This window comes from Enterobacter sp. RCC_40, assembly GCF_041360735.1.
Taxonomy (GTDB): domain Bacteria; phylum Pseudomonadota; class Gammaproteobacteria; order Enterobacterales; family Enterobacteriaceae; genus Enterobacter; species Enterobacter ludwigii.
The window spans coordinates 345,714-402,830 of sequence record NZ_JBFUPR010000001.1 but is presented as its reverse complement, the minus strand read 5'-3'; the positions used below and the strand labels follow the sequence as shown (position 1 = coordinate 402,830).

Below are 57,117 nucleotides of genomic sequence, written 5' to 3'. Positions count from 1 at the left end.
GTTGCTCCGCCAGCGCCGCCATGATTGTAACGACGTGTGCGCATGTACGATACAAAAATGTATCGCCTTGTATTTTCAGGTTCTCACGCCCAGTTGCGGATGTTGCAGCAACACGGGCACTTTACGAAGTGATGAAAACAAAAAAAAGGGTAAACCACGGATTACATAAGGTTACTTCCAGGATGACGAGGCGCCTTCCAGATTTGTGCCGGGTGGCGGCTTCGCCTTACCCGGCCTACATTTGCGTTGCTTCCTGGAGCGCCGCCGGGCAAGACTGACAGCGCGCACGCATCACACCCTAAACCGGTTCACCACGCTTTCCAGCTCCGCGGCCTGCTCCTCCATCGCCTTCGCCGCCGTCGACACGTCCGCCACCAGCGCGGCATTCTGCTGAGTGGCGCTTTCAAGCTGACATACCGCCACGTTTACCTGCTCAATACCGACGCTCTGCTCGCGGCTGGCGGTTTTGACCTCCTCCATCAGGGCAGAAACGTCGTTAACCGACGACACCAGCGCGTTCATGGTTTCCCCGGCCTCCTGCACCAGACGGCTACCATCCTGCACGCCGATCACCGCGTCGTTAATCAGTTCGCGGATCTCCTTCGCCGAGCTGGAGGATCGCAGGGCCAGGCTTCGCACCTCTGCCGCCACCACGGCAAAACCGCGCCCCTGCTCGCCCGCGCGCGCGGCTTCAACCGCCGCATTCAGGGCCAGGATATTGGTCTGATACGCGATACCGTCGATCACCCCGACGATGTCGGTCACGCGCAGGGATGACGATTCAATATGACTCATCTTTTCCACCGCAGCATTCATCAGCGTCGCGCCCTGCTGCGCCACGGCGGCCGCCTGCGTGGCCAGCCTGTCGGCATCCGCCGCGTTGTCGGCGTTGTTGCCCACAATACCGGCAATCTGCTCCATCGACGCCGCCGTTTGCGTCAGGGAGGCGGACTGCTCTTCAGTGCGTGACGAGAGCGACACGTTGCCCTCTGCAATCTGATGAGAGGCTGCCGCAATCGTGCGCGTACTCGCTCCAACCTGCTGTAACAACCCCTGCAGATAGCGCATAAACGTATTCACGTTGTCGGCAATAGCGTTCAGCTCGCGTGTACGGCTCTGCGGCAGGCGCAGGGTCAGATCGGCCCCGCCCGCGGACAGCGCGGCCAGACGGTCGCTCACGGTCTGGAGATTACGCATCATAAAGCGCACGGTCAGAATCAAAACCACTCCCAACAGCAGCAGCAGCGGGATCTGCACCATCCCCAGACGCAGCAGAATGCTGTGGGTCTGCTGGTTCAGCAAGCTACTTTGGGTATCGGTTGCCACAAACCACGGGCTTCCGGCAATCGGAGAGAGAAAGATAGTGTGTTCGCCATCGTCAGCCTCATAGGTGCGTTCGATGTAGCCACCGCTGCCCTGCGCCAGCATCTCCTGCAGAAGGGCGATTTCATCTCCGGGCAGGTCGTTAATATTTTTCAGCTGCGGCGTGGTGTCGCTGGCGCGGCTGTAGCCGATAATTTTGCCGTTGGCTTCGACAATCAGCACGCCACCCTGCAGCGGCTCTGCGATCTTGCGCGCAAGCTCATTAAAGAAGCCCAACGTCACGTCCAGCGTCGCCACGCCCCACAGCTGACCGTCGCGCCAGATCGGCATCGCACAGTTGGTTCGCGGCTGCGGGCTGGCGGCGTCTACATAGGCGTCGGCCCACGCACATTGCCCTTTTGCAGCACGCATCCCAGCCTTAAACCACGGCTGCTGCCAGTAAGCAGCCGCATCCGGCTGATTCCACGTACTGTTCGGCTGCAGCTGATTTTGCGTGTCACGGGCGTAGAACGTGCTGTATTTCTCCACGCCCGGCTCGCGCTTCCCCGGCAGCGGCCACACGCCGCCGCCAAACAGGATGCTGTCACCGTTCTGGTTAACCAGGGCAGGAAGCAGACGGTCGATTTGCGCGCTGTCGAGCTGCGCGACGGTTTCCGTCAATACGCGCTGCTGCGCCTGTACCCGCGACAACAGTTGCGTCACGGCGGCGGTGTGCGCGTTAATTTGATAGTGCACGCGCCGGTGCTCATGTTTCAGCAGCGCGGGCGCAATGAAGTGCATAACAACCCAGAGGGTAATGAGGGTCAGTAAAATAAAGAAAGCAGAGACCAGCATAATGGCCCTGCTTTGAAGAGAAGAAAACATAGTATGAAATACTCGTAGATTATCCGCTCGTGCGGTGAATTAAGGTGTTCGCCACCGTGTAAACCTCTTCAATCAGCACGCTGTTATTCTGCGTCACCGAAGGTGCCCCGCTTTGCGCCTGCATCATCGCATCGTCAATAAGGGCCCGGAGTTCTTTCGACGAACGCGCGCAGCGGCTCGCCAGGTTGCGCGACTCCACGGCAAACACGCTCTCATCGTTATGAAGGGAATAACTGTAGGCGCGGCTGGCCAGCTGCACCAACGTGCCGCTGCTGTCGGCAATGTGCAGCGCGGCGTCATGTAGCGCGTTCATTGCCCGGATCGCGCCCGTGGCGCTTTCGCTCAACACGGCCAGCATATTGGCGTTCGCTTCGGGTACCCGCAGCAGACGTTCATTCTCCTCGGCAATGGTGCTGGCTGCCCATGCAATCGCGCTCACCTGCTCGCCGATCTCCTGCATCAGCGGCGGCAAATGCGCGCCCTGCTCGGTTTTCAGCTGCGACGGTAGCTCTTCGTTGAGGCGGGAAAGATGCTGGTTCAGGCTGCGAAGCAGGGTCAACGTAGAGACCAGCAGCAAGGCCGCCAGCGGCCACGGCTTATGCAACAGAATGCCCGGCCGCTCGCCCATTCGTCGGGTGGGCACGTCAATGGCAAGCAGCCACGGCCTGTCGGGAATGGGCATCACCACCAGCGTATGCTCGCCGCTGGCGCTGCGAAAATGGGTATGTCGCAACCCGCCATCCGACTGGGCCACCAGCGCACGCAACGGCACCGCCATCGGCAGGTTAATATCGTTGAGGGACTGTACCGTCGGCGCACCGGCGGCATCGCCGATGATGCGTCCGGTGTCGTCCACAATCCAGGCGCGACCGCCAAGACGTTCGCCCGTCTCTTTGACCAGTGCATTGAGAAATTGACGGCTGCTGCCCGTCTCTTCGGCACTATCTGTCTCGCCCGGCGCGCTTTTGTCCAGCGCGAAGCTTTTAAGGGTGACCACGCTTTCGGCCATTGAACGCTGCTGCGCTTCAACACGATCGAGCTGCTCGCGCAGCTGGGTCGCCAGGACATCAACCTGCGTGCGCAGACGCTGCCCCTCCGTGCGAATAAACCACGGCATGACGCCAGCCTGCACCAGGATCACCAGGGTAATGAAAATAACGACCAGTATGACAATAAAAACCATAACATCAGCGCCTGTTCTTTTAACGGCAGCACAATGCTGCCTCTACAGGGCTATTTTATTATGCAGGCATCAGGAAATATGCCCTTCAAAGCGTTGATAACCGCGCACTTATGTTAACCCTCAACAAAAACAATTTTGCGGACCTTCTGCCAACGTTTGACCAGCCAGCCGTCGAGGCTGCAAAGGGTGCCGCCCCAGGTCAGCGGGAACAGGCAGAGCACGATATAAAGCGTCTCGGGCAGATAAAACAGCCAGCTCAGCCATGAGATTAAATTCAGCCCGGGTGGAATGGTGTAAATCCCAATCGTGACCAGCGCCACACTGCTGATGACCATTAATACCAGCGCGCTAACGCGGCTGAACAATCCCAGCGTCAACAGCAGTCCCATGCTGCACTCGAAGAACGCCACCACCACCGCCATAATGACCGGGAAAGGGATCCCCGCATCGTGCAGGGTATCCACCATCAGCAGCTGGTTCTCAGGAACAAATAATTTATTAAACCCGGCAGAAAAGAAAAATACACCTAACACCAGACGACAGATAAATACGGGAAACATGGCCGGCATATCGGACGTATGCATAAAACGCTTAAGAGAGAACATCGGTCATCCTTGTAAAGAAAATGAATACTGTGTAATTAATTCAATAACCTGCTTTTTACTCAGTATAAATTCGCAGACCTCTTGCGCAACCGCCGCCCCGCCATTTCCGGCACAATTAATAATTTTATACAGATTAAAAATGATTAACCAAAAGTGATAACAGCGTCTCATTATCAACGCTGCTGACGCCGCTCACGCGCAGTTAAAATGGTAACCAATTGGTTTTAATGTGATTAAATCGCAATCGCTTATAACGTTATTTTTGGTGTGGTTAAAACACCGCAATTAATAACCTTAAAAGTGTTAAGGATGCTTTTACATAATGGTTGCAAAAAGATGACGTAAGACATAAAAAGCATGTCGCTCTGGCTCCCGGCTAGCAATAACGTGCATTCATTACTATTAATTACATTAGCCAGAAGCGATACCCAATACACCAGAAGAATCAAATAACTATGCTAAACAATATCGCGATTGGATCGTTAGTGACGCTGGATTTGCAGAGCCGTACGCTTGCCCGAACGGATACGCAAGAGACCGTCACGCTTCCCCAAAGCGCATGTCTGTGCCTTGCCGCGCTGGTGGAGGCTCATGGGGAAGTACTTTCCCAGGAACAGCTGATGGAGATCGGCTGGCGCAGCGCCGGGGTGGAGGTCACCGACAACAGCGTGCGGGTGATGATCACCAAGTTACGCCGCGCGTTCGCTCAGCTAAACCTGCAGGAAGCCATCACGCTCATCGCCGTGACGCGCAGCGGCTATCGCCTGCTGGTGCGGGAGAGCGGTAGCGAAATGGCGCCAGCAGCGCCGACACCAGACCTCCCGCAGCAGGAAGCCCCCGAACAGGCCGTTGCGCCAGAGGTGCCGCCGACGGTCGAACCCGCCCCGCCGCGCGCCCGCAGCACGCTCATGCAAAAGAGCTGCGTCACGCTCAGCGGCGTGCTCGTTGGGCTGGTGATAGCGCTACTCCTGCGCGGCATTTTAGATTTTAGCCCGCAGCCGGTGCACTTTGTGCGCTGGAATGGCCCCGGCGTGCCGCCCGGTACCGAGGTGATGGTTCAGCAAGACAAACAGTCGCAGACCGCGCTGATTGAATCCACGCTGCAGACCTATACCCGCCACGTTCTGGCGCGCCGTACCGACGAGAAGCCCGCAGCCGTACTGTATGTGACCACGGGCTCGGAAAAGATGAGTAAATTCCAGGGGCTTATTGCCTGCCAACAACCCTTTAAGGATTCAGGGAATGACTGCGAATCGTTCTATTTTCGCCACTATTAAATCCCCGCTCGCGCTGCTGTTTCTTGGCGGAGTTATTATCGGGACCGGCGCCATGGCGCTGTACAGGTTTTATACCTCGCCCTATAAGGCGGTCTGTATTGCGCCGACCTCGTATTACATTATTGAGGACGATAACAACGCGACGCTGGCGCGCGGTATCTACCGCTCTTACCGTGACGGCCTGTTCAACGGGCATACCACCTATATCGGCAGCATCAGCCACTTCAAAGACGGCAAGCGCGACGGGCTGCCGAAAGCCGTCAACCGTGAAGTGCGCTACGACGTTGATATGTCGGGCAAGCGGCTCCATCTGACCGTCACCAGCCAGCACCGCAAGCTCGGCGGCCAGAGCTCGGATGAAGACGTGACCGATTATATCTTCCCGCAAATCAAACCGGGTGAAGAGGCGACCAGCACCGTCTACCTGCTGGACGACAAAGTCCTCGCCTCCGGCACGGAGACCGTGGCCCGTATCGCCTGCATGAATTGAGGGTCAGACCAGCGCCTGAATCAGGCCATCAAGGGTGTCAAACCCGAGGGCCATCAGGCGCTCAAAGAACGGTGCCAGCGTTTCGGCAATCAGGAACAGTGACAGCATGCCGAAGGTCAGCGTCAGCGGGAAGCCAATCACAAAGATAGAGAGCTGCGGCGTCAGGCGGTTTAACAGCCCGAGGATGAAGTTAATGCAGAGCAGCAGCGCAATCACGGGTAGCCCCAGCATCAGCCCCTGACTGAAGATCATCCCCGCGTGAGTCACCAGATACATAAACCCGCCCGCGTGCAGCGGCGTGGCGTCAACCGGCAGCGTCTGGAAGGTTTCCGCCAGCAGCGCCAGCAGCCAGAGATGGCCGTTAAAGGCGAGGAACAGCAGCGTCACCAGCAGGTTAAGAAAACGCGAGATCACCGGGCTGTTGCCAGCGCCTGGGTCGAAGAAGGTGGCGAACGACAGGCCCATCTGCATGCCGATGATTTCGCCGGACATGCGCACGGCGGCAAACAGCAGCTGCAGCGTCAGCCCCATCGCCGCGCCGATAATCACCTGTTTCGCCATCACCCAGACCCCTTCCCAGGAGTAGAGGCCTATCTGCGCATCAGGCAGCGTGCCGCCAATCAGGATCGCAATCAACAGCGCCAGGCCCGCGCGCAGGCGGGCGCTGACCGCCTTCTCGCCGAAAATCGGCGCAACGTGCAACAGCGCGGCAATGCGCACCATGATAAAAAAAGTGTGACTGACCAGCCCGTAGAGCTGGTCGAGAGGAAGTCCGAAGGCCATCAGCCAATCACGAAAGGAATGCTGGCGAACACCGCGCGGGTGTATTCAATAAAGATTTTCATCATCCACGGTCCCAGCGCAACCGCTACGCCGACGATCATCAAAATCTTTGGAATAAAGGTCATGGTCATTTCGTTGACCTGGGTGGCGGCCTGCAAAATACTGATGATAAGACCGGTGACCAACGCGGCCACCAGCAGCGGGGCTGACACCATCAGTCCCACCTTGATCGCCTGCATGCCAATCACCATTACGCTTTCCGGGGTCATGGGTCTCTCCTAACTGTAAAAGCTCTGGGCCAGCGATCCCACCAGCAGCTGCCAGCCGTCGACCAGCACAAACAGCATCAGCTTAAACGGCAGCGCAATGGTGGTGGGCGGCACCATCATCATCCCCAGCGCCATCAGAATGCTGGCGACCACCAGATCGATAATCAGGAACGGAATAAAGATGGTAAAGCCAATCTGGAAGGCGGTTTTCAGCTCGCTGGTGATAAACGCCGGGATCAGAATGCTGAGCGGCACCGCTTCCGGCGAGGCGATATCCGGGGTTTTGGCGATACGGGCAAACATCGCCAGATCGCTTTCGCGAGTCTGGTCGAGCATAAAGGCACGCAGCGGTTTCACCCCTTCCGTGAGGGCCACTTCCATGGTGATTTTGTTTTCCTGCAGCGGCTGCCAGGCTTTTTCATAGATCTGGCTGAACACCGGAGACATAACGAAAAAGGTCAAAAACAGCGACAGCCCCACCAGCACCTGGTTTGGCGGCGCGGTGGGCGTGCCGAGGGCGTTACGCATCAACCCCAGCACAATGATGATGCGGGTAAAGCCGGTCATCATCAGCAGTACGGCAGGAATAAAGGTAAACCCGCTCAGCAGCAGCAGGGTTTGCACCGGCAGCGTCCAGCCCTCTTCCCCCGCCGGTTTACCGAGGGTGATATCACCGTTGGCCGCCAGCGCACCGGCGGCAGGCAACATCAGGACGAGCGCCAGCAGCAGGCGGCGGTTCATTGCTCACCTCCCGAACGGTATTTCTGGCGCAGCTTTTCCAGCATCTGCGGGAAGGTCACAGGCGCAGAGGTTTGCGGGGCGTGCTCCGGGCGCGCCTGCGTCGCAAGGCAGGTAATCTGCGAAGCGGTGACGCCCAGCACCAGCCGCTGCTCGCCCACGTCCACCAGCACCAGGCGCTCGCGCGGCCCCAGCGACTGGGTCGCCACCAGGGTCATGTTGCCCTGGGCATCGTTGAGCCGACGCGACAGCCCGCTGCGGCGGGCAGCCCAGGCCATCGCCACCATCAGCAGGATAATCAGGGCCAGCGCGCCGGTGACCGTCATCAGCACCGAGCCGGTCGCCGGGAGGGAGTCAGTGGCGTTCATTAGCGGCTCAGGCGGTGCATACGTTCAGACGGCGTGATGATATCCGTGATGCGGATGCCGAACTTATCGGAAACGACCACCACTTCACCCTGCGCAATCAGATAGCCGTTGATCAGGATATCCAGCGGTTCCCCCGCCAGCCCGTCCAGCGACACCACCGAGCCCTGGCTCAGGCGCAGCAGCTCTTTGATGGTCATTTTGGTACGCCCCAGCTCCACGGTCATTTTTACCGGGATATCGAGGATCAGGTTCATCTCGTCAGAAAATTGCGGTGCAGCCATGGTGTCGGTAATTCCCGCCGCGTGCTGTTCGCTCATTGCATCACCCCAGAGATTATCAATGGACTGATCGTCAGAACCCGATGAGGTGCTCATATCGCTCATGGGGAAATTACTCCTTGTTTAATGATAGTAATGAAGGCTGAATCATCTGCTCGACCTTCAGGGCATATTGATTGTTAACCGCGCCGTAGCGGGCCGTGAAGACCGGTACGCCACCCACGCTGGCTTCGATAAACTCCTGCTTATCGAGCGCGATAATGTCGCCTTTCTTCATCTGCATCACGCGGGAGAGGCGGGTACCGACATCCGCAAAGCGTGCCGTCAGCTCCAGCTCCGTTTCCCGCATCTGGCTCGCCAGCAGGCCACGCCACTGGGTATCTTCCTGCCGGGAGTTGTCCATCGGCGGGTTACTCAGCAGCTCTCGCAGCGGTTCAATGGTGCTGAAGGGAATACAGATGTTGAACTCCCCGCGGTGCGAGCCGATCTCCACCGAAAACGGCGTGGTGACCACCACATCGTTGGGCGATGAGGTGATGTTGGTGAACTTCACCTGGATTTCCGAACGGATGTACTCCGTTTTGATTTTGTATATCGAGCTCCAGGCAAATTCGTACGCCTCGCGCGCCATCGACAGCATGCGGTGGATCACGCGCTGTTCGGTTGGCGTAAATTCACGCCCGTCAGCCTTGGTCGGGAAACGACCGTCGCCGCCAAACAGGTTGTCCACGGCCATAAACACCAGCCCCGGCGAGAAGGCCATCAGCGAGGTGCCGCGCAGCGGGTTAAGGTGCAGCAGGTTCAGGTTTGTCGGCACCGGCAGGTTGCGGGCAAACTCGTGATACGGCTGGATCTTAATATTTCCCGCCGTAATATCCGGGCTACGGCGCAGCAGGTTAAACAGCCCCATACGGAACTGACGGGCAAAACGTTCGTTAATAATTTCCAGCGAATGCAGACGTTCACGAATAACCCGGCGTTGCGTATGCGGGTCGTAGGGTTTTATCCCTGCGTCTGTACGGCTGTTATTGAGATCGCTACTGCTCTCAGCATCGGCGTTCAGTAAACGGTCGATCTCATCCTGTGATAAAAAGCTGTCAGCCATAATTATTACCGCAGAATAAATTCGTTAATAAGGACGTCAGTGACGCGAATGGACTGGTTAAACGCCAGCGGTTTATCCAGCTCGCTCTGAATGTTAGTAATCAGGCGGCGTTTCCCCTCGTCGGTGGCTAAATCTTCATAGGTCTGATGGGTGAGCAACATAAATAAGCGGCTGCGGTATTCCGGTAAATATTTTTCCAGAACGGCAAGCGACTTCTGCTCTGCCACCCGAATAGATAAACCCAGGTACAATACCCGATCGGATTCATTCGCCGTCGGCTTCAGGCTCACGGTAAAGGTATTCATCGAGGCGTAAAGCGGCTCGACTTGCGCAGGCGCTGGCGCTGTTTTCACTTCTTCTTCCACCACCTCGCCTGCCGGTTTGGCGAATTTCATTTCCCAGAACAGGTAGCCGGAAAACCCGCACGCCGCAACGGCAGTCAAAAACATGAACGTCATCAGAAGCGAGCGAGACCCTCCGCCGCTGGCGACCTTTTTATTTTTATTACTCATTGAACGTACACCTGATAAATAAGAGAAGGCAGCGTACTACCCTCGTGTCAATATGGCGGACATTGTAGTCCATTTAATCATCCTGATAATCAGGTGATAAAATTTCATTCCTGAAGCTAATTCGCCACTTCAGGCAAAGGTATTAATTCCGTATATATTTCCCGGCGTGGTGGTTAATAATGTCGGGACGCTGTCGTCATCGTCAGGCTGCCCTTCGCCCTCCAGCTGAGCCTGCTGCTCGCCCGGCGTATTGTCGCGCTGCTTACCTGCCGCAGCGTACTGTTGTCCCTCGTCGCTGACGTTCGCCTGACCGAGTTGAATCCCCGATTCCGCCATCGCGGCGCGCAGCTGAGGCATGGCCTGCTCCATGGCGTGGCGAATGTGAGAATGCTCGCTGACGATATGAATGTGCGCCTGATCCTGCTGAACGCGCAGGGAAATTTGCAGTGAACCTAGCTCCTCAGGGTGTAGACGGATCTCGGCGCTGTGCAGGCCGTTGCGGCTAAAGATAGCGATATGCTGGCTTACCGACTGCTTCCACTCCGGCGTTTCCGGCGGGTGATTCACGGTAACCACCTGCTGCGGAGCATGGGCAACGCTGGTGCGTACGGCGGCAGGTAGCGCCACGGCACTGACCGGAGCAGTTGATGACATCTCTGGCGTGGCGACCGTTTCGCTCGCGACCGGCGCAGACTGCGCCGTCAGAGGCGTCGTCGTCACCGCGGGTGATTTCTCCGTCACGCTGAGGGGTGTTAACGTTTTACCGCCCTGCGCGTCAGGCTTCTCGCCCACCGCAGGCTTGCCAGGCTCTGGCTTCACCGCTGTCTCCGCGCCCGTCACGCTGCGGGTAATCAGCTGCTGTAGCTGCCACTGCGGGCTTTCTTCCCCTTCAACTTCTGTGATGGTCACACCCGTCAGCGCCTCCGCCAGCCCCGGTGGGGCCATCAGCAGCGTGTCAGCGATCTCCTCATCATTCCCCACCGTCACCTCCGTGAGCTGTTCCGGCAGCATACCGGCGGGCAGCATCGCCTCCGGCAGCGCCTGCGGATCCAGACCGGTAAACAGCTGCGCCAGCTTGCCCTCCAGTGCAGGGCCAAAATCCTCGTCAGACAGCAACCCGGCTTTCGGTTTGCCCTGCGCCCCGCCGCCCAGTAACAGGGCAGCAATATCAATGTTCATAGCCTTTCTCTCTTTTGTCCGGCACGCTGCGCGAATTCATCCATCAGCTTTTGTTCATGTCGGCTCTGAACCAACGCCTGCGCCGTCGCGCGGCGTTCAATCAGCGTTTCAAACGCGTTCAGGCGCTGCTTGTTCTGCACCCAGTTCTGTTTGACCTTATCAACCGCCTTTTCACAGGCGTCGACATGGCCTTGCTGCTGCTTCACCACCTGCTTCAACGACAAAATAAACGACTGATGATTAACCAGATCCGCCACCGACATGCCGTTGCCCATCATTCCCTGACGCAGGGACTGCTGATACTCCTGCTCGTAGTGCTGCAACTGTTCATGCTGGGCGACGGCCTGCTGAAGCTGCTGCTGCACGCCACCCAGCGCGCGGGTGGTCTTTGTCAGCGTCTCCTCTGCCATGTCACGCAGCAGGGTCATTGGGTTGTTTACCTTCATGGCGCCTCCCGGTTAGTCCCTGACGTCCGGGAAGAGCCCGGACAGGGTATGCACGGCGTCGTCATAACCGCTGCGTTCGTGGATCGCCTGGTGGAGGTACGCCTCCAGTGACGGGTATTTGTCGATCGCCAGATCCAGCATCGCGTCGCTGCCTTTAACGTATGCGCCTACGCTTACCAGATCGCGGTTGCGCTGATACGCAGAAAGCAGCTGTTTGAAGCGCTGCACCTTGCGGTACTGGGCGTGCGGGATCAGTTCGGTCATGGCGCGGCTGATCGACGCTTCGATATCAATGGCCGGATAGTGGCCCGCTTCGGCAAGACGACGCGACAGGACGATATGTCCGTCGAGGATCGCCCGCGCGGAGTCGGCAATCGGATCCTGCTGGTCATCCCCCTCCGTCAGCACGGTATAAAACGCGGTGATTGACCCGCCGCCCTTCACGCCGTTACCGGTCCGTTCCACCAGCGCAGGCAGGCGGGCAAAGACCGACGGCGGATAGCCTTTGGTCGCGGGCGGTTCGCCGATGGCCAGCGCCACCTCGCGCTGCGCCATGGCGTAACGCGTCAGGGAGTCCATGATCAGCAGTACGTTGAGGCCGCGATCGCGAAAATCTTCGGCGATGCGGGTGGCATAGACCGCCCCCTGCATACGCAAAATTGGCGAGACATCGGCCGGCGCGGCAACCACCACCGCGCGCGCCAGCCCCTGCTCGCCGAGGATATTTTCAATAAAATCTTTGACTTCACGGCCGCGCTCGCCAATCAACCCCACCACGATGACATCGGCGGTGGTGAAGCGCGCCATCATGCCGAGCAGCACGCTTTTGCCCACACCGGATCCGGCAAACAGGCCCATGCGCTGGCCGCGCCCCACCGTCAACAGACCGTTGATGGCGCGCACGCCGACATCCAGTACGTTTTTAATCGGGTCGCGATGGAGCGGGTTGAGGGTTGGCGTAAATAGCCCCGCCGACGGATTCCCCGGCGCGGGACGACCATCCAGCGGTCGGCCCTGCGCATCCAGCACGCGGCCCAGCAGATGCGGGCCCACAGGCAGTTGTTTACCAGCATGGCTGTCGTTTTGCAGAGCGTAAATACGCGCCCCCGGCAGGATGCCGTCGACGTGCTCCAGCGGCATCAGAAACAGCGTCTGACCATTGAAGCCGACCACCTCGCTTTCAACCGGGATAATGCCCTGCTCCGTCTGGCGCTCCACGATGCACAACGCGCCAATCGGCAGCTTCAGCCCAACCGCCTCCATCACCAGGCCTGTGGCGCGCGTCAGCTTGCCGTACTGGCGAAAATCCGGTACCTGCGCCAGTCTCTCTTCCACCCGGTCGAGGACGGATAGCCATTTTTTTAGCTGCGCGCTCATTGCGACAGTTCCTCGCGAGCCAGCTGACAGAGCGCCTGCCAGCGCGTTTCCATAGTGGCGTCCACCTCTGCATCAGGTGACACCACGCGGCAGCCGCCGGACGCCAGGTGCGCGTCCCGGTGCAGCTCCCAGCCCATCGCCGTGAGCGTCTCACCCAGCGCCTGCTCAACCGAGGTAAACGCGTCCGGATTCACATACAGCTTAAAGGTACCGTGGAGCAGCACATCCTGTTTCATCAGGCTACGGATCTGGCTCACCAGGGCCTGGTTATCCACCATGCTGGCGTTGCCGTAGAGTTGCTGCACGGCGGTGAGCGCGAACTGCACCAGACGGCCAGGGATCAGGCTTTCGAGGTTCTCCAGCGCGAGCTTAAAGTGAGTGACCCACTGTTCCGCTTCACGCAGCACCGTCTGCTGATCCGCGCGCGCCTGCTCCATACCCTTTGCAAGGCCCGCCTCACGGCCTTCTTTAAGGCCCGCCTCATAGCCCTGCTTGCGTCCCTCGTCCTGTCCCTGCTGCTGTCCCTGCGCGAAGCCCTGCTGCTCCGCCTGTTTCCGCAGGCGTGCCAGCTCGGCTTTCAACTGCGCCTCGGACTGGGCGCTATCCAGCGTCGGCAGCGGCGTTTCCAGGGGTTCCCCGAGCAGATTTTCAGGTTGCCAGCTGTGCCACTCCTGGGCGTGGGTATCCTTAAACGTAGGCATCGTCGCTGCCTCCAATCAGGATCTCGCCAGACTCGGCCAGGCGACGGACCACGTTGAGGATCGTCTTCTGTTCGGCTTCGACCTGCGACAGACGAACCGGGCCACGGGAGGCCAGGTCGTCGGTCATCAGCTCGGCCTGACGACGGGACATGTTGCGGAAGAACTTCATGCGCAGCGGCTCGTCGGCCCCTTTCAGGGCGATGATCAACGTCTCGCTCTCGATCTCCTGCAGCAGGCGCTGAATACTTCTGTCTTCCACTTCCACCAGATTTTCGAACAGGAACATCTCGTCGATAATCTTCTGCGCCAGCTCGCCGTCGAATTCGCGTACCGCCTCGATGGCCGCCTCTTCCTGGTGAGACTTCATCAGGTTGAGGATCTCTGCCGCCGGACGCACGCCGCCCATCTTGCTGCGCTTCAGGTTTTGACCGTGGAGCAGGTTGTTCAACACTTCGGTGAGCTCCTGCAGCGCGGCAGGCTGTACGCCACCAAAGGTGGCGATACGCAGCATGATGTCGTTACGCTCGCGGTCGTCAAATTTGCCCAGCACGTCCGCCGCCTGGTTACGCTTAAGATGCACCAGGATGGTGGCGATGATCTGCGGATGCTCCTCACGAATGAGATCGAATACCGACTGTGGCTCCATAAAGTTGAGCGTCTCAATGCCGTTGCCGCCCTGATGGGTATCCAGCAGGTCTTCCAGCAGCGAGGAGGCACGCTCTTCGCCCAGCGCCTTCACCAGCACGCTGCGCAGATAATCGTTGGTATTGAGACTCAGTGCGGCATATTCGCTGGAGTCTTTCTTGAACTGTTCTAATACCATTGCCATCTGGTCGTGGGTAAAGCCCGCCATATTGACCATTGAGCTACTGATCTGCTTTACCTCGTGGGCGTTGAGGTGCTTGAACACCTCCGCCGCCAGGACATCTCCCAGCGTCAGCATGACGATGGCGCTTTTTTCTGAGGCATTCATTATTTAGGCTCCTTACTCATCCACTGGCGGATAACGAGGGCGATAACGCGCGGCTCCTGCTCTGCCAGCTCACGCAGCTGTTGACCATTGAGTTCCGTATCCACCCGCATCTGGGCGCGGTCGCGGTTGTTTTTCTCCGCAGCACGTTTTTTCGCCGCGATCTCTTCCTCTCGCGCCTCTTTCTCCATCTCCAGACGACGGATTGTGGTCTCCTGGTGGCGGATCCAGGCTGGCTGGACCAGCTTGCGCCACATCACCCAGGCGATAATCGCAATCACCAGGTAACGAGCAATCGCCATCAGCAGGACGTAGAAACTTTCCTGCTTCCAGAACGGCGGTACCGGAGCTTCCACCACGCCGTTAAACGCGGAGTTGAGAATATTGACGCTGTCGCCGCGCGCGGCGTTGTAACCAATCGCCTCTTTCACCAGGGCGTTGATGCGGGTCAACTCCGCCTCACCGATCGGGCCGGGTTTACCCTCTTCCCCCTGCGGCAAATGGTTGATGACCACGGCCACCGAGAGACGTTGAATACGTCCCGTATTGGATTTGGTGTGGGTTAGCGTGCGATCCACCTCAAAGTTAGTGGTCTCGTCACTGCGGTTGTTATACGGCTGGGCTGGCTCACGGTTGGCGCTGTTACCGGTGGTTTTCTCTTTATTGTCATCCGCCGGGGTGTTGAGCGGCTGGGTCAGCGGTGCGGTGGCCGGTGCGGGCGGTGTATTGCTCAGCGCTCCCGGCACGCCGCCTGCGCCGCGGCGGTTGCCCTGCTCAGAGAGGCTCGCCTGACGGCTGCGGATCGCCATTTTTTCAGGCTCGCTGTTCGGCTGATACTGCTCCAGCGTCTGCTCCTGCTCGGTGAAGTCAATCTGCGCCGTGACCTGCGCGCGAATATTTTCGTCCCCCACCAGCGGGGCCAGAATGCGCTGAATACGCTGCTGGTAGTCACTCTCAATGTCGTTGGTGTATTTGAGATGCGCCGTTTGCAAGCCGCGCACGCCGCTTTGGGTCAGCAGGTTACCGCGCTGATCGACAATGGTGACGCTCTCGGCAGAAAGCCCGGTGACGGCGCTGGAGATCAGATGGGTGATGGCCACCACCTGGCTGTCGTCAAGGGTGCGGCCCTGCAGCAGGTTCACGGTGACTGACGCGGTCGGTTTTTTCTGTTCACGGACAAACATCGACGGTTTCGGCGTGGCCAGATGCACGCGTGCGCTCTGAATCGGCCCGAGATTTTCAATGGTGCGCGCCAGCTCGCCCTCCAGGGCGCGCTGGTAGTTCACCTGCTCGGTAAACTGGCTGACGCCGAACTTCTCCTGATCGAGCAGTTCAAAGCCCACCGAGCCGCCTTTCGGCAGCCCCTGCTGCGCCAGCTTCATCCGCACTTCATGTACCTGGGATCCTGGTACCATGATGACGCCACCGGCGGTATCAATGCGATAAGGGACGTTGAGCTGCGAGAGCTGCGCAACAATCGCGCCGCCCTCTTCATCACTGATGTTGCTGAACAGCACCCGGTAGTCCGGCTCCTTTGCCCAGAACATTAAGGCGATGATGACGGAAAGCGCCGCAGCGCCGCAAATCACCAGCAAAAGCTTCGGACTGCTGCGAAGTGAGGACAGTATTGATTTAATTCGCTCTGCCGGATTGTTGGTTAAATCATTTAGTGTGGCACTCATGCCGTATTCCTGTATGAAATAGCACGCATCGGTGATGCGCGTCAGCTCACGAAATTCGCGAGAGTGATGTCGACGATTTCAAAAATATAAGAATTTTTCAGGCGGGCATTATCGTCTGAAAGGCGTTTTTTTTAAGGATAAATAAGCTCAAAGTTCTGTCGGCTTATTGGATTTTCTGAGGTTTTTATTCGCGTGTTAAGCTGTCGACGTTTAAAAGATGTGCAACAAACAGCGGTTTTTATCTCATTTACCAGGAATTGAACATGTCAGCAACATTAATGCATGGCGTACTCGATCAAATTCAGCGTCAGGCGCAGCAGGTCGGCGGGGCGTCTACTCGCCTCCAGTCTCCGCGCGGCGACACGCCCTCTTTTTCTGACGTTTTATTTAACAGTATTAACGAAATAAATAAAACCCAGGTCGAGGCAAAGAGCAAAACACAGCAGTGGATGTCCGGAAGTCACGATATTGCCCTGAATGACGTGATGCTCGCGATGCAGAAGTCTTCTATTTCATTCAGCTTTGGTATGCAGGCGCGAAATAAAATGATCGGCGCGTATCAGGAAATAATGAATACACCGGTTTAAGGTCTGCTCCTATTCTATGAGTGAAATTATCAGCACTTCTGCACGCTTATCCCTGAATACGCTTTCTTTGACCGACAGCGAATTACAGCGTGTCGGGAAATTAATTTATCAGCGCGCCGGAATTGTCGTCAACGCGCAAAAGCGGGAGATGATTTTTAATCGTCTCTCCCGTCGCGTGCGCACGCTGGGTCTTGCCACGTTCAGCGACTATATCGGCCTTCTTGAGTCGCACTCAGAACACCCGGAATGGCAGAACTTTATTAACGCGCTGACGACCAACCTGACCTCCTTTTTCCGCGAGGCGTATCACTTCCCGATCCTCGCGGAACATGCGCGCCAGCGCGCGTCGGGCTATCGCGTCTGGTGTACCGCCGCGTCAACGGGCGAAGAGCCCTGCTCTATCGCGATGACGCTGCACGAGCTGTTGGGCGCGTCGGTGGCCGGGCCGCGCATCTGGGCGTCGGATATCGACACGGAGGTGCTGGCAAAAGCGGAAGCGGGCGTTTACCGGCTGAGCGATCTGGATGCGCTGACGCTGGCGCAGAAGCGTCACTTCTTTCTGCGCGGCACGGGCGACAACAGCGAGTGGGTGAAAGCCAGACGGGAGCTGCTTTCCGCCATTCACTATCAGCAGCTTAATTTACTGGACGAGAAGTGGTCCGTACCCGGGCCGTTCGACGCCATTTTCTGTCGCAACGTGATGATTTATTTCGACGCGCCGACGCAGCAGCGCCTGTTGCAGCGCTTTGCGCGTCTGCTTAAGCCCGGCGGCCTGCTGTTTGTGGGCCACTCGGAACATTTTAACCACGCACATATTCCGCTGCGCCTGCGCGGGCAGTCGGTGTATGAACTGACGGAGGCCACACGGTGAAGGCGATTCGTGTGCTGGCGGTCGATGATTCGGCCCTGATGCGTAACATGCTCAGTGCGGTAGTCAATCAGCAGCCTGATATGGAAATGGTCGGCACGGCGCCGGACGCGTTTATTGCCCGCGAGCTAATTAAACAGCTCAACCCGGACGTGCTGACGCTGGATATCGACATGCCAGGGATGGACGGGCTGGAGTTTCTCTCCCGCCTGATGCGCCTGCGCCCGATGCCGGTCATTATGATTTCCTCCCTGACCACCCGAGGTTCGAAAGCGACCATGAGCGCGCTGGAGCACGGCGCGGTCGATTTTCTGCCCAAGCCAGAACACCGCGGGGCAGAGAATATCGAGACCTGGAGCCAACTGGTGGTGGAGAAGATCCGCGTCGCCGCTCGTGCAAAACTGGCACTGCACAGTCCCGTCACCCGACCGGTTCTCGCCGGTATTCCCGTACGTCAGCAGAGCATCATCGCCATTGGCTCTTCCACGGGCGGCACGGAGGCGCTGCGTCGGGTGTTGATGCCGCTGCCGGTCAGCACGCCGGGGATTGTCATCGCCCAGCATATGCCTGCCGGTTTCACCCACTCTTTCGCCCAGCGTCTCGACTCTCTGTGCCAGATTGCCGTGCGTGAAGCGCAGGATGGTGAACCGGTACGCCCGGGCTGTGCCCTGATAGCACCGGGTGACAGCCACATGGAGATCCTCGGCCACGACAACGGCTACCGGGTCAGGCTCAGCGATGCCCCACCGGTGAATCGCCATCGCCCCTCGGTGGATGTGCTCTTTGACTCGGTGGCACGTCAGGCCAGCAAACACGCCAGCGCCGCCCTGTTAACCGGCATGGGCGCTGACGGCGCGCGCGGCCTGCTGCACCTGCGCCAGACCGGGGCGTTTACCCTCGCACAGAGCGAAGCCACCTGCGTGGTTTTCGGCATGCCCCGGGAAGCCATTGCCCTCGGTGCCGCGAAAAAGGTCGTCGATCTTGACGATATCTGCCAGTGCCTGCTGGACAGTTTTCACTATAAAAATTCATCTAAAACCGACTCATGACATTAAGGAGATTTCCCCATGTCGGATAAAAACTTGCGTTTTCTGGTGGTGGATGACTTCGCCACCATGCGACGCATCGTACGAAACCTGCTGCAGGATCTGGGCTACAAGCACATTGACGAGGCCGAAGACGGTCAGGACGCGCTCAACAAACTGCGTGCAGGCGACTTCGATTTCGTCGTCAGCGACTGGAATATGCCAAATGTCGACGGGCTTGAGCTGCTGAAAACCATCCGCAGCGACGCGGCCATGGCAAAAATGCCGGTGCTGATGGTGACCGCGGAAGCGAAGAAAGAGAACATCATCGCCGCTGCTCAGGCGGGTGCCAATGGTTACATCGTTAAGCCGTTCACCGCTGCCACGCTGGAAGAAAAGCTCGGCAAAATCTTTGAAAAAATCGGGTAACCCCTATGAACACCCCGTTAAACATGCAGGCGGATAACGCCACAGAGATTTTCGTTCGCATCGGGCAACTGACCCGCCTGCTGCGCGACAGCATGGCCAACCTCGGTCTGGAACAGGCCATTATGGAGGTGGCGGATGCGTTTCCGAACACCCGCGACCGCCTGAACTACGTGGTCGGCAAGACCTCGCAGGCAGCCGACCGCGCGTTGACAAGCGTTGAAGTGGCGCGTCCCCTGCAGGAAGGGCTGAGCGATAGCGCCACCGCGCTGAGCACGCGCTGGGATGCCTGGTTCGAAAATCCGCAGCCGCTGGACGACGCCCGCGAGCTGGTCAAAGCCACCCGTACCTTTCTTCACCAGGTGCCGGATGTGACCCAGCAAACCAACCGCCAGTTGACCGAAATCATGATGGCGCAGGATTTTCAGGATCTCACCGGGCAGGTGCTGCAAAGCCTGATGCACGTTATTGAGACCGTTGAGAAAGAGCTGATCAGCGTGCTGGTGGAAAACATGAGCGAGCGCGATGCGATTGCTGAAACGGGCGATGCGCACCTGAAGAATGGTCCGCAAATCGATACCCGTGCCGAGGGGGTCGTTGCCTCTCAGGAGCAGGTGGACGATCTGCTGGAGTCTCTCGGCTTCTAATCCCGCCGGGCGAAAGGTATGTCAGAACAAAACGACAGCGAAAAAACAGAAGACCCCACACCCCACCGAAAGCAAAAAGCGCGTGAAGAGGGACAGGTTCCCCGATCGCGCGAGCTGACGAGCCTCCTCATGCTGCTGGCAGGCTGGGGGTTAATCATGGTCGCGGGGGGCTGGCTGGCAAAACAGCTGCAGCACCTGCTGCATAACGGTTTGACGTTTGACCGGCTGTTAGTCAGCGACCCGCAGCAGATGCTGCATCACGCCGCATCGCTGCTGGGGATCGCCTTCCTGGCGCTGCTGCCGTTCGTCGGCGGGCTGTTTCTCACCGCCGTCGCCACGCCGTCGCTCATTGGCGGCCTGAACATAAGCGCTAAGGCCGTGAAATTTAACCTGAAGAAGCTCAATCCGCTGAGCGGCATCAAGCGCCTGTTTTCCGGGCAAATGGTGTCGGAGATGGTGAAGAGCATTCTGAAGGTCACGCTGGCAGCGGTCGGCGGCGGACTGTTCCTGTGGTTTAACAAAGCGAAGTTTATCAGCCTGATGTTTGAACCGCTCGGCATGGCGCTTAGCGATATCAGCACCCTGCTGCTGGGCTGCATGCTGGCCATTATTTTATCGCTGATCCCGATGGTGGCGTTCGACGTGGTTTACCAGCTCTGGAGCAACTTTAAAAAGCTGCGCATGAGCCTGAAGGAAATCAAAGACGAATTCAAAAATCAGGAAGGCGACCCGCTGATTAAAAGTAAGGTTCGCCAGCTGCAGCGCCAGATGGCGCAGCAGCGAATGATGAGCGATGTCCCCACCGCCGACGTGGTGGTGAATAACCCGACCCACTATTCGGTCGCCCTGAAGTATCAGGACGGCGCCATGGGCGCGCCGGTGGTGGTTGCCAGCGGCAGCGGATTAATTGCCCTGCGCATCCGCGAGCTGGCCGAAGAGAGCCGGGTCCCCATGCTTGAGGCGCCGCCGCTAGCGCGCGCCCTGTATCGCCATTGTGACCCCGGCACACCGGTTCCCGCCGAGCTGTACAGCGCGGTGGCGGAAGTGCTGGCCTGGGTTTATGGCCTTAAGCGCTGGCGTAAAGGCTATGGCTTACGTCCGCTGACACCTAAAGATCTCCCCGTTCCCGTGGGGATGGATTTTGCACAAGAGAGTAGAGAGTGATGGCCAATATCGCCACCAAATTACGATTACCCAACATGAAGGAAACCCAGTGGCAGGTGCTGGCCGGGCCGGTGCTGATCATGACCATCCTGGCGATGATGATCCTGCCGCTGCCGACCTTTGTGCTGGACCTGCTGTTTACCTTCAACATCGTGCTGTCGATCATGATTTTGCTGGTCGCCATGTTTACACAAAATACGCTGGAGTTTTCGGCGTTTCCGACGGTGCTGCTGTTCTCCACCCTGCTGCGTCTGGCGCTGAACGTGGCCTCCACGCGCGTGATCCTGATGAACGGCCATACCGGCTCGGAAGCGGCGGGTCAGGTGGTGGAGGCCTTTGGTCACTTCCTGGTCGGCGGAAATTTCGCCATCGGGATTATCGTCTTCGTCATCCTGATCATCATTAACTTTATGGTGATCACCAAGGGTGCGGGGCGTATTGCGGAAGTGGGCGCGCGTTTCTCCCTCGACGGCATGCCGGGCAAGCAGATGGCGATAGATGCCGACCTGAATGCCGGACTGATTGGCGAAGAAGAGGCAAAACGCCGCCGTAAAGAGGTGACGCAGGAAGCCGATTTCTACGGTTCGATGGACGGTGCGAGCAAGTTTGTGCGCGGCGATGCCATCGCCGGACTGCTGATTATGGCGATCAATATTATCGGTGGTCTGGTGATCGGCGTGATGCAGCACGACATGTCAGCGGGCGTAGCCGGGGAAACCTATACCCTGCTGACCATCGGTGATGGTCTGGTGGCGCAGATCCCGGGGCTGGTGATTTCTACCGCCGCCGGTGTAGTGGTCACCCGCGTCGCCAACGATCAGGATGTGGGCGAGCAGATGGTGGGCCAGCTGTTTACCTCTCCACGCGTGATTGTCCTGGCGGCGGGCGTGATTGGTCTGCTGGGTCTGATCCCCGGCATGCCAAATTTTGTTTTCCTGCTGTTTACTGCCGCCCTGCTGAGCGTCGCCTGGTGGCTGCGCGGTCGCGAAGGCGATGTGAAAAAGAGCGGTGGCGTACAGGCCGATACCGATGCTGCGGAAGATGACGTGGCGCAAATCAACGAGGCGACCTGGTCTGATGTTCAAATGGAAGATACGCTCGGCCTGGAAGTGGGCTACCGCCTGATCCCAATGGTGGATCATGAGCAACAGGGCCAGCTGTTGACCCGCGTGCGCGGTATTCGTAAGAAGTTCGCCCAGCAGATGGGTTTTCTTCCCCCTGCCGTGCATATTCGTGACAACCTGGATCTGGCTCCGACGCACTACCGCATCCTGCTTAAAGGGGTCACGATTGGTTCAGGCGACGTTCAGCCGGACCGCTGGATGGCAATCAACCCCGGCTGTGCAGAGGGTGAAGTTCCAGGTACACCGTGCACCGAACCCACCTTTGGACTGCCTGCCCTGTGGATTGACGAAGTTCACCGTGAACTGGCGCAGACGCTGGGCTACACGGTGGTTGACCCGAGTTCAGTGGTGGCAACGCATCTTAACCATCTTATCAGCACCCATACCGAAGAGCTGTTTGGCCGCCAGGAGGCGCAGCAGTTGCTCGATCAGATCACCAAACAGTCTCCTAAGCTGATTGAAGATTTGATCCCAGCGGTCATCAGTCTGACCACGCTGCATAAGGTGCTGCAGAACCTGCTTGCCGAACGCGTGCCGATCCGCGACATGCGGACCATCATCGATACGCTGGCAGAGTTTGCCACCGCCCAGAGCGATGCCGACGAGCTGACCACCCGCGTGCGTGCACGTCTCTCCCGCGCTATTACCCAACAGTGGTTCCCGGGCGACGGGGATATTCAACTGATTGGGCTGGATTTGTCGCTGGAACAACTTCTGGTACAGGCAACCCAGAGCGGTAGCGCCATCGAACCTGGCATTGCGGAAAACCTGATGAAGCAGACCGAACAGGCGCTGCAGCATCAGGAGGGATTAGGCGCACCGCCGGTGCTGCTGGTCAATCCGGCCCTGCGCCTGATGCTGTCCCGCTACCTGCGTCGTATTTTCCCGCAGATGGCAGTGCTGTCCAGCCAGGAGATCAATACCTCCCGCAACGTGCGGATGACGTATCTGATTGGAGGAAAAGGATGATGAGAGCAGGGGTAGTCCTGCTTCTGATTTCGCCGTTGGCGATAGCGGCTGACGGCTCCTGGAGCAACCAGAGCTTTGGCGGCACGCTGACCCGCGGCCAGCAGGTACTGAAAAGCAAACCGGTGCAAAGTGCCTCTCCCCTGCCTGCGGGAGTTGTGGCATCCCGCATACACTGGAAAATCGCGACCCATGGGCTGACCCCGCCGGGGTTTCGCATTCGCCTGTGCAGCGCGGCACGCTGCCTGCCGCTGTCCGGTTTTTCCGGCGAGCAGCGTCTGCCTGCCGGTATGCCAGCAGGCGGGCCGTTTCGTTTCGAGTATTATTCTGTCGCGGGCGGGCGTCTTGACGCCCCGTTAACGGTGCTGAGTAATCAGGTTACGGTGAGTTACCGTAACCGCGGTTAAGCCCGAGCATGACCGGCAAACCGGTCATGCTTGCGGTACAACTTAGAAATCGACGCGCAGGCCGACACTCCCCACCACCGGCGACTCAACATGCTCGCTCTTCGCGTAGCTCGCATCCAGCCAGACCTCGGTTGACGGTGTTACTTTCACGCTGATACCGCCCGTGAACATCCCACCCGTTCCGGTGAAGTCGTTGGTAAAGTCATAGGTTTCGTTAATGCGCGTACTGCCGTTTTTGACCAGCCCCTGACGCAGGGCCGCCGTCGCATAAGGCATGACCTGCACCTCACCGGCCTCCAGACGCGTGCTCACGCGCAGACCGGCTTGCGCCTGCAGTGAACGTCCGTCGCCGGTTTCCGCCGTCATCCCGTTGTTCAGTTTGACGTGCTCAGACGGGGTCATCCAGCCGTCGAGCCCGGCAAACGGCGTCAGACGCGTGGCATCGCTCAGGGTGATGTGACGACCCGCTTCCAGCCCCAGTCCGTATCCCCAGCTGTTCCAGTCGGCACGCGCCGTTGCGCCATCGCTCATGCGGGCGCTCAGCTTGTTGGCAAAATGGTTAATCTGCGCGGAGCCGCTGGTATACCAGCCGTTAGCCGAGTTCAGCGTGGCATACAGACCGCCACCGTAGCTGGTGACACGGCTCTGGCCGCCGCGGGCATGTTTAACCTGACCGGTTGACTGGCTCAGCCAGGCCCCGGTGGTGAGATCCCCTGCATTCAGAGAAGTCACCTTATCGCCGCCCAGCATCATGCCGTTCTGTTCCAGGCGGTAGGCGGAACCCCAGGCACCGTCGACATCGCTGCGGCTGTGCAGCACAGTGCCCCACATGCCGGACTGCGGCCGGGTGCGGGTATCGTCAAGACGCGAGCGCAGGACGTTCATTTCATACTCATGGATAAACTGTGGCGCGGACGCCATCGACAGCATTGCATCGGTAGACGCGGAGGTTGAACCTGGCGCCTGCACCAGCTCCCACTGATTGCCATTACGCACCAGCGTATGCTGCCAGGCTCCCACGTCGAGGCGCCCCCCATTCAGGGCAAACTCAGCATCACCGCCGCCGGTTCGCACCAGGGTCAGCGCGTCGCGACCGGCCTCACGACCGCTGGCCGCCACGTGCAGGGTATGTTTCCCGGAGGCGCTGCCGGTAATATCCAGAAGATCGGCTTCGCCCGTGCGGAGATCGGCATTCATCACAAAATGGCCGCTGCCGGAGAGCGTACCGAGCGTCAGGGTGCGGTACTCCTCGCCTGCGGCAAATTTCACCGTTCCGCCCGCCATGGAAAGGGATTTGATATCGGAATCCGCCGTCATTTCATAGAGGGAGGAGTTGTCCAGCGACAGGGCATTGACGTTGGTCATGCTGCCGGAGAGGTGGCTGCCGTTGCGGAGCGCGACGTCCACTACAGCCCCCTCTTCCGCACGGACAGTGCCTGCGGCCTGGCTGGCGTTGAGCGACAGGGAGACCTCACTGCCCTTTCTGGCGGTCAGAAGTTCACCGGTATCGGAGCCAGCGGTGCTGCCATTTGTCAGGAGAATATCCTGCGTCCCGGTGCGGGCCATAAACGCAGGACCGTTTACTGCCCAGACGCTGGAATGATCCAGACCAACCTTGTTCTTGCCGTTGAGGGATATGCCGGACTGATATCCCTTTATGGTGCTACCGATAAACGTGCCGTTGGTATCGTCAAAATCAACGGCTCCGGTGTACATTTCGTTGTTATTGGCAATCACGCCATTCTCGACGATGACCTCGGCATTATTCGTCACGAATTGCTGCATGCGGACTTGTGCCGCAGCTAACTGAGCATCATACACAACAAGCTGGGTTTCAATCGTCGTGTTCCGCAGCCGGGAGTCCCCCATCAATGCGGCGAACTTAACGCTGGCATTATCAATGGTTGCCGTACTGACAGCGTCCAGCATCAGGTAATCATTAATCTGACCACCGTCCATGACCAGATGGCCGTCAGAGATGGTCACGTTACCGGCAACCGCATCCTTTGCGGTTAGCGTCGCGCCATTTTGAACCTGATAGTCTTCATTACTGGGGAGCGACCATCAATCAGGGTGTCTTTTTCGATGAGGGTGGCGGCAGAGGAAGCACCGGCGGTGCCAAGTAGTGTGACGAGGATCGCCCTGCGAAGCGGCGAAAAATAAAATAACGGTTTCATGAATTGCCTTTCTGATTAGAAATAAACAGAGAGGAGTTCCTCTCTGTTTATTCATCGGTGAAAAGACAATCAACTGAAATTATTCGGCCAGCATACCCTCTTTTTTGCGCTCGGCTTTAAACAGCGCCACTCGCCCTTCAATGAGGATCTCCACATGACCGAAATAGCGGGAGAGCAGAGACGCTAATCCTTCTGCGCTGTCGGTGCGGTTAGAAAAGATGCCTTTTTGATTATAAATTCGCATCAGTTTTCGCCCGAACCGATTATGACCCGCATCGTCACCCAGAATGGTTGCGCCAAATAAACATCCTTCTTTCGTTAACGCCGTACTGGCGTGGGCAATCACCTCTGCTTTATCGTGCATTTCGCCGGGCAGGCAGTGGAGCAGATAGAACATCGACACGGAATCAAATTGCTCGCGCAAATGCGGTGGGTACGGGTCGAACACATCATGCAATATGGACGCTTTTATTCTCTTTCTGCCCACGCGGGCCTTCGCCGCCTCCAGACTGGAACTGTTCAAATCAAGCAGCGATATGTCGCAGAGATCCGGCGTAAACGTCAGGTAATAACCGGTTCCGACCCCCACATCGAGGTGGTTATTTTTCATGTTATTTCTGAAATGGGGGATAAGATGCCGCTTTGTGTCGCATTGCCAGGCATAGCGGTTAGAAACCTGAAGCACCCACCAGTCGTACAGCTTCAGTGAGAGTGGCGTATAGGCTTTTATTCCATCACGTGTTTTTTTATTCATAGGCTCCCTGCGCGATCGCTGCAGTAAAAAAGGCCACACCGGGTGGCCTGAGTCGTCAGAAGTAGAAGGTAAATTGCGCGACACCGCCAATCGTGCGGTCGCGTCCGGCAATGGCGGTTACGTCAAACTGCATGGCCTCACCGGCGGAAAGCCCGACACCGCCCGTCACCACGCGGCGGTCGTTGCCGCGCATATCAAGACGATAGCCCGCCCGCAGCTGCACCCAGTCGGCGGTGCGCCATTCCGCGCCAAAGGCCGCGTACTGGTTTTTGTCGATATACTGGAAATTGCTGACCGGTGTCAGGTCAATATCGGCCCCCAGCGTGACAGGACCGGTTTGCCAGGCGGTACCGGCAGTAAGCTGTGGACGGATCACAAAAGCAGGCTGATAGCCGTTCACCTTTCGGGTTTTCACGCGGTTCTCAAACAGGTTTTGCGCGGAAAGCGCCACCATCCAGCCTGGCGTCGGCGAGGCAAAGAGACCGGCGTCGATGTTGGCGCTCATGGTCTGGTGCTGCCAGTTGCCATCGCGCAGATCGGAGCTGTCATAGTTGTTGATGGCAACGTTATAGTTCCACGTTTCAATACGCTGGATCTTCGGCGTGATGCCAACGCCTGCAGGAATATCCCCCACGGTAAACGGATGGGCAATCGACACGCCATATTCCGTGACCAGCGCCGCCATCCCTTCAGCGCGGGAGGTCAGCTTATCCAGATCCTCCTCCACCGGAATAATAGATCCATTGGCAACGCCTTCGAGGTACTCCAGATCGCTCTGACTGACCAGCGCACGGGCATTGCCCTTCGCCCAGCTGTTAACGGATAGCGCGATGGGCAGTGAATCATCCGGCACCGCCAGCACCATCGCCAGCCCGACATTCGCGTACGCATTTTCCCCGGAAAGACCAGCAACCATATCCCCCAGTTTGCCTGCGGCCTGCGCCTCATTGCCGGTGCCAATGGCGCTTTCCAGCCTGTCCCAGGCCGATTTGACATCATCAAAACCATCAATCAGGTTGGCCGGATCGCTGACCTGCGCGCCGAGGGACGGTGCAATCAGGCTGATTTTATCCTGCGAGCGCGACGTCGCCAGCAGGGCCGGGTTGACCAGTGGCGCCACGCCAAAGTGTGCCGACGCCACGCCGGTGCCCCCCATGGCGGTGCTGCGGGCGTCAAAACCGTTATAAGAAGCAGAGGCAAAAGGGACTGTCGCGCTAAACCCTGCAATTAACAGGCTGCGCATAATAATATTCGTTTTCATTTTATTTCCAGAGTCATATTGAGTGGCGCGTGATAGCGCACATTGCGTGTGGTATAAATTGCTCTTTATTATGCTATCAGGAAGTTCAATCTGTTTATCTGGCAATAACCTTAAAGACCTTTCTACTATTTACGACTTTAGTGAATAGAATAAATTATTTACCCCCTTATCACCCGAAATGCTTACAATTGTCATCGCTTATTAACGTTATAAAGGATTGCCTGTAAAAAACAGGCTGCCATAATAGATTCCCAACCATTATTTGTGAGAGAAAAACCGTGCGCTATTTCGCTGTCGTGGTTTCATCAATATTAATGTGTGGCTCTTCTCTGGCCACGTCCGTAAACGCCGCAACCCTGCCTGAGCTGGCAGAGGCCTTAAATACACGGTTCGACGTGATGAAGGATGTGGCAGGCTATAAAGCGGCGAACCATCTTCCCGTTGAGGATCTCCCGCGGGAAAAAAATGTGCTCCTGAAGGCGCAGAGCGCTGCCCGTGACGCCATGCTGGATCCGCAGAGTATTGACGCGTTTGTCCAGACGCAGATGGCCATCAGTAAAAATATCCAGTATCGCTACCTTGACCGCTGGCGTTTACAGCCAGAAAAAGCGTGGCAGCCCCGTCCCCTGAAAGAAGTCAGAGCACAAATTCTGGAACTGGATAATACGCTCCTGAATCTGATTAGCCGTCAAATCCTGACCGGTGGTGGGTTTGGTGAAGAGCAGGACCGCACGCTGGCCCGGTTGCTGGACGATAAGCAGCTCTCTGACCTGGAGAAGGCACAACTGATTGACGCGCTCGGGAAGATTAAACGTCGCTAACGATCTGCCTGAGCCCGTCATGATGTCGACGGGCTCAGGGTTTCATTACTTATTTTTCAATGCACATTGTGCAACATCAGCCTTTAAGGCCTTAATTTCATTCTGCTGCTCGCGTACGGCTTCAATCAGCGGGGCCACCAGCTTTTGATAGTCGACCTGTTTTTTCCCGTCTTCCGTTTTGACCAGTTCCGGGTAGACCTTTTCCACATTCTGTGCGATTAAGCCGACATCCTGGCTTTTATTCTCTTTCCAGGTATATGAGACCCCTTCCAGCTGGAGAATTTTGTCAAGAGAGCCCTCCAGAGGACGAATCTCTTCTTTCAGGGTTTCATCGCTGAAAGGGCAGCATTTTGCGCCAAGATCGGCCAGGGCAGAGGCGGAAAACATCAGAGGAATAGCAATAAACGCGACTTTCTTTAACACCATAATCACTCCATAAATGTGTGTGAGACACTGGATATTCAGGGTTATGCATTTAAAAATAAGCGTGTCAGCAAGATATCCCCGCACTGACAATTAAACGGTAGCAACATTTTTTATTTCAAACCATACGGACTACCGGACAATAAGCGCTGATTATTGCCAGCAATTATCGCGAATAAGCTGGTCGTCTGTCCGCTATCTAAAAATAATCTTCCTGTGCAGTTCTATTCGTTTATTACACATTTGGAACCGGGAGGCATCGCGTAAAATATTGCCCCCATTACACTCACAAGGGTCATCATGAGAACTGTTATTTTGTTGATTGCGGCAGTGGGCCTGACGGCGTGCCAGACAAAGCGTGAGCTACCGGTTCAGGTGGCACCGCCGGTCGCCGCCGCAGCACCAGCATCTGTTGCAGAGGAGGTCGCCCCGGTTACCGCAGTTTCACCAGAGGAAAGACTGAAAGCGTGTCATCAAAAAATAGATGCACTTAAACACTACGATAAGAAGCGGGCAAACGCGGCACGCTATGCCCTCTCCAGGGCGATAAAAGCAAAAGCCGACACGCAAGCCAGCGCAGCGCATATTTCGCCTGAAGCGCTACACTATGCTGTGTACCATCAGGATCAGAGTGTCGAGGTTATCTGTACGCAAGTTTCGCAGCGCCTGGACAGACTGATTCTGAGCAAAGTGATGAAAACATCTACCTGAACTCTTTTGTCAACACTCTGCCGCCCGGTACAGCGTGTTCACTCAAGTCCACTCTTCAGCGTGGTTTTCTCAATGGGAGTTTTGTCACTGAAAGGAAACGGAATAAATGATTGAATAATGGCAGAGAGGCTAGCCTCTCCTGCCATTCCGACATCTCACCGTTTTGTAGTTGCCTTCATGCCCAATTCTCAACAGCACCGATTATGTTGGAGAGTTTCTAGTCGGTGATCTCTGGGGGCATAGCCCCGTTTACAATGGAAGCATAATTCGCTTTTTCAGCTTCAACTGGCGGGATGTGCCCGAGACGTTCCAGTTATCTGTGAATGTTGTACCATTCCCACCACGTCAGCGTCGCCAGTTCAACCATTGCGCGGTATTCCAGCGCAGACGGTGTCCCCCGCCTTTTAAAGGTTGTTGATGCTTTCGGACATTGCATTTTAATACAAGTCAGTGTTTTTCCCGTGGAGGCCAGAAACGTAGCTTCCTTCAGCCGTTGTATGTATGCTTGTAAGGTGTGCTATGAGCCTTTGTCCTAGTGATGGATAATTCCGTACAGGCGACGGGACCACAGTGTCTACTTAAGCGCATCTACTACGAACGTCGTCTCCATCGACGACGACATTCGACAAGCCTACGATGACCCCAGGGAACACGTCTATGTATCTGATGAACGCTACATATGCGAAGTTCTGAGATATGCTGACGCAGCTCTTGGTGCTGATGGTATGTTAATCCAATTCATGGTAAACCGGTCCGACCCCAAAGATCCTGCTGCGGGGAACCAGTAGAGGCAGTATCTTTTCCACAAACGGCCGAACTCCGACTTTACATAATGAGCGAAAGTCTGCCGCAGGATATTGAATCGCCACGGGTTTAACAGACACCTCAGAGTCATTTAAGATGACTTAAAGAGAGGTGCCCATGAGCGGTAAACGTTATCCCGAAGAGTTTAAAATTGAAGCAGTCAAGCAGGTTATTGATCGCGGTCATTCTGTTTCCAGCGTTGCAACACGTCTCGATATCACCACCCACAGCCTTTACGCCTGGATAAAGAAGTACGGTCCGGACTCATCCACTAATAAAGAACAGTCAGATGCTCAGGCCGAGATCCGCCGACTCCAGAAGGAACTGAAGCGGGTTACTGACGAACGGGACATATTAAAAAAAGCCGCGGCGTACTTCGCAAAGCTGTCCGACTGAGGTACGCCTTTATTCGTGACAACTCCCGTTGCTGGCCTGTTCGTCTGCTCTGCAGGGTGCTGGATGTTCATCCCAGTGGCTTTTACGCCTGGTTTAAGCAACCGTATTCTCAGCACCACCAGGTAGATCTGAGACTGACGGGACAGATCAAACAGTTTTGGCTGGAGTCCGGTTGCGTTTATGGTTATCGCAAGATCCATCTGGACTTACGGGATAGCGGGCAACAGTGCGGAGTGAACAGAGTCTGGCGACTGATGAATCGTGCCGGGATAAAGGCTCAGGTCGGGTACCGGAGCCCTCGGGCACGCAAAGGCGAGGCCAGTATCGTGTCACCCGACAGGCTCCAACGACAGTTCAATCCGGATGCTCCGGATGAGCGTTGGGTAACGGACATAACCTACATCAGGACTCACGAAGGCTGGCTGTATCTGGCCGTGATTGTTGATCTGTTCTCACGCAAAATTATCGGCTGGTCAATGCAATCCCGGATGACAAAGGACATTGTCCTGAACGCACTGCTGATGGCTGTATGGCGGCGTAATCCTCAAAGACCGGTGCTGGTTCACTCGGACCAGGGCAGTCAGTACACAAGCCATGAGTGGCAGTCGTTCCTGAAATCACACGGCCTGGAAGGGAGTATGAGCCGTCGCGGTAACTGTCACGATAACGCGGTTGCAGAAAGCTTTTTCCAGTTACTGAAACGCGAGCGGATAAAGAAAAAGATCTACGGAACGCGGGAAGAAGCCCGCAGCGATATTTTTGATTACATCGAAATGTTTTATAACAGTAAGCGTCGGCATGGTTCGAGCAATCAGATGTCACCGACAGAATATGAAAACCAGTATTATCAACGGCTCGGAAGTGTCTAGATTATCCGTGGCGATTCATATTTTTGCTACAAGATAGTTCCGGACTTCCCGTTCCAGCTCTTTGAGAAGTTCGCGCTCAGAGATGGTGAGGCTGCTTTCACTACTGCCTGCATCCACCCACGATGACGAATCCAGGTTCATACGGTGTCGGTGCTGCAGCCAATTTTAGGCGGGATAGAATGGATAGTCGCATGCTCAGAATGGTACTCATCGCACTGTTCCAGCAACATACTGGCCACCCTCTCACGTATTTCCCGAGAGTAACAATTTGATGATTTTCAAGTCATTTTGATCTCCTTTTACTTAGCGCTAAGTCTCGCGGAAACCCGGCAGGGCTCAGTCTATATCTGTAGTGGAACGTAGCTTCTGCGATCCTAAAAACTCTTATCCGTGAGCTGGACAGTAGAGGACAATGCCCCTTCTGTCATCAGCTCATTCCCGGCAACGATGGCGGTAGTGTTTACGCTGGATTCGCCGGGAGAGCAACGACTATCAGAAATACTGGAGCTAAATGGTGTAGATAACCTAACGCTCCGGTTGTCGCCTCCAGTCGACTTACCTTTGCCTCCCGGGTCTGTCGCTGATTAATGCCTAGGCGAACACTCAGTGTTGAAGAAAGCTATGCGTTCCGCTTCATGGAGTCGATCTGCCAGAAAGAACCGCAACTGAAAATGAAACAATAGTTATCCCTCGGCTTCTACCATGTGTTGAAATCTGAGAAAAGATAACAGTTAATACGATGGTTCTCTGAATTCAGACAGAGTGGCCCCCTTGACATTAGGTGTGTTGCAGCTGGGATGGATGCTGCTGAAACAGCAATACACGATGCGATAAGCAGCAGATTGACTAACGGTATTGAAGAAAACAATCTAAATCGTTTGAAAATGCTTCAAGAAGAGATGTATGTTCGGGCTGGCTTCGAGTTACTGCACCAACGAATCATGAACCCACGAACATGAAAATCCCCATTAAAACAAACACCATTTTTGGCGTGATATCATTCATCTGTCAGACATTTTGTTTTATTCTCTTACTGCGGGCATCCACGTCCCGGACAACAGAGATACAAAAATGAATCTTTCCCCCGAAATTTACCAAGCCAGCCAGAAAATCACGCCCGTGTTAACAAATTCTCACGCAGGAAAAATATCAAAACCGTATCCGGTAGCCTCCTTCCCGACTGTGCTGGAGAATATTATCCGTTCCTTGCACGAGTCTACGCACATCCCCGTAGAGCTCGTCGGTAATGTTGTCCTGGCTGCCACATCGCTCGCCTGCCAGTCACTAATAGATGTCGTTCAACCACATACGAATATGCCGGAACCGTGTTCACTTTACCTTATGACCATTGCTGAATCGGGAGAAGGCAAAACGACCATCAATAAATTGGTGATGAAACCTCTTTATGCTTACGCCGCTGAAATGAAGCGTGAATATGAAGAAAAGCTTATTCCCTACCGACGTGAACACAACATATGGAAAATAAGACATCAGGCCTTAAATAGCAATCTGCGGCAGGCCATTAAAAAAGGGTATTCTGGTGAAGATGAAGAGCGCGAAATTGTAAAACATGCGAAATACGAACCACAGCGCCCAGCTCGCCCGAATTTTATTTATGAAGACACGTCGCTGAAGGCACTTGTTGAAGGCCTCGGTGAACATCCGGAAGCTGGATTTATTTCTGACGAAGCCATCACGTTTTTTAAAAGCTACCTGAAAAACAATCCGGGCCTTCTGAATAAAGCATGGGATAGTGAAATGTTTGATTTCCGCCGGGCGGACGGAGAGGTTTACCAGATTAAACCACTCCTGACATTTTCCCTGATGTCCCAGTCGGAAGTGTTCAATGAATATTTAAAAAAACATACCAATACCGCCAGAGCCAGTGGATTCCTTTCTCGATTTTTATTTGCATGGTGTGAAAGCACCATTGGCTCCCGTAACGGACATGCTGATTTTACCAACACAGAGCAGGCGCTGAGTATTTTTTATGACCGAGTCAATGAATTATTGAGGCAGAATAAAGTCCGTTTCAATGACAATACATATGCCCCAAAAAAAACATTAGCACTGTCAGAGCGGGCCCTGACATCCTGGAAAAACAATCGGACTGAAACAGAAAAGAAAATTACCGCCGGAAATGAATGGGAGCATATTCGGGACATTGCCTCAAAATCAGGTGCCAATACCCTAAGATTAGCCGCTCTGTTACAGTATTTTTATGATGACACCTCAGAATATGTTTCACAGGGAGCCATGGGGTCAGCAATTACCATTATGGACTGGTACCTAAATCAGGCCAGTCAGATATTCTACTCGCAATCTGAACGCTGGCAGTTTGAGCTGGATGTCCGAGAACTGTACCACTGGATTGTAAACCGGATACGACAAAATAATGGTTTTGCCATTCTGAAAAATGATCTTGAGAAATTTGGACCACACCGGTTGAGGCGGACGCATAAGCTCACCCCTGTTCTGAACCAGTTAATCAGCCAAGGGTATTTCAGCGTCATTCAGACGATTAAAAATGGTGCCCTTTATGTCGCACCCAACCTTTCGAATGGCATGTTTATACTGCCTACCGGGTGTAATTACACTGACCATATTATTATCGCCCAGTCTCCAGCTAACACTAATGGCCGACCTTATCCGGTGGATATCACAGGCTTCTGAACACCCAGCATATCCCGGAAAAATGTAAACATAACTCAAAAAAAATCGAAAGCAGGAGCGCTTCGAATGAAAGAAAGATGGCCCAACTCCCTTGGCTGATAAGCAGGTTAAAATAACATCGATTTTAATACCATTACCTCATTAATTCCCGGCTTCGATTGCTACTGTAGCAATCGAAGCCAGACAATTTTTACGTAGAAAATCTTTTTAGTATGTTTTTCATACTGCCCTTGAGTCTTTCCAGTCATCAGCAGATATGTAAACCTGGCCCTCTACCGAGATAGCGGCTTTCGAGCCAGCAGGATTAACTTGCTTAGGAATAAAATTCCACGTCATAACCGATATTAAAGTAAGACATTTTCATGACAAAAATATACGTTATTTCCCCCATCGACATCACTTATGAACCAACGGCAATAAGCAACCCGATTAAATGTGATTCGGAAACAAATCATGCTTAATTAATTTATAAAACCATTTATCACCACATCCTTAAATTTCGAAACGCAACCCATTCCGGACATATTATTACTGAGCAATCTTCAGGTTCTTTTATCTGCATGACGATTTACCGATATTCTAATTAAATGAAAGACAGAACACTAGGAAAAATTTATTCATCATTAACCTGGCACACCTCCATAACATTCCTCTCGCCTGTAGAGAAATAAATCAGTATTGACTACAGCCAAAATTACGCTGACTATCAGAGTTATCTTTGCTGTAGTCTTTGGCCAAATAGTTTAACCTGTCAGTGACATTTGATAACTGTGCCGTATAATCATTATTGTTTTTACTCAAGTGGTAGTAACAACTGGCAGGAAACTCTACCAGCGGATAATATTGCTGATGATTATTCACAGTATTTAGCGCCAGTGCTCGAACCCAGGCCTCCATAATCATCATGGCGAGATTGTGGGTATATTCTCCATCTATGCTGGTATAACTCCCAGGATATGCATAGGCTTCTCGATTAAAGAGTAAGGCCACGTGATAATGTTTTTTACCGTATTCATTAAACTCCCTTGCCCAGATATGACGAACACGACAAGGATGAACACGTTTACCTGCATTAAATTTTTTTAGTAAGTCAGCTTCAATCTGTGCTTTAAGTGAAACAATGAAACGGGTGACTATACCTGAGTCGGACTTATATGAGCCTGTTTCAATTTCAGGCAAACGAAGGTCTACTCTCAAAACCATTACACGGGGATATTCACATAAGGCTTTAGTGATAGTATCCTGAATACGTTTAACGTGGTTTTTATTCAGTGTGCCGTAGCTGTTAGTATTGATGCTCATGATGAAAGACCTTATGTTAGTGAGTTTGTTCAATAGGATACACACAGGCAGTAATAAATTATTTTCTTCCTTGCAGATCATTATCCGAAAGTGATATGATTATGTTTTATTGATATGTCATAGGGCGCAACCTTATAGGTTGTTCATGCTCACTGTTTTTTATATTATCTAATTTTGCACACATAACAATTACACAGGTACTAATAAATATATCTATATTTATATATTACCAACCCGACAAGTGCCAACTCAAGTTTATATGAAATACAACAAAAGAAAGAAAGCACTTAAATTATGTGTTTTTACATCAGAAATCCTATTATTTTTACTCTCAAGTTAGCCCTCTACCCTCATATAATAGACAACGTAAAACTGTTCTGTTGCACCTGCTTTGTCATACTTCAAACTGTCCTCTCAACATGAGCTGTTCATCTCCTTGAAAAATTAAATTCAAAAAAATTTCAGCTCCATATTACCTATGTGAGAATGGAAGCAGAAATACTTCCATTTTATTTTTTCACTCATGGAGGTTAATGTGTCCGATAAAACTGAACAGGGCCTTGATACCCTAAAGCAACAGCTGTCTATCCTGCCAGAAACACTCTCCAGCACGATACTGAACCGCATCCGGCAGCACATCCATTACGAACCAGTCATTGGTATCATGGGTAAAACAGGGAGTGGAAAAAGTTCGCTCTGTAACGCTCTCTTTCAGCAGCCCCTCAGTCCGGTCAGCGATGTACAAGGCTGTACCCGTGAACCGCTTCGCTTCACACTCGATACAGGCGGATGCCGCATGACGCTGGTTGATTTACCCGGAGCAGGAGAATCTCTCATTTATGACCGTGAATATCAGCAACTGTATAAAGAACAACTACCGAAGCTGGATCTAATTCTTTGGGTGATCAAAGCAGATGACCGGGCCTGTGCGACCGATGAGGCGTTTCACCGGTTCCTGCTCAAATGCGATGTCTCACCAGGCAGCATTGTATTCGTCATTAACCAGGCCGATAAAGCAGAACCGTCGCTGGAATGGGACAGGGAAGCGTCTCAGCCCTCCACCGGCCAGTTGCTGACGCTGACCGCCCGAAGTGCAGCCATTTCACAACAGTTCTCCTGCCCATATCCTGTGCATGCGGTGTCGGCAAAAACCGGTTACAACCTGGCCCGTCTGGTTGAAACCATGATATTTGCCCTCCCCCCGAAGGCCAGTAGCGGCGTGTTTCGTCAGGTCAGGGAAGAACACCGGACTACAGAGGCAGAGAGTACCGCCCGAAAAGATTTTGGCGATCTGCTAAGTGAGCTGCTCAGCCGGATAGTGGACGCATTTCCGTTACCAAAACCCGTCCGGGAAGCGCTGGTAACGATCCGCGAAGGCATAGTGAATGCCGCCTCTGCGCTGTGGCATTGGTTTTTTTGAAAACCGGGAAAATGATACTCATGAAGCTGAGATGGCCTCTTTTATGCGTGCTGCTGGAAATACTCTGCAGACGGACGGTAACCCGCTCCCTGTTTTACTGCAGGTGCGCAGTCTGGCATGGACAAAAAATCCATAATGTCCATTTGGCTGTCATCATTCTGCTGCGCATCTTGTTGTGTTTACTGAGTAAGCGATTTATACAATGCAGCAGAACTGCCTCCTTTAGCCTTGCCAACTTCATCTGCTGACCTCATTAATGACAGGATATGACCATCTGCAGTCCCCTTTCAGAACAAGGTGCAGTCTTTCTTTTAAATTCAGAAAGTTATAATTGGAAAAATAAATCATCTTTTCTACCAGTCTTTCTCATAGCTGGTCACAACCTGTCCATCACGTCCTGCATAATAACCGCGTGAGTTATTTCAGTATTTTTCATTTACGGAGGGCATATGCGCGCCACGGATCCTGCGCATCGACACGACAGGCTGGCACTCAGGCTGTCAGTTATTATCAGCCGGCTTCTTACCGGAGAATCCCTTTCACTGAAAACTCTGTCAGACGAATTTGGCGTATCCGAACGTACACTGCGCCGGGATTTCTCTCAGCGCCTGCTTCATCTGGATCTCACTGGTGATAACGGCTTCTGGCGTTTACGAACGAACCCGATGCGTGATCATACTCCTGGCGCGCTGGCATTTGCCCGCAACACCGGAATTGCCCGACTAATTCCCTCACAGAGCCGCCAGTTAATGCAGCTGTTGATGAATGAAAATGGGACATCTCCGTGTCTGATAGGTCATGTATATCAGCCTGCAGGGATCCGCCCGGACTGCTTTCAGCGGCTTGCTGAAAGCATTTACCACCATCGGATGGTCAGCCTGCTCGTTAAGGGTATTCATCACGACTACCTTGAGCCTTACCGGCTGATTTTTTCACATGCAAAGTGGTACCTGGTGGCCTGCCGGAAGGAAGTAATTCAAGTTTTTTCCCTTGACGAAATTATCTCTGTCTCACTCTCAGAGCAGAATTTCAAACATCGCAACGAGACTAGCGCGCTTATCGTCATGGAGGACTTCATCAATGCGCTTCCGCATTTTCACTTTATCAGCAACGTTATGCATACCTTCAGAGAGCATTCTCCCGAGACTCATATCAAACCAAAAGGAGTCAAAACATGAAACACGCTACCCCCATTCTGTTAAGTGCAGGAATAATGCTGGCATCGATGTCAGCTGTAAATGCCGCCACGCCCGATGCACTTATACAAGCGCATCACCAGCGCTGCGGTAAGCCCGTCTTCTATGCGCAGACCGCTAGCCACAAAAAAGAGGTCGAGATTTGCATCATCACCCCGTCAGTATCGTATTCATTCGGAAAGACCGGCGAAATACATAAGGAAATGAACATTTCCGTACCGGCCACCGCCACCTCGTATGCATACCAGAGCAATCAGGTTATCAGCCTGCAGGAATTTACTGTCCGGAACGGTGATATCTCATACCTAGTATCTGCCGGGACAAACGATGAAGGTAAACCTTTCGCGTCCCTAGACGTTTATCAGGGAACACCCGATGCGGGTAAGCATCTGGCAGAAATCCGGCTCGACCCGGATACGGTGGTGAACAACATCAGCCATGCCCTTGCACAGGAAGGTGTGGCGCAATCAGACAGCCTCTGAACACAGATGTCTAAACATATGGATATTTACAGAATGATTAACAGGCAATTAAAAATGACGACAGCTCCCAGGGGCGTATTAGTGGTCTTCACTCTTATGTCAGCTCTGGCCGTCAGCGGTTGTGGTGATAAGAACGAAAGCGAGTTTATCAGGGGCTGCAAGTCCAGTGGGGGAACCACCGCGGTCTGCAACTGTATTTGGGATACGCTTAAGACGATATATACCCACGGGGAACTGGAGAAAATAAACCAGCAGTATGGCTATGTGCCGCCGCGTTTTATGGACAACATGCAAAGAGCTGCTTTGCAGTGCAGAAATAAGGACTGACCAGAATGACGATTGTTCTTAAATATTTCGCAATTGCCTTCGCCATCGCGCTTGTGGTTGTCCTGTTTAACGTATTCGGGAACACGGGCGAAATTCGCAGTTTCGGACAGGGGATGGGGTATCTGTTCTGGATGACGCTCGGCCCCGGAGCCGGTATGACAGTCGGCGCGTTCCTGCGCCTGTGGCTGATGCCGGACAGTGTCTATACCACTGGCGGAATGGGCGGCCTGTTAAAAGCCCGACTGTTCTGGCTTGCGGGTCCTCAGTGTATCGGCTGGCTGGCCGGTCTGATGACGGTTGGCAAACAGCTGATGTAGTGCCTTACGCGAATAAATCCACCTCAATACCATACAAGAATGGTTGGAATTTTAAATATTTTTCATAAAGGAAAGCCCCTCATGTTTAAACATGTACTGACCGCCGCGCTGCTCATTATCAGTGCCTCTGCCCTGGCTGACACAGCGCCTCTGTCCGTAAATTCACAGGGAACGTATCTGATTAATAATCCGAGTCTTCCCGTCTGGCAACTTACCCTGACCAGTCTGGAAAACGACATCACCATTAAGTCGCTCACACTCAACCGAGGTAACTGCCTGATTTCCATCGCAGGTCGGGGCAAGAACATGGACAAACGTCTGGGTTACGGGCAAACGTTTTCTTTCACCACGCCGAGTAACAGTAACTTCACCCGTTGCCGTCCGCTGGAGCTGACGGTTCAAACGAGCAAGGGCCCCTATACCTTTAACTGGCAGTAAGAGCAACCACTTCTTTTGCACTTAATATTTAAATTCATTATCTGATAAGGAAATTATCCCATGGTCGACATCAATACCCTCAGCCAGCGGCTCAATACCCGTACGCTGCATTTTATCCTGCTCAGCATGGCCACCTGTGGAGTCTGGCCCCTGCTCTGGCTCTACAAAAAGCAAGATATCATTAGCGATACCACGGGTTACCCGCTTTACGGCAAGATGTTTATTATTTGGTTGACAGTCTGTTTCGGGCTCAGCCGCCAGCTGGGTGCAATGGCAGCTCCTGACCCCTACGGCTATGACTCAACCGGTGATATACTGCTTGCGCTTAGCGGACTACTCTCAGTGGCCAGTGGCATCATGTATGTGGTCTGGGCCTTTAAAGCCAGAACGGTGCTACGTCACTATGCGCTGAACACGTTTCGCTTCGACCTAAAGATGAACGCCTTTTATACCGTGCTGTTTAATGTCTTCTACATCACATATTGCATCAATGACATGCACCAGGCACTGGCGAAACACATGATTATTCATGGTGCTTCCGCAACAACGAACGCCCCCGCTCCGGCCCGGACAGAACAGACAAACCTGCCCTGATAACTGCCACGACATCAGTACCACAACCCTCCGACGCCCTGCTCATCCGAGCGGGGCGTTTTCTTTTGTTTCTCAGAAAGGAGATATCCATGCGTTTAACCAGCCGTTTTGGCGCAGTCAACCTTGTCCGTCGTGACCGACCGTTAACCCGGGATGAACTGGTGCATTATGTGCCCAGCATCTTCAGTGAGGAAAAGCACGCATCCCGCAGCGACAGGTATACCTGTATCCCCACCATCACCCTCCTCGATAACCTTCAGCGCGAAGGATTTCAGCCGTTCTTTGCCTGCCAGACCCGCGTGCGGAACCCTGATAAACGTGAACATACGAAGCATATGCTGCGCCTGCGACGTGAAAGTCAGATTACCGGCAAACAGGTCCCGGAAATCATTCTCCTCAACAGTCATGACGGCTCCAGCTCATACCAGATGTTGCCGGGCCTGTTTCGTTTTGTCTGTCAGAACGGTCTGGTCTGTGGCGAAAGCTTTGGTGAGGTGCGCGTGCCGCACAAGGGCAATGTGGTAGAGAAGGTTATTGAGGGGGCTTACGAGGTGCTGGGGATATTTGACCGGGTGGAAGAGAAGCGGGACGCCATGGAGTCACTGATACTCCCCCCACCGGCACAGCAGGCGTTTGCCAGGGCCGCGCTGACGTACCGCTTTGGTGAAGAGCACCAGCCGGTAACAGAGTCCCAAATCCTCTCTCCGCGCCGCTGGCAGGATGAGAGAAACGACCTGTGGACAACCTGCCAGCGCATTCAGGAGAACCTGATGAAAGGTGGCCTGCCGGGCAGAACAGCAAAGGGAAAACGGGCCCGTACACGCGGGGTTAATGGTATCGACAGCGACGTGAAGCTCAACCGGGCCCTGTGGGTAATGGCAGAAAGCCTTCTGGAAAACTTAAAGTAATGCCGCGTATTCCCGGGGGTGTGATTCAGGTCTCAGAACATTCACGTCCCCCGACCTACCAGACAGGTCGTCGCGCTGCCTCAGACGACGACCTGTACGCCTGGTGTTCGCACCTTCTTTACCGCCCCGGTGAACTCAGTCTGCGCAGCTTAAGCTCTCCCGAAGGTTACTGGCCCTCTCGCTGTGATGAAGATGGCTATACGCAGGCCTGTCCGTCACTTCGCTTCAACAAACCCTCTCTATAACAAAGGAAATCATATGAACGATATTCTTAACCTGACCAGTGCAGTTACAGAAACTCTCACCTCACCGCAGTCCGGGACAGGCGGCATCGTGTGCACGCCAGTGCCCGATGAACAGCGTGTCGCCTTCTGGCCACAGCACTTTGGCAGCATACCGCAGTGGATAAGCCTGGAGCCCACAGTTTTCGCCTGGATGCACCGCTTCTGTGAGGATTACAGCGGAGGCATCTGGCAGTTTTACACGCTGAGCAACGGTGGTGCGTTTATGGCACCCCTGGCCGGTGCCGACAACGATGAAAAGTGGAGATTGTTTAACGCCATGAACGGCAACGGTGGCGAAATGAGCGCCGGGGCTGCAGGACTGGCAGCTTGCCTCATCACGTACAGCCATCACGCCTGCCGTACAGAATGCGGAGCCATGACGGAGCACTACTACCGGCTGCGGGATTATGCGCTGGTACATCCTGAATGCAACGCCATCATGCACATCATCGACTGAGGCCGACCGCTATGGAACACCAGCTCCCCTTGTTTGCCACCGCACTACCCCCATCCGCACAGCAGACTATCCGGGAGGCCATCACCCTGCTGGAGAATCAACTACGTGAACCCGGTACGCCATTCACGTCCAGCCAGTCGGTGCGTGACTGGCTGCGTCTGCAGTTTGCCACGCTTGAGCGTGAAGTCTTTATCGTGATATTTCTTGATAACCAGCATCATCTGCTGGCTCACGAGATACTGTTTCAGGGCACGATTAACAGTATCACCGTGCACCCGCGTGAGGTGGTTAAGGCCGGGCTGAAATATAATGCCGCCGCAGTCGTTTTGGCACATAATCACCCGTCAGGCTTCGCAGAACCCAGCAATGCCGACCGGAAAATTACAGAATGCCTAAAACAAGCACTGGCACTGGTTGAGATCCACCTGCTGGACCACCTGGTTATCGGTGGTATGGATATTGTTTCTCTTGCAGAGCGCGGCTGGCTATAAGGGTCAGGAAGAAATATGTCTGTAAATCATATGTGAGTCTCTTGAGAATATCCGCTATAGACCCCAATGCCACGAGTTCTGCACGATAAGCAAGAACAAAATCGTCATCAGAAGAGGTGTAAAGAATCAAAAGCTAACGAAAACACCACATAAATCGCCTATGGAATTGCTAATATTATAAGCTAAAGTGAGAATGCCTTCCTTAAAAGGGGCATTCTCAATCCCCTACGGAGTAAATTTTTTTGCTGATTTATAAGACTAACTCAGCGTGATAACATTCATTTTTGTAGCTCTGCTTCGGCCTCCTGCAAGTCTGCCCTGGATTCTATGAGCTTAACTTGTTTTTTTGCTATCTTATCGGCACGTCCGGATGCTTTTGCCTCCTGAAGTTCCAGTTCCCGCTCGATAACCTTTTGCTGTTTTTTAAGTACGTCAGCCTCACGCTCTTTTTTGAGCGAGGCATCCGTACAGGTTGCGACGACCTCTGCGTAGGCTTTTTTTAAGCCATCGACGCGATAGCTATTTTCGTGTGTTTCCGCCAGGCGAATTTGCTGCTCGATGTTATACAGTTTAGCAGCACATCCCGTCAATGCTTCCTCCGCCTGTGCTGAAAGAGTAATGCTCATCGTAATAATTACTGCAAGAATTGATTGCTTATTCATACTTTGACTTTCCATTTATTTAACTCGTCTACTTTGAATTATTTCGGCAAACATAGGGCTTTCTGAAATTTTCATTTTCTATAGAAGAAGGATTGACGATGAAAGAAACAATAATTTAGTTACAAATTAATGACTTTTATAAAAGAGGAAACCTGTTTCCACGAAAAAATCTGTTGTACTAGCATTGCCGTTCATTGTGATAACCACATTACTGGCTGGTTGTCTTGCACAAACGCAAACCTCGACCTCTAGAGATCACTTTCAATTTAAGACTCAGACAGTGCCCTTGCCGTATAATGTGGTGCTCTCAGGCTCTGTTGATGATCGTATGCAATGTGAAAATTGCGGTAATAACGGCAAAAAGACCTTCATCAAAGGAGGTGAGCAGCTCAGCCAGTACAGTATGATGATTGACAGCCCGTACTTTGCCTTCCTCTGTAATAACTCAACCGACGACTGTCGCAACGAAAAATGGATTGCAATTAATAAAAATCTCGTCGAACCGTATGTCAGAACGATTTCACTTGCCGGCAATACGGATCTTAGCGATCTCCGCCCGGCAAATGATTGCATAACACCTAGCTACAGGTGACTTATGCCAATGGAGAGAAGAACGTTTTCACTTTCGACAACAATAAATAATCACAGAGAAACCGACTTTTCTCGCCTAGTTTTCTCAATGGGATTCTTGTCACTGAAAGGAAAAGGGATAAGTGGTTGAATAATGGCGGAGAGGCTGGCCTCTTCTGCCATTCCGACATCTCAACGTTTTATAGTTGCCTTCATGCCGGGTTCTTTGGCATGTTAACCTGACCTTTCAATTTTGTTCACGTGACGAGTTTGCGAGCAAAGCGATGATTAAGTGGCCCTGGAAATCAAATGATGCTGGTCAACATGCGGCGCTGCCGTGGGATGACGCGCTGGCGATCCCCGTGCTGGCCAGTCTCCAGCCGGATGAACAGTCAAAGCTGATTCAGCTGGCGGATCGCTTTTTGCAGCAAAAGCGGCTGGTCCCGCTGCAGGGGTTTGAGCTGGATGCCCATAAAAGTGCGCGCATCGCCCTGCTGTTCTGCCTGCCGGTGCTTGAACTCGGTATTGAGTGGCTGGACGGTTTCCACGAAGTGCTGATCTACCCTGCGCCGTTCGTGGTGGATGACGAGTGGGAAGATGATATCGGGCTGGTGCATAACCAGCGCGTGGTGCAGTCCGGGCAAAGCTGGCAGCAAGGGCCGATTATCCTCAACTGGCTCGATATTCAGGACTCGTTCGACGCGTCCGGTTTTAATCTGATTATTCATGAGGTGGCGCATAAGCTGGATACCCGCAACGGCGATCGCGCCAGCGGCGTGCCGCTGATCCCGCTTCGCGACGTCGCGGGGTGGGAGCACGATCTGCACGCGGCGATGGATAACATCCAGGACGAAATCGACCTGGTGGGTGAAAGCGCGGCCAGCATCGATGCCTATGCGGCGACCGATCCCGCCGAGTGTTTTGCGGTGCTGTCAGAGTATTTCTTCAGCGCACCCGAGCTCTTCGCGCCGCGTTTCCCGGCGCTGTGGCAGCGTTTCTGCCACTTTTATCAGCAGGATCCGCTTAAGCGTCTAAGGCAGCATGAAGAGTCTGGCGGCGCGTCTGTCCGTCAGGTCCACTAGCGCCTGCCGGCCGGGGTACGCTCAGCTGACCATACCCCTACGCTCAGGGCCAAAAACAGCAGCGCCATTCCCCAGGCGGCCACGATTAACGACGACTCACCGGATACGCGCGTTACCAGCGGGACCAGCAGCGCGCTGACGCCGTAGCCTAACGTATGGCTGGTGGCAATCACCCCCGCCCCTTTCCCTGTCGTCAACCTGTCGTTCAGCAGTAGCTGATAGCCGGGCGTCGCCATGGCCGCCCCCAGCGAGGTGATGACGCTCCCCACGTAGAACAGCGCGACACCCGCAATACACATCACCCCAAGGCCGACAACCATCAGCCCCGCCGCCAGGCACAGCAAGGTGACCGGGCTGAAATGCTGCGGGCGAACCACCAGAAACTGCGCAGCAAGCGTGGCCAGCGCGGCCAGGCTCAGCAGGACCGCGACATGATGGCTAATCTCCCGGGCGTTACCGTTCAGCAACGGGCTAAGATGCGGTGACAGGCCAAGCTGCATCAGACTCACCAGCGCCGCCAGCAGCAGCGCCAGCAGCAGAAACGGCAGCATTGCTGCGGTTAGCCGGGTCGACTGATGCGCCACCGGCGGCAGCGGCGGATCGGCGACTTCGCGAAGCACCAGCAGCAGAGCGATTAACGGCGCGATCGCCATCAGCCACAGCGGCGCCACCGGGTTAACGCTGAGCATCATCGCCGCCAGCGGCGGGCCGAGCAGACGCCCGCAACTGAGACCGGAGCTGATTGTCGCCAGCGCGGCCATTCTTTTCTCCAGCCCCGCGCGCTGAATCGCCCACGTCTGGGCCGCAGGCACCAGCCCGGAGACCGTCAGGCCGTAAAGCGTTCGCGAGAGGACCAGCCCCGCCAGCCCCCAGACGGTATCCAGCCTCCCGGCGGCCATCGCCCAGACCACCAGCGCCATGACGACAAAACTGGCCAGATAGCCGCTGAGCGCGGCCAGCATCACACTTTTACAGCCGTGCCGCTCGCTCTGGCGTCCCCACCAGGGCGAAGCCGGTAAAAAGAGCATCGATCCGAACATCAACAGACCCGCCCAGACGGAGAGCGAGAGTCCGGTCAGAGTGACCAGCTGCGGCAGCATCACCAGCAACCCGTTTTGCCCAATACCTAACAATCCGGCGCATAACGCCAGTGGCCAGTTCGCTTTCGGGGTGAGGTTTTCCGTCAGTGTTTCAGGGTAAGTGCGCATGAGAATGTGAACATAGTGTCAATAAATGTGTGGAAATCATGAAGTTTATGAAAACAAATATTGCAAAAATAGTTGCGACTGTAAATAGAATGCATATCATAACGATAATTATTATCAATCATGGAATGAGGTACACCTATGCGTACTCTGCCCCGCTCCGCCGGTACAGACGTTGCGGCCCAGTGTTTTTTGAACGCCCTGTTGCGTGAAACGAAGGACTGGCGCTATCTCCCCGCTACCGTTGCGGATGAGCTATCGCAGATTCATATTCCGCTCTCTTCAACCCAGGCCATTCGGGTTCCGGTACGCTATTTCTCACCGACTCAGCATCATCAGTATCACTTTCCGGCGATGCTTATCCAGCGCGACAGCGATAGCGGTGACGCCGTCACTTTCACGCAACTGGTTGACTTAATTCTTGAAAAACCTTCAGTTAAAGGCTCACTCGATACCGAAACGCTGGCTCGCTTTAAGCAACGCGCCCTTGAAAGCCATGCCCACACCTGGCAGGCCATCGATTTGCGCCACAACTGGGCAACCCTGCGTGACAAACCGCTGAATTTTGCGCAAGCAGAACAGGCGCTGCTGGTGGGCCATGCGTTTCACCCGGCCCCCAAATCTCACGAGCCGTTTAACGAAAGTGAAGCGCGCCGCTATTTGCCTGATTTTGCCTCCCGCTTCCCGCTGCGCTGGTTTGCGGTTAAGCGTGAATTGATTGCCGGCGACAGCCTGGCCGTCTCTCTTCGCGAACGCCTGCTGCGCTTCGCAGCGCAGAGTGCCCCTGAGCTCCTCGGTCACTTCACCGATACCTGCTGGCTGCTGCCGATGCATCCGTGGCAGGCCGAGCATTTGCTGGGTCAGGCCTGGTGCCAGCGTCTTGTGGCTAACGGCGATCTGCAGGATTTGGGCGAAGCGGGCGCACAGTGGCTGCCCACCAGCTCCTCACGCTCGCTGTACAGCGAAACCAACAGCGACATGATCAAGTTTTCCCTCAGCGTGCGCCTGACCAACTCCGTGCGCACGCTGTCGGTGAAAGAGGTTAAACGCGGTATGCGCCTGGCGCGTCTGGCTAAGACAGCGCGCTGGCAGACCTTACAGGCACGCTACCCGACCCTGCGTGTTATGCAGGAAGACGGCTGGGCGGGGCTGCGTGATGAAAATGGCGTCATCCAGGAAGAGAGCCTGATGGCCCTGCGCGTGAACCTGCTGTTCGGGACGCCAGACAACCAGACCAACGTACTGGTGAGCCTGACGCAGGCGGCACCGGACGGAGGTGACAGTCTGCTGGTTGCGGCGGTACGTCGTCTGAGCCAGCGCCTGGATTTACCCCTTGCCGGGGCTGCGCGCTGCTGGGTGCAGGCGTATTGCGATCGCGTCTTACTTCCGCTGTTTAGCGCGGAAGCGGATTACGGCCTGGTTCTGCTGGCACACCAGCAAAATATCCTCGTTGAGATGCAGCAGGATTTCCCCGTCGGGCTGATCTACCGCGATTGTCAGGGCAGCGCCTGGACTGAAGGGGCCGATGAATGGCTAAAAGAGGCGGGTGAACATGATGTGGAAAACCGTTTTGGCGAAAGCCAGCTGCTGCGCTACTTCCCCTACTACCTGCTGCTGAACTCAACGCTTGCCGTGACTGCCGCCCTCGCCGCCGCCGGTTTCGACAGCGAAGAGAGCCTGATGGCGCAGGTGCGTGACGCACTGGCCGAATTACGCAAAACAGCGAAACAGACCCGCTGCCTCGACTACGTGCTCGACAGCCCAACCTGGAACTGTAAAGGCAACTTTTTCTGCTATCTGCACGATCGCAACGAAAACACCATCGCCGATCCGGCAGTGATCTATTTCGACTTTAGCAACCCGTTTTACAAGGAGAAGGCGTGATGGCAAACGCGAATATCGTCCATTCTGGCTATGGCTTTCGCTGCACCGCAACGGAGAACACTCTGCCCCTGACGTTAGGTCTCGACGGCAGCGCAGTGCTTGAGCGCGTGAGTGGTATCCCGGAAGGCTGGTTAGTCGACGCGCTGGATCAGCTGTTTATCGCCGCACCGGCACTGACCGGCGTCACGCTCCCCTGGTCTGCCTGGCAGGATGAACCGCAGGCGCAGGCGCTGTTTACGCTTGCCAGCGGGGATTATCTGGCGCGCGAAACGTTCTGGCAGTTGCCCCTGTGGCTGCAGGGAGAACGGCCCCAGAACCACAGCGGCATGCAGTTCGATGAAAGCCGTCAGCTTTACTTCCCGCGGCGCCCTCACCGTCCGCAAGGCGAAGTCTATCGCCGTTACGACCCGCAGATTAAACGCACCCTGAGTTTCCGCGTGGCCGATGTGGCGCAGGACGGCGAACGTTTCACCCGCTGGATGAACACCCCGCGCGTTAACGCCTTCTGGGAGATGGCCGGCCCGCAGGCGGAGCAGGAAAATTACCTGCGCCGTCAGCTCGACTCGACCTATTGTTATCCGCTTATCGGCTGCTTTGATGACCAGCCGTTCGGCTACTTTGAAATTTACTGGGCGGCGGAAGACCGTATTGGCCGTCACTATCGCTGGCAGCCGTTTGACCGCGGCCTGCACATGCTGGTTGGGGAAGAAAACTGGCGCGGCGCGCAGTATATCCGCAGCTGGCTGCGCGGTCTGAGCCATTATCTGTGGCTGGATGAGCCACGCACAACACGCATCGTTGCCGAGCCGCGTTTCGACAACCAGCGCCTGTTCCGCCATCTTTCGTCTGCCGGTTTCGAGACCGTAAAAGAGTTCGACTTCCCACATAAACGCTCGCGCCTCATCATGAACCAGCGTCACCGCTTCTTCAGCGAGGTGGGACTGTGAACGTGTACTGGCAGAAAGTGAACCGCGACATGGTGGCGAAGATCCTCGCCGAGCTGGAATATGAACGCACCCTGAGCGCCCGGCAGCTGGCAGACAATCGCTGGCAAATCACCATGGGCGCGGAGACCTGGCAGTTCCAGGCCACGCGCGGGATCTGGGGCTGGCTGCATATCGACCCCGAGAGCCTGACCACCGTCAGCGGTAACGCAGTGGACGCAGAAACTGCACTGCTGCAGCTTGCGACGGTACTGGAGATGAGCGACGCGCAGACCGCGGAGCATCTGGAAGATCTCTATGCCACGCTGCGGGGTGATATTCAGCTGTTACAGGCGCGCGAAACGCTGGATGCTGACGCGCTCATTCATCTCGACCCGGACGAATTACAGTGCCTGATGAGCGGCCATCCTAAGTTTATCTTTAACAAGGGACGCCGCGGCTGGGGGCTGGATGCGCTACGCCAGTATGCCCCGGAATACCGTGGCCGTTTTCGCCTGCACTGGGTCGCCGTGCAACGTGCGCACCTGGTCTGGAGCAGCGATGTTGATTGCGATATCAATACTCTGCTGGCGAGCGCCATGGATAACGCCGAGCGCGCCCGGTTTGATGCCCGCTGGCAGGCGCTGGATCTTGATGATAACTGGCTGCCCGTGCCGCTGCATCCGTGGCAGTGGCAACAAAAGATTGCTGTCCATTTCCTGGCGCAACTCGCGCGCGGCGAAATGGTTGAGCTGGGCGAGTTTGGCGACGAGTACCTGGCGCAGCAATCGTTGCGTACCCTCACCAATGCCAGCCGCCGCACGCCGTTTGACATCAAGCTGCCGCTGACCATTTACAACACCTCCTGCTATCGCGGTATTCCGGGTAAGTACATTGCCGCTGGCCCGCTGGCCTCACGCTGGTTACAGCAGCAGTTCGCCAGCGATGCCACGCTTATTCGCTGTGGCGCGCAGGTGCTTGGCGAGCCCGCGGCCGGGTATCTTTCCCACCCGGGTTACGCCGCGCTGCCGAAAGCGCCTTACCGTTATCAGGAGATGCTGGGGGTTATCTGGCGCGAAAATCCGTCCTGTTATCTTCAGCAGGGTGAAGAAGCGGTGCTGATGGCTGCGTTGATGGAAAGCGATAATGCCGGACGCCCCTTGATTGACGCATGGATCGCCCAATCCGGTTTGACCGCTGAAACCTGGCTGGAAAAGCTCTTTGACGCGACGGTCATCCCTTTCTATCACCTGCTCTGCCGCTATGGCGTGGCGCTTATCGCCCACGGCCAGAACGTGACGCTGGTGATGAAAGACGCCATCCCGCAACGCATCCTGCTGAAAGATTTCCAGGGGGACATGCGCCTGGTGGATGAAGATTTCCCGCAGTCAGCAAGCCTGCCTGAACAGGTGAAGTCCGTCACGGCGCGCCTGAGTGCGGATTACATCATTCACGATCTGCAAACCGGTAACTTTGTCACGGTGCTGCGGTTTATTTCACGCCTTACCCTGCAAAGCGGCGTCAGCGAAACCCGTTTCTACAAGATCCTGGCCGAGGTATTGCGCCGCTATATGGCCGCACATCCCGATCTCGCCGAACGCTTTGCGAAGTTTGATCTCTTTAAGCCGCAAATTATTCGCGTGATCCTCAACCCGGTCAAACTGACCTTCTCCGAACACGACGGCGGCAGCCGCATGTTGCCGAATTATGTCACCGATCTTGATAACCCTCTTTTTCTGGTCTCCCAGGAGTCAGCGCAATGAAAACGTATGATTTCATCGGCATTGGTATTGGACCGTTTAACCTCAGCATCGCCGCACTGGCTGAGGGACTGGACGGTTTTAGTTCGCTGTTTCTTGAACGCAAGCCGCATTTCTCCTGGCACCCTGGCATGATGGTGCCGGACTGCCATATGCAAACCAGCTTCCTGAAAGATCTGGTGAGCGCCGTGGACCCCACCAATCGCCACAGTTTTCTTAACTATCTGGTGCAGCGTAAAAAGTTCTATCGTTTTCTGACCACCGAGCAGCGTACCGTTTCTCGCGAAGAGTTTGCCGATTACCTGTGCTGGGCCGCGGAAAACCTCACCAACCTGTCCTTCAGCCAGCAGGTACAGCAGGTCAGTTTTGATGAAAAAAACGGTCTGTTTGACGTGGTGACTCAGCGCGATCGCTTCCTGGCGCGTCACGTCTGCGTGGGAATTGGCAAACAGATTAACCTGCCTGACTGCGCTCCGGCGCAGGATGACAGCTGCTTCCACGCCAGCGAGATGATGCTGCGCACGCCGGACTTAGCGGGCAAGCGCGTCACCGTCGTCGGCGGAGGTCAGAGTGGTGCAGATCTGTTTCTGAATATCTTCCGCGGGGAGTGGGGTCAGCCACTGAGCCTGAACTGGGTTTCCCGACGCAACAATTATAACGCGCTGGATGAAGCGGCTTTCGCCAACGAGTATTTCACACCGGAATATGTAGACAGCTTCTCCACGCTTGGCGAAGAGGCGCGTCGTCAGATGCTGCACGAGCAGAAGATGACCTCCGACGGTATCACCACGGAGTCTCTGCTGGCGATTTATCGCGCCATGTATCACCGCTTCGAAGTGCTGCGGGAAAAACCGTGGGCACACCTGCTGCCCTCTCGCTCGGTCACCGCGATCGCGCAGCAGGAGAACGGCAAGCGCCTGACGTTACAGCATCACCTCGACGGTGGCCGTGAACAACTCGATACCGACGTGGTGATTTTCGCGACCGGCTATCGCACCGTGCAGCCTGCGTTTCTGGCACCGCTCTCCCATCGCCTGCGTCTGGACGCCGACGAAACCTTCTGCATCAACAATGATTTCACCCTTGAATGGGACGGTCCGCAGAGCAACCGCCTGTTCGCCGTGAATGCCGGGATGCACCGTCTTGGCATTGCCGAACCCCAGCTCAGCCTGATGGCCTGGCGCGCCGCGCGAATTCTGAATCGCGCGCACGACGACGAGCCGTTTGAGCTGGCCACCACCCCTGGCGTGATCCACTGGCGAAGCACTCCCCGCCCGGACAGCAGCCAGGTTTATCAATCTTTAGCAAGAACCACCGAGTACTGACACACACATTCAGGAACTACATAACAATGAAACGTTCTCATCTTTGGGTTTTAAATCCTTGCTTGCTTGCAATGCTTTCTACCTCTGCGTGGGCGGAAGAACAAAAGGAAGAAAATATTGTTGTCTCTGCCAGCCGCGCGCACCGCAGCGTGGCGGAGATGGCGCAGACTACCTGGGTTATTGAGCGTGCTGAGATTGAACAGCAGGTTCAGGGTGGAAAAGAGATTAAAGAAGTCCTGGCGCAGTTGATCCCGGGCATGGACGTCAGCAGCCAGGGCCGCACCAACTACGGTATGAACCTGCGCGGCCGCTCGATGATGGTGATGGTGGATGGCGTGCGCCTGAACTCCTCCCGCAGCGACAGCCGCCAGCTCGACTCCATCGATCCGTTCAACATTGACCGTATCGAAGTGATCTCCGGCGCCACGTCCCTCTACGGCGGCGGCAGTACCGGCGGTCTGGTGAATATCGTGACCAAAAAAGGCCAGCCGGATACCGAAGTGGAGTTCCAGACCGGAGCAAAGAGTGGCTTTAACAGCCATAACGATCACGATGAGAACGTGTCAGCCGCGGTGAGCGGCGGCAACGACAATGCCTCTGGCCGGCTGTCAGTATCGTATCAGCGCTACGGCGGCTGGTACGACGGCAAAGGCAACGAGGTGATTATTGATAACACCCAGACCGGATTACAATATTCCGACCGTCTGGATGTGATGGGAACAGGCACCCTCAACATCGACGATCACCAGCAGCTGCAGCTTACGACGCAATACTACAAGAGCGAGTCCGACGGGAAGCACGGCCTGTTCCTTGGGGAAAACTTCTCCGCGGTTACGGGTGATGCCAAAGCCTACAATAAAGGCAACCTGAACTCTGACCGCCTGCCGGGCACAGAGCGGCATCTGATTAACCTGCAGTACTCCAACACCGATTTCTGGGGCCAGGATCTGGTCGCACAGATTTACTATCGTGACGAAAGCCTGACCTACTACCCGTTCCCGACACTGACCAAAGGCGTGGTGAGCAGCATCGGTGCGTCGCAGCAGAAAACCGATTTTTACGGCGGCAAGCTGACGCTGAACAGCAAACCGATGGATGATTTAACGCTGACCTGGGGTGTGGATGCTGACCACGAAACCTTCGACGCTAACCAGCAGTTCTTCAATCTGGACAAAGCGGCAGCAAGCGGCGGTATGGATCTGGAGAACGCCTATAACGTGGGCCGTTACCCGGGTTACAGCATTACCAACCTCGCCCCGTTCCTGCAGGCCAGCTACGACATTGATGCCATTACCCTGAGCGGCGGCGTGCGCTATCAGTACACTGAAAACAAGGTGGATGACTTCGTTGGTTATACCCAGCAACAGGCCATCGCTAACGGGAAAGCCACATCGGCTGATGCGGTACCGGGCGGGAAAACCAATTACAACAATTTCCTGTTCAACGCCGGGATCCTTGGCCGTCTGACCGAACAGCAGCAGCTGTGGTTTAACTTCTCCCAGGGCTTCGAAATTCCGGACCTGGCGAAGTACTACGGCTCCGGTACTTACCAGCTTGTCGACGGGCACTATCGCCTGCTGAACAGCGTGAACGTGAACGACTCGACGCTGGACGGCATTAAGGTTAACGCGTATGAGCTGGGCTGGCGCTACACCGGCGATAACCTGCGCACGCAGGTTGCGGCGTACTACTCGCTCTCGGATAAAACCATCACCATCAACAAAACGGACATGACCATCAACCTGGAAGACGACAAACGTCGTATCTACGGGATTGAAGGCCAGGTGGACTATTTCTTCACCGACAGCGACTGGAGCACCGGCGCGAACTTTAACGCCATTAAGTCTGAAACCCGCGAAAACGGTAAATGGGAGAAGCTGACGGTAGACAGCGCCAGCCCATCGAAAGCCAGCGCCTGGGTCAACTGGGCACCGGGCGACTGGACCCTGCGCGTGCAGAGTACGCAGACCTTTGACGTGTCTGATGCCGACGGTAAGAAGATCGATGGCTATAACACGGTCGACTTCCTGGGCAGCTACGACCTGCCGGTGGGTAAAGTGAGCTTCAGCGTGGAAAACGTGCTGGACAAAGACTACACCACCGCCTGGGGTCAGCGTGCGCCGGGGCTGTATAGCCCAACCTACGGTGCACCAGGTCTGTATACTTATAAAGGCCGTGGCCGTACGTTTGGTCTGAACTACTCCGTACTGTTCTAATCCTGCGCGCCGCCTGCGGGCGGCGCAATTTGCTGTGTAATTTCAGCACAAATTTGCTATAAAATCAGCGATTTGCTGAAATTGTCGGCAAACGAACGAAAAGTGCGTTTTCCCCCTTTGACAAGACGAACTGAGGTCGATACTATGCGCCTCGTTCACACGATTCCTCTGTAGTTCAGTCGGTAGAACGGCGGACTGTTAATCCGTATGTCACTGGTTCGAGTCCAGTCAGAGGAGCCAAATTTGAAAAGCCTGCTTTTAAAGCAGGCTTTTTGCCTTTCTGTTAGCCGTTACTTTCCACAGCCCCTGTCACCTGACGCCAGGTCGCCACTTCCTCATCCAGCCACTCACTAAAGAGAGCCACCTCCGGTTTCGCTTCCGTTAACTGCGATGTCACCAGCCAGTAAGGCCAGGGATAAGGTGCAGTGAAAGAGGTAAGCTGGACCAGCTCGCCCCGGGTGATGGCATCCTGTACCAGAGAGCGACGCTCCAGCGCGATACCTTTACCGAGTCTGACAGCCTCAAGGACTAAATTTGAGTCGTTAATGCATAACCCGCCGGGCACAATATCTTTTTCCAGTCCCGCATTGAAACACCAGGTTTTCCACGACTCCATGGAGAATATGATTTTACTCTTCGCCACCTCAGTTGGCGTTACCGGGAGGACGCCGCCGTTATAACCGGGTGCTGCAACCACAATCAGTTCATCTGAAAAAAGATAATGGCAGTCGCTTCCTTCCCAATTACCTTTCCCCATGCGTATCGCCACATCTATCCCTTCCTGCTGCATGCGGGTGATCGTCAGACTGGCCTGGATCCGCAGCGTGATGTGTGGATATTTTTCCCGAAACCGCGCCAGACGCGGCAACAACCAGTGACAACCAAAAGACGGCACCATCGCCAGCGTCAGTTCCAGTATTCTCGGTTTCACCTGCACTAACCGGGTGGCATCTGCGATATGATTCAGTGCTTCGCGCACCTGTAACGCGTAGAGACGCCACTCTTCGTTGATCTGCACCCCTCGCCCATGACGGATAAACAGCTTCACCCCCACCATTTCCTCCAGCACTTTAATCTGCTGGCTGATGGCGGAATGGGTAACGTGAAGCTCTTTCGCCGCAAGCGTTACGCTGCCAAGGCGAGCCACAGCTTCAAAACTACGCAAACTTGCGATAGGTGGAAAATCCGACATGAAACCACGCCCTCATACACTGAATCTGATAAACGCTAACCGGCCAATCTGTCAGTAATACTCACTCAGGCCGTAAGATACTGATGATATTCGCCACAACGAATTTATTGTAATGTCTGTTTATCATCTTCAATGAAGCGTTTTTTCACACAGACAGGAAAACGGGAATCATGATAAAGCTGATTGGCATGATGGATTCTCCTTATGTACGCCGCGTGGCGGTCTCCCTGGAACTTTATGGCGTTGCGTTTGAAAGCCAGCCGTTGTCCGTATTCAGCACATTTGAGGAATTTTCCCGGATTAACCCTGCGGTAAAAGCGCCAACGCTGGTTCTGGAAAATGGAACACGTCTGATGGACTCGTCTCTCATACTGAATTATTTTGAGGCTCAGGCCGCGCCTGAACGGAGACTCCTGCCCGTGACGCCGGATGCACTGGCGAACGATCTCCAGACGCTGGGCTTTATCCTCACCGCCGCGGAGAAAGCTGTGCAAAATGTGTACGAACACAATCTGCGCCCGGCGGAGAAACAACATAATCCGTGGATAGAACGTATTACCGTCCAGCTGCTGGCTGCCTGTCGGGAATGGAACGCGCTGCTGGAAGCCCGTCCGGAAAACGCGGTGGCCGATCAGGTTGCTGTCACCAGTACGGTTATCTGGACATTTATTCAGTCAATGATCCCTCACGTCGTTAACGCCGGGGATTTTAAAAAGATTCAAGCGGTAGCCGACGTTTTCGAAAACCAGGCGGCATTTAAAAAATACCCTTTTAGTTAACGCTTCGCTCGGCGTGTTATGGGGCTTTTCAGCCCTTTTTTGCCGCACGCGAATATTATCCTCATCTAAAAGAATCATATTTCTTTATTTATTCTTATATGTAACCCAATGGAAATATGAGAAATATTTCCATATAAGACAATCTTATGACGTCACAGGGTATCGTTATTCATCAGGGTATTCTTGAGAACAAGCGGTCAGGAAATTAAACGGTTTCAATAAAAAAGCCTGCTTTAATTGCAGGCTTGTGCTTCTTGTCGACGGGGACGGGTGCTATAAGGGGCTTAAATCTGATAATCAATCGCCACTTCTTCTGGCTCCATCACCTGACGTTTAATCTCATCCACGGACAGCCCGGCGTTGCAGAGTTCGATAAAGCGCCACACATAGTTGCGCTGCAGTTGTCCACGCTTCAGGCCGAGCCATACGGTATTGGCATCAAAGAGATGACGCGTATCCAGTCGTACCAGGTTCTCCGTCTCGCGTTCACCACCGGACTGTTCCGCCACCAGACCAATGCCCAGCCCCAGCTCGACGTAGGTTTTGATTACATCAGAGTCCTGTGCACTCAGCACCACATCCGGCGTTAAGCCTTTGCGGTTAAAGGCTTCATCAATGCGCGAGCGTCCGGTAATACCCTGCCGGTAGGTAATCAGCGGCCATTTCGCGATATCTTCCAGCGTCAGGGGCGTAACCTGATTCAGCGGATGGTCGACGGGAAGTAACAGACTGTGGTACCAGCGAAACCACGGGAAAGCCACCAGCAGCGGATCGTTGCTCAGGCGTTCACTGGCAATGCCGATATCTGCCCCACCGTTTTGCAACAGCACTTCAATTTCCTGCGGTGTGCCCTGGATAAGCTCCAGACGGACGTCAGGGAAAAGTTCACGGAAGACTTTAATCACCGGCGGCAGGCTGTAACGCGCCTGGGTGTGGGTGGTGGCGATAGTGAGGACGCCCGAGGCGTCATTGGTAAAGAGATCCGCCAGGCGACGCACATTGCTGGCCTCGTTGAGGATCCGCTCAGCGATGGTCAGCAAGGCTTTTCCC

Annotated in this window: 56 protein-coding genes, 1 tRNA gene and 1 pseudogene (1 of these 58 cut by a window edge); 31 read left to right on the top strand and 27 right to left on the bottom strand. The window is 54.9% G+C overall.

The features are described from left to right. Nucleotides 1-291: 291 nt before the first annotated feature. From AB6731_RS01815 to AB6731_RS01805, 3 genes are all read right to left on the bottom strand, one after another. Complete coding sequence (locus tag AB6731_RS01815) at nt 292-2,187, bottom strand: methyl-accepting chemotaxis protein (RefSeq protein WP_262104719.1); 1,896 nt, start codon at nt 2,185-2,187, stop codon at nt 292-294. A gap of 19 nt (nt 2,188-2,206) precedes the next feature. Further along, nucleotides 2,207-3,370 carry a methyl-accepting chemotaxis protein gene (locus AB6731_RS01810; protein ID WP_262104721.1) on the bottom strand — a complete coding sequence of 388 codons (1,164 nt, stop codon included), beginning with the start codon at nt 3,368-3,370 and terminating at the stop codon, nt 2,207-2,209. A gap of 113 nt (nt 3,371-3,483) precedes the next feature. Next, a complete protein-coding gene (locus AB6731_RS01805; RefSeq protein ID WP_262104723.1) occupies nt 3,484-3,975 on the bottom strand; it encodes a DoxX family protein in 492 nt (163 codons plus the stop codon). A 455-nt stretch (nt 3,976-4,430) separates the two neighbouring features. Between AB6731_RS01805 and AB6731_RS01800 the strand changes: the two genes are divergently transcribed. Next, nucleotides 4,431-5,252, top strand: a complete 822-nt coding sequence (locus AB6731_RS01800) for a winged helix-turn-helix domain-containing protein (protein WP_262104725.1) — start codon at nt 4,431-4,433, stop codon at nt 5,250-5,252. Next, nucleotides 5,218-5,742, top strand: coding sequence for a hypothetical protein (locus tag AB6731_RS01795; RefSeq protein WP_371005823.1), 525 nt, complete (start codon nt 5,218-5,220; stop codon nt 5,740-5,742). The genes AB6731_RS01800 and AB6731_RS01795 overlap by 35 nt, the downstream gene beginning before the upstream one ends. A 3-nt stretch (nt 5,743-5,745) precedes the next feature. On the opposite strand, the gene fliR is transcribed toward AB6731_RS01795, so the two are convergent. The 13 genes from fliR to fliF all read right to left on the bottom strand — a co-directional run bounded on the left by fliR (nt 5,746) and on the right by fliF (nt 16,150). Further along, nucleotides 5,746-6,525, bottom strand: coding sequence for a flagellar biosynthetic protein FliR (fliR, locus tag AB6731_RS01790; protein WP_262104729.1), 780 nt, complete (start codon nt 6,523-6,525; stop codon nt 5,746-5,748). Further along, nucleotides 6,525-6,794 (bottom strand): flagellar biosynthesis protein FliQ, encoded by a 270-nt coding sequence (fliQ, locus tag AB6731_RS01785; RefSeq protein WP_013097797.1) that lies wholly within the window; start codon nt 6,792-6,794, stop codon nt 6,525-6,527. Before fliQ ends, fliR begins: the two co-directional genes overlap by 1 nt. A 9-nt stretch (nt 6,795-6,803) precedes the next feature. Beyond that, entirely contained in the window at nt 6,804-7,535 is a 732-nt protein-coding gene (gene fliP, locus AB6731_RS01780) for a flagellar type III secretion system pore protein FliP (protein ID WP_371005821.1), read from the bottom strand. Next, a complete protein-coding gene (fliO, locus tag AB6731_RS01775) occupies nt 7,532-7,900 on the bottom strand; it encodes a flagellar biosynthetic protein FliO (RefSeq protein WP_262104731.1) in 369 nt (122 codons plus the stop codon). The genes fliP and fliO overlap by 4 nt, the downstream gene beginning before the upstream one ends. After that, entirely contained in the window at nt 7,900-8,283 is a 384-nt protein-coding gene (gene fliN / locus AB6731_RS01770) for a flagellar motor switch protein FliN (protein ID WP_148383978.1), read from the bottom strand. Before fliN ends, fliO begins: the two co-directional genes overlap by 1 nt. Before the next feature lie 7 nt (nt 8,284-8,290). Beyond that, on the bottom strand, nt 8,291-9,283 hold the full coding sequence (fliM, locus tag AB6731_RS01765) for a flagellar motor switch protein FliM (protein WP_041909255.1): 993 nt from the start codon (nt 9,281-9,283) through the stop codon (nt 8,291-8,293). Between the two features lie 5 nt (nt 9,284-9,288). After that, complete coding sequence (locus AB6731_RS01760; protein ID WP_262104733.1) at nt 9,289-9,795, bottom strand: flagellar basal body-associated FliL family protein; 507 nt, start codon at nt 9,793-9,795, stop codon at nt 9,289-9,291. Nucleotides 9,796-9,924: 129 nt separating this feature from the next. Further along, nucleotides 9,925-10,974: a flagellar hook-length control protein FliK gene (locus AB6731_RS01755; RefSeq protein WP_371005820.1), complete on the bottom strand. Its 1,050-nt coding sequence runs from the start codon at nt 10,972-10,974 to the stop codon at nt 9,925-9,927. Next, nucleotides 10,971-11,420, bottom strand: a complete 450-nt coding sequence (fliJ, locus tag AB6731_RS01750; RefSeq protein ID WP_262104736.1) for a flagellar export protein FliJ — start codon at nt 11,418-11,420, stop codon at nt 10,971-10,973. Before fliJ ends, AB6731_RS01755 begins: the two co-directional genes overlap by 4 nt. Nucleotides 11,421-11,432: 12 nt before the next feature. After that, a complete protein-coding gene (gene fliI / locus AB6731_RS01745; protein WP_044856799.1) occupies nt 11,433-12,797 on the bottom strand; it encodes a flagellar protein export ATPase FliI in 1,365 nt (454 codons plus the stop codon). Then, nucleotides 12,794-13,498 carry a flagellar assembly protein FliH gene (locus tag AB6731_RS01740; RefSeq protein ID WP_371005819.1) on the bottom strand — a complete coding sequence of 235 codons (705 nt, stop codon included), beginning with the start codon at nt 13,496-13,498 and terminating at the stop codon, nt 12,794-12,796. The genes fliI and AB6731_RS01740 overlap by 4 nt, the downstream gene beginning before the upstream one ends. After that, the gene (fliG, locus tag AB6731_RS01735; RefSeq protein ID WP_041909243.1) at nt 13,485-14,471 is read right to left on the bottom strand and encodes a flagellar motor switch protein FliG; all 987 of its coding nucleotides are present in this window, start codon (nt 14,469-14,471) and stop codon (nt 13,485-13,487) included. Before fliG ends, AB6731_RS01740 begins: the two co-directional genes overlap by 14 nt. After that, nucleotides 14,471-16,150 carry a flagellar basal-body MS-ring/collar protein FliF gene (fliF, locus tag AB6731_RS01730; RefSeq protein ID WP_262104742.1) on the bottom strand — a complete coding sequence of 560 codons (1,680 nt, stop codon included), beginning with the start codon at nt 16,148-16,150 and terminating at the stop codon, nt 14,471-14,473. Before fliF ends, fliG begins: the two co-directional genes overlap by 1 nt. A 263-nt stretch (nt 16,151-16,413) precedes the next feature. Here fliF and fliE point away from each other — a divergent pair, with 263 nt between their 5' ends. Genes fliE through AB6731_RS01690 form a run of 8 tightly spaced genes read left to right on the top strand, consistent with a single transcriptional unit; the run spans nt 16,414 to nt 23,364 of the window. Then, nucleotides 16,414-16,737: a flagellar hook-basal body complex protein FliE gene (gene fliE, locus AB6731_RS01725; RefSeq protein WP_041909239.1), complete on the top strand. Its 324-nt coding sequence runs from the start codon at nt 16,414-16,416 to the stop codon at nt 16,735-16,737. Between the two features lie 16 nt (nt 16,738-16,753). Continuing rightward, entirely contained in the window at nt 16,754-17,608 is an 855-nt protein-coding gene (locus AB6731_RS01720; protein ID WP_262104743.1) for a CheR family methyltransferase, read from the top strand. Next, entirely contained in the window at nt 17,605-18,654 is a 1,050-nt protein-coding gene (locus AB6731_RS01715; RefSeq protein WP_371005818.1) for a chemotaxis response regulator protein-glutamate methylesterase, read from the top strand. The genes AB6731_RS01720 and AB6731_RS01715 overlap by 4 nt, the downstream gene beginning before the upstream one ends. Nucleotides 18,655-18,672: 18 nt before the next feature. Then, nucleotides 18,673-19,059 (top strand): chemotaxis response regulator CheY, encoded by a 387-nt coding sequence (gene cheY / locus AB6731_RS01710; protein WP_262104745.1) that lies wholly within the window; start codon nt 18,673-18,675, stop codon nt 19,057-19,059. 5 nt (nt 19,060-19,064) lie between these two features. Continuing rightward, complete coding sequence (cheZ, locus tag AB6731_RS01705) at nt 19,065-19,703, top strand: protein phosphatase CheZ (protein ID WP_262104747.1); 639 nt, start codon at nt 19,065-19,067, stop codon at nt 19,701-19,703. An 18-nt stretch (nt 19,704-19,721) separates the two neighbouring features. Continuing rightward, nucleotides 19,722-20,867 carry a flagellar biosynthesis protein FlhB gene (gene flhB / locus AB6731_RS01700; protein ID WP_262104749.1) on the top strand — a complete coding sequence of 382 codons (1,146 nt, stop codon included), beginning with the start codon at nt 19,722-19,724 and terminating at the stop codon, nt 20,865-20,867. Next, complete coding sequence (flhA, locus tag AB6731_RS01695; protein WP_262104751.1) at nt 20,867-22,960, top strand: flagellar biosynthesis protein FlhA; 2,094 nt, start codon at nt 20,867-20,869, stop codon at nt 22,958-22,960. Before flhB ends, flhA begins: the two co-directional genes overlap by 1 nt. Beyond that, nucleotides 22,957-23,364, top strand: a complete 408-nt coding sequence (locus AB6731_RS01690) for a flagellar protein FlhE (RefSeq protein ID WP_371005817.1) — start codon at nt 22,957-22,959, stop codon at nt 23,362-23,364. Before flhA ends, AB6731_RS01690 begins: the two co-directional genes overlap by 4 nt. 42 nt (nt 23,365-23,406) lie before the next feature. On the opposite strand, the gene AB6731_RS01685 is transcribed toward AB6731_RS01690, so the two are convergent. The 4 genes from AB6731_RS01685 to traF all read right to left on the bottom strand — a co-directional run bounded on the left by AB6731_RS01685 (nt 23,407) and on the right by traF (nt 27,556). Further along, nucleotides 23,407-25,350 (bottom strand): autotransporter outer membrane beta-barrel domain-containing protein, encoded by a 1,944-nt coding sequence (locus AB6731_RS01685; RefSeq protein WP_371005816.1) that lies wholly within the window; start codon nt 25,348-25,350, stop codon nt 23,407-23,409. A gap of 26 nt (nt 25,351-25,376) precedes the next feature. Next, nucleotides 25,377-25,541, bottom strand: coding sequence for a hypothetical protein (locus tag AB6731_RS01680; protein WP_371005815.1), 165 nt, complete (start codon nt 25,539-25,541; stop codon nt 25,377-25,379). 79 nt (nt 25,542-25,620) lie between these two features. After that, nucleotides 25,621-26,295: a methyltransferase gene (locus AB6731_RS01675; RefSeq protein WP_225285514.1), complete on the bottom strand. Its 675-nt coding sequence runs from the start codon at nt 26,293-26,295 to the stop codon at nt 25,621-25,623. 55 nt (nt 26,296-26,350) lie between these two features. Then, complete coding sequence (gene traF, locus AB6731_RS01670) at nt 26,351-27,556, bottom strand: conjugal transfer protein TraF (protein ID WP_262104758.1); 1,206 nt, start codon at nt 27,554-27,556, stop codon at nt 26,351-26,353. A gap of 278 nt (nt 27,557-27,834) precedes the next feature. On the opposite strand from traF, the gene AB6731_RS01665 reads away from it, so the two are divergent. Beyond that, the gene (locus AB6731_RS01665) at nt 27,835-28,377 is read left to right on the top strand and encodes a chorismate mutase (RefSeq protein ID WP_371005814.1); all 543 of its coding nucleotides are present in this window, start codon (nt 27,835-27,837) and stop codon (nt 28,375-28,377) included. 45 nt (nt 28,378-28,422) lie between these two features. Here the strand turns inward: AB6731_RS01665 and AB6731_RS01660 are convergent, their stop codons facing one another. Continuing rightward, a complete protein-coding gene (locus AB6731_RS01660; protein WP_262104762.1) occupies nt 28,423-28,803 on the bottom strand; it encodes a tail fiber domain-containing protein in 381 nt (126 codons plus the stop codon). Nucleotides 28,804-29,100: 297 nt separating this feature from the next. Here AB6731_RS01660 and AB6731_RS01655 point away from each other — a divergent pair, with 297 nt between their 5' ends. After that, the gene (locus tag AB6731_RS01655) at nt 29,101-29,511 is read left to right on the top strand and encodes a hypothetical protein (RefSeq protein ID WP_262104763.1); all 411 of its coding nucleotides are present in this window, start codon (nt 29,101-29,103) and stop codon (nt 29,509-29,511) included. 217 nt (nt 29,512-29,728) lie between these two features. Here the strand turns inward: AB6731_RS01655 and AB6731_RS01650 are convergent. Beyond that, nucleotides 29,729-30,215, bottom strand: a pseudogene (locus tag AB6731_RS01650) (IS3 family transposase); the annotation flags it as partial. Between the two features lie 217 nt (nt 30,216-30,432). On the opposite strand from AB6731_RS01650, the gene AB6731_RS01645 reads away from it, so the two are divergent. Continuing rightward, a protein-coding gene (locus AB6731_RS01645; protein ID WP_094881439.1) for an IS3 family transposase occupies nt 30,433-31,580 on the top strand; the annotation gives its coding sequence in 2 pieces (ribosomal slippage) (nt 30,433-30,670 and nt 30,670-31,580; 1,149 coding nt in all). A gap of 1,071 nt (nt 31,581-32,651) precedes the next feature. After that, on the top strand, nt 32,652-34,253 hold the full coding sequence (locus tag AB6731_RS01640; protein WP_371005813.1) for a YfjI family protein: 1,602 nt from the start codon (nt 32,652-32,654) through the stop codon (nt 34,251-34,253). A 672-nt stretch (nt 34,254-34,925) separates the two neighbouring features. Here the strand turns inward: AB6731_RS01640 and AB6731_RS01635 are convergent. Then, complete coding sequence (locus AB6731_RS01635) at nt 34,926-35,555, bottom strand: inovirus Gp2 family protein (protein WP_262104768.1); 630 nt, start codon at nt 35,553-35,555, stop codon at nt 34,926-34,928. Nucleotides 35,556-36,090: 535 nt separating this feature from the next. Between AB6731_RS01635 and AB6731_RS01630 the strand changes: the two genes are divergently transcribed. From AB6731_RS01630 to radC, 9 genes are all read left to right on the top strand, one after another. Further along, nucleotides 36,091-36,975 (top strand): GTPase family protein, encoded by an 885-nt coding sequence (locus AB6731_RS01630; RefSeq protein WP_262104770.1) that lies wholly within the window; start codon nt 36,091-36,093, stop codon nt 36,973-36,975. 449 nt (nt 36,976-37,424) lie between these two features. Further along, nucleotides 37,425-38,153 (top strand): YafY family protein, encoded by a 729-nt coding sequence (locus AB6731_RS01625; RefSeq protein WP_262104772.1) that lies wholly within the window; start codon nt 37,425-37,427, stop codon nt 38,151-38,153. After that, entirely contained in the window at nt 38,150-38,653 is a 504-nt protein-coding gene (locus tag AB6731_RS01620; RefSeq protein WP_262104773.1) for a hypothetical protein, read from the top strand. Before AB6731_RS01625 ends, AB6731_RS01620 begins: the two co-directional genes overlap by 4 nt. Nucleotides 38,654-38,985: 332 nt before the next feature. Further along, entirely contained in the window at nt 38,986-39,297 is a 312-nt protein-coding gene (locus AB6731_RS01615; protein WP_262104775.1) for a hypothetical protein, read from the top strand. A gap of 81 nt (nt 39,298-39,378) precedes the next feature. Next, on the top strand, nt 39,379-39,735 hold the full coding sequence (locus AB6731_RS01610) for a hypothetical protein (protein ID WP_371005812.1): 357 nt from the start codon (nt 39,379-39,381) through the stop codon (nt 39,733-39,735). A 60-nt stretch (nt 39,736-39,795) separates the two neighbouring features. Further along, nucleotides 39,796-40,329 (top strand): DUF4234 domain-containing protein, encoded by a 534-nt coding sequence (locus tag AB6731_RS01605; RefSeq protein WP_371005811.1) that lies wholly within the window; start codon nt 39,796-39,798, stop codon nt 40,327-40,329. An 89-nt stretch (nt 40,330-40,418) separates the two neighbouring features. Continuing rightward, the gene (locus AB6731_RS01600; protein ID WP_262104780.1) at nt 40,419-41,237 is read left to right on the top strand and encodes a DUF932 domain-containing protein; all 819 of its coding nucleotides are present in this window, start codon (nt 40,419-40,421) and stop codon (nt 41,235-41,237) included. 258 nt (nt 41,238-41,495) lie between these two features. Beyond that, a complete protein-coding gene (locus AB6731_RS01595; RefSeq protein WP_262104782.1) occupies nt 41,496-41,978 on the top strand; it encodes an antirestriction protein in 483 nt (160 codons plus the stop codon). An 11-nt stretch (nt 41,979-41,989) separates the two neighbouring features. After that, complete coding sequence (radC, locus tag AB6731_RS01590; protein WP_371005810.1) at nt 41,990-42,469, top strand: DNA repair protein RadC; 480 nt, start codon at nt 41,990-41,992, stop codon at nt 42,467-42,469. Nucleotides 42,470-42,747: 278 nt separating this feature from the next. Here the strand turns inward: radC and AB6731_RS01585 are convergent, their stop codons facing one another. Next, complete coding sequence (locus AB6731_RS01585) at nt 42,748-43,131, bottom strand: DUF1090 domain-containing protein (protein ID WP_262104786.1); 384 nt, start codon at nt 43,129-43,131, stop codon at nt 42,748-42,750. An 854-nt stretch (nt 43,132-43,985) separates the two neighbouring features. Between AB6731_RS01585 and mtfA the strand changes: the two genes are divergently transcribed. Then, nucleotides 43,986-44,783: a DgsA anti-repressor MtfA gene (mtfA, locus tag AB6731_RS01580; protein WP_047959006.1), complete on the top strand. Its 798-nt coding sequence runs from the start codon at nt 43,986-43,988 to the stop codon at nt 44,781-44,783. Here mtfA and AB6731_RS01575 read toward each other — a convergent pair. Beyond that, nucleotides 44,780-45,991, bottom strand: a complete 1,212-nt coding sequence (locus AB6731_RS01575) for an MFS transporter (RefSeq protein ID WP_371005809.1) — start codon at nt 45,989-45,991, stop codon at nt 44,780-44,782. The genes mtfA and AB6731_RS01575 overlap by 4 nt on opposite strands. Nucleotides 45,992-46,129: 138 nt before the next feature. Here AB6731_RS01575 and AB6731_RS01570 point away from each other — a divergent pair, with 138 nt between their 5' ends. From AB6731_RS01570 to AB6731_RS01545, 6 genes are all read left to right on the top strand, one after another. Beyond that, nucleotides 46,130-47,872, top strand: coding sequence for an IucA/IucC family siderophore biosynthesis protein (locus AB6731_RS01570; RefSeq protein WP_371005808.1), 1,743 nt, complete (start codon nt 46,130-46,132; stop codon nt 47,870-47,872). Then, complete coding sequence (locus tag AB6731_RS01565; protein ID WP_371005807.1) at nt 47,872-48,819, top strand: GNAT family N-acetyltransferase; 948 nt, start codon at nt 47,872-47,874, stop codon at nt 48,817-48,819. Before AB6731_RS01570 ends, AB6731_RS01565 begins: the two co-directional genes overlap by 1 nt. Next, nucleotides 48,816-50,558: an aerobactin synthase IucC gene (iucC, locus tag AB6731_RS01560; RefSeq protein WP_371005806.1), complete on the top strand. Its 1,743-nt coding sequence runs from the start codon at nt 48,816-48,818 to the stop codon at nt 50,556-50,558. Before AB6731_RS01565 ends, iucC begins: the two co-directional genes overlap by 4 nt. Beyond that, on the top strand, nt 50,555-51,880 hold the full coding sequence (locus AB6731_RS01555; RefSeq protein ID WP_371005805.1) for a lysine N(6)-hydroxylase/L-ornithine N(5)-oxygenase family protein: 1,326 nt from the start codon (nt 50,555-50,557) through the stop codon (nt 51,878-51,880). The genes iucC and AB6731_RS01555 overlap by 4 nt, the downstream gene beginning before the upstream one ends. A gap of 26 nt (nt 51,881-51,906) precedes the next feature. Then, the gene (locus AB6731_RS01550) at nt 51,907-54,096 is read left to right on the top strand and encodes a TonB-dependent siderophore receptor (RefSeq protein ID WP_014170770.1); all 2,190 of its coding nucleotides are present in this window, start codon (nt 51,907-51,909) and stop codon (nt 54,094-54,096) included. A 164-nt stretch (nt 54,097-54,260) separates the two neighbouring features. After that, a tRNA-Asn gene (locus AB6731_RS01545) sits at nt 54,261-54,336 on the top strand. Between the two features lie 43 nt (nt 54,337-54,379). Here the strand turns inward: AB6731_RS01545 and AB6731_RS01540 are convergent. Next, nucleotides 54,380-55,288, bottom strand: coding sequence for a LysR substrate-binding domain-containing protein (locus AB6731_RS01540; RefSeq protein WP_371005804.1), 909 nt, complete (start codon nt 55,286-55,288; stop codon nt 54,380-54,382). 170 nt (nt 55,289-55,458) lie between these two features. Here AB6731_RS01540 and AB6731_RS01535 point away from each other — a divergent pair, with 170 nt between their 5' ends. Next, the gene (locus AB6731_RS01535; protein ID WP_014170771.1) at nt 55,459-56,067 is read left to right on the top strand and encodes a glutathione S-transferase family protein; all 609 of its coding nucleotides are present in this window, start codon (nt 55,459-55,461) and stop codon (nt 56,065-56,067) included. A 284-nt stretch (nt 56,068-56,351) separates the two neighbouring features. On the opposite strand, the gene cbl is transcribed toward AB6731_RS01535, so the two are convergent. Beyond that, a protein-coding gene (cbl, locus tag AB6731_RS01530; RefSeq protein ID WP_371005803.1) for an HTH-type transcriptional regulator Cbl crosses the window boundary here: on the bottom strand, nt 56,352-57,117 show its 3' portion. Its footprint extends 185 nt past the window's final position; 766 of the gene's 951 nt are visible here — the last part of the coding sequence; its start codon lies beyond the right edge, outside the window — the gene reads right to left on this strand; the stop codon is at nt 56,352-56,354.

Bases quoted from the DNA above. Each gene is read 5' to 3' on its own strand.
- AB6731_RS01815 (WP_262104719.1), bottom strand. From the start codon at position 2,187: ATGTTTTCTTCTCTTCAAAGCAGGGCCATTATGCTGGTCTCTGCTTTC.
- AB6731_RS01810 (WP_262104721.1), bottom strand. From the start codon at position 3,370: ATGGTTTTTATTGTCATACTGGTCGTTATTTTCATTACCCTGGTGATC.
- AB6731_RS01805 (WP_262104723.1), bottom strand. From the start codon at position 3,975: ATGTTCTCTCTTAAGCGTTTTATGCATACGTCCGATATGCCGGCCATG.
- AB6731_RS01800 (WP_262104725.1), top strand. From the start codon at position 4,431: ATGCTAAACAATATCGCGATTGGATCGTTAGTGACGCTGGATTTGCAG.
- AB6731_RS01795 (WP_371005823.1), top strand. From the start codon at position 5,218: ATGACTGCGAATCGTTCTATTTTCGCCACTATTAAATCCCCGCTCGCG.
- fliR (WP_262104729.1), bottom strand. From the start codon at position 6,525: ATGGCCTTCGGACTTCCTCTCGACCAGCTCTACGGGCTGGTCAGTCAC.
- fliQ (WP_013097797.1), bottom strand. From the start codon at position 6,794: ATGACCCCGGAAAGCGTAATGGTGATTGGCATGCAGGCGATCAAGGTG.
- fliP (WP_371005821.1), bottom strand. From the start codon at position 7,535: ATGAACCGCCGCCTGCTGCTGGCGCTCGTCCTGATGTTGCCTGCCGCC.
- fliO (WP_262104731.1), bottom strand. From the start codon at position 7,900: ATGAACGCCACTGACTCCCTCCCGGCGACCGGCTCGGTGCTGATGACG.
- fliN (WP_148383978.1), bottom strand. From the start codon at position 8,283: ATGAGCGATATGAGCACCTCATCGGGTTCTGACGATCAGTCCATTGAT.
- fliM (WP_041909255.1), bottom strand. From the start codon at position 9,283: ATGGCTGACAGCTTTTTATCACAGGATGAGATCGACCGTTTACTGAAC.
- AB6731_RS01760 (WP_262104733.1), bottom strand. From the start codon at position 9,795: ATGAGTAATAAAAATAAAAAGGTCGCCAGCGGCGGAGGGTCTCGCTCG.
- AB6731_RS01755 (WP_371005820.1), bottom strand. From the start codon at position 10,974: ATGAACATTGATATTGCTGCCCTGTTACTGGGCGGCGGGGCGCAGGGC.
- fliJ (WP_262104736.1), bottom strand. From the start codon at position 11,420: ATGAAGGTAAACAACCCAATGACCCTGCTGCGTGACATGGCAGAGGAG.
- fliI (WP_044856799.1), bottom strand. From the start codon at position 12,797: ATGAGCGCGCAGCTAAAAAAATGGCTATCCGTCCTCGACCGGGTGGAA.
- AB6731_RS01740 (WP_371005819.1), bottom strand. From the start codon at position 13,498: ATGCCTACGTTTAAGGATACCCACGCCCAGGAGTGGCACAGCTGGCAA.
- fliG (WP_041909243.1), bottom strand. From the start codon at position 14,471: ATGAATGCCTCAGAAAAAAGCGCCATCGTCATGCTGACGCTGGGAGAT.
- fliF (WP_262104742.1), bottom strand. From the start codon at position 16,150: ATGAGTGCCACACTAAATGATTTAACCAACAATCCGGCAGAGCGAATT.
- fliE (WP_041909239.1), top strand. From the start codon at position 16,414: ATGTCAGCAACATTAATGCATGGCGTACTCGATCAAATTCAGCGTCAG.
- AB6731_RS01720 (WP_262104743.1), top strand. From the start codon at position 16,754: ATGAGTGAAATTATCAGCACTTCTGCACGCTTATCCCTGAATACGCTT.
- cheY (WP_262104745.1), top strand. From the start codon at position 18,673: ATGTCGGATAAAAACTTGCGTTTTCTGGTGGTGGATGACTTCGCCACC.
- cheZ (WP_262104747.1), top strand. From the start codon at position 19,065: ATGAACACCCCGTTAAACATGCAGGCGGATAACGCCACAGAGATTTTC.
- flhB (WP_262104749.1), top strand. From the start codon at position 19,722: ATGTCAGAACAAAACGACAGCGAAAAAACAGAAGACCCCACACCCCAC.
- flhA (WP_262104751.1), top strand. From the start codon at position 20,867: ATGGCCAATATCGCCACCAAATTACGATTACCCAACATGAAGGAAACC.
- AB6731_RS01690 (WP_371005817.1), top strand. From the start codon at position 22,957: ATGATGAGAGCAGGGGTAGTCCTGCTTCTGATTTCGCCGTTGGCGATA.
- AB6731_RS01680 (WP_371005815.1), bottom strand. From the start codon at position 25,541: ATGAAACCGTTATTTTATTTTTCGCCGCTTCGCAGGGCGATCCTCGTC.
- AB6731_RS01675 (WP_225285514.1), bottom strand. From the start codon at position 26,295: ATGAATAAAAAAACACGTGATGGAATAAAAGCCTATACGCCACTCTCA.
- traF (WP_262104758.1), bottom strand. From the start codon at position 27,556: ATGAAAACGAATATTATTATGCGCAGCCTGTTAATTGCAGGGTTTAGC.
- AB6731_RS01660 (WP_262104762.1), bottom strand. From the start codon at position 28,803: ATGGTGTTAAAGAAAGTCGCGTTTATTGCTATTCCTCTGATGTTTTCC.
- AB6731_RS01655 (WP_262104763.1), top strand. From the start codon at position 29,101: ATGAGAACTGTTATTTTGTTGATTGCGGCAGTGGGCCTGACGGCGTGC.
- AB6731_RS01640 (WP_371005813.1), top strand. From the start codon at position 32,652: ATGAATCTTTCCCCCGAAATTTACCAAGCCAGCCAGAAAATCACGCCC.
- AB6731_RS01635 (WP_262104768.1), bottom strand. From the start codon at position 35,555: ATGAGCATCAATACTAACAGCTACGGCACACTGAATAAAAACCACGTT.
- AB6731_RS01625 (WP_262104772.1), top strand. From the start codon at position 37,425: ATGCGCGCCACGGATCCTGCGCATCGACACGACAGGCTGGCACTCAGG.
- AB6731_RS01620 (WP_262104773.1), top strand. From the start codon at position 38,150: ATGAAACACGCTACCCCCATTCTGTTAAGTGCAGGAATAATGCTGGCA.
- AB6731_RS01615 (WP_262104775.1), top strand. From the start codon at position 38,986: ATGACGATTGTTCTTAAATATTTCGCAATTGCCTTCGCCATCGCGCTT.
- AB6731_RS01610 (WP_371005812.1), top strand. From the start codon at position 39,379: ATGTTTAAACATGTACTGACCGCCGCGCTGCTCATTATCAGTGCCTCT.
- AB6731_RS01605 (WP_371005811.1), top strand. From the start codon at position 39,796: ATGGTCGACATCAATACCCTCAGCCAGCGGCTCAATACCCGTACGCTG.
- AB6731_RS01600 (WP_262104780.1), top strand. From the start codon at position 40,419: ATGCGTTTAACCAGCCGTTTTGGCGCAGTCAACCTTGTCCGTCGTGAC.
- AB6731_RS01595 (WP_262104782.1), top strand. From the start codon at position 41,496: ATGAACGATATTCTTAACCTGACCAGTGCAGTTACAGAAACTCTCACC.
- radC (WP_371005810.1), top strand. From the start codon at position 41,990: ATGGAACACCAGCTCCCCTTGTTTGCCACCGCACTACCCCCATCCGCA.
- AB6731_RS01585 (WP_262104786.1), bottom strand. From the start codon at position 43,131: ATGAATAAGCAATCAATTCTTGCAGTAATTATTACGATGAGCATTACT.
- mtfA (WP_047959006.1), top strand. From the start codon at position 43,986: ATGATTAAGTGGCCCTGGAAATCAAATGATGCTGGTCAACATGCGGCG.
- AB6731_RS01575 (WP_371005809.1), bottom strand. From the start codon at position 45,991: ATGCGCACTTACCCTGAAACACTGACGGAAAACCTCACCCCGAAAGCG.
- AB6731_RS01570 (WP_371005808.1), top strand. From the start codon at position 46,130: ATGCGTACTCTGCCCCGCTCCGCCGGTACAGACGTTGCGGCCCAGTGT.
- AB6731_RS01565 (WP_371005807.1), top strand. From the start codon at position 47,872: ATGGCAAACGCGAATATCGTCCATTCTGGCTATGGCTTTCGCTGCACC.
- AB6731_RS01555 (WP_371005805.1), top strand. From the start codon at position 50,555: ATGAAAACGTATGATTTCATCGGCATTGGTATTGGACCGTTTAACCTC.
- AB6731_RS01550 (WP_014170770.1), top strand. From the start codon at position 51,907: ATGAAACGTTCTCATCTTTGGGTTTTAAATCCTTGCTTGCTTGCAATG.
- AB6731_RS01540 (WP_371005804.1), bottom strand. From the start codon at position 55,288: ATGTCGGATTTTCCACCTATCGCAAGTTTGCGTAGTTTTGAAGCTGTG.
- AB6731_RS01535 (WP_014170771.1), top strand. From the start codon at position 55,459: ATGATAAAGCTGATTGGCATGATGGATTCTCCTTATGTACGCCGCGTG.